The 57,671-nt window shown below is 59.8% G+C and carries 38 protein-coding genes, 1 tRNA gene and 5 pseudogenes (2 of these 44 only partly in view); 15 read left to right on the top strand and 29 right to left on the bottom strand.

Annotated elements, in window-relative coordinates; all coding sequences use genetic code 11:
• Window positions 1–1,598: the 3' portion of a DUF3141 domain-containing protein gene (locus ACA068_RS15220; RefSeq protein ID WP_497302844.1), read on the top strand. It extends 859 nt beyond the left edge of the window; the window shows 1,598 of its 2,457 coding nt (coding positions 860–2,457); the start codon falls outside the window, past its left edge; the stop codon is at window positions 1,596–1,598.
• 194 nt (window positions 1,599–1,792) lie between these two features.
• On the opposite strand, the gene ACA068_RS15215 is transcribed toward ACA068_RS15220, so the two are convergent.
• A complete protein-coding gene (locus ACA068_RS15215; protein WP_497302842.1) occupies window positions 1,793–2,830 on the bottom strand; it encodes an AraC family transcriptional regulator in 1,038 nt (345 codons plus the stop codon).
• Between the two features lie 281 nt (window positions 2,831–3,111).
• Here ACA068_RS15215 and phbB point away from each other — a divergent pair, with 281 nt between their 5' ends.
• The 5 genes from phbB to ACA068_RS15190 all read left to right on the top strand — a co-directional run bounded on the left by phbB (window position 3,112) and on the right by ACA068_RS15190 (window position 9,086).
• On the top strand, window positions 3,112–3,858 hold the full coding sequence (gene phbB / locus ACA068_RS15210; protein WP_497302840.1) for an acetoacetyl-CoA reductase: 747 nt from the start codon (window positions 3,112–3,114) through the stop codon (window positions 3,856–3,858).
• Window positions 3,859–3,915: 57 nt separating this feature from the next.
• A complete protein-coding gene (locus ACA068_RS15205; RefSeq protein WP_497302838.1) occupies window positions 3,916–5,094 on the top strand; it encodes an acetyl-CoA C-acetyltransferase in 1,179 nt (392 codons plus the stop codon).
• 102 nt (window positions 5,095–5,196) lie between these two features.
• A complete protein-coding gene (phaC, locus tag ACA068_RS15200) occupies window positions 5,197–6,900 on the top strand; it encodes a class I poly(R)-hydroxyalkanoic acid synthase (protein WP_497302837.1) in 1,704 nt (567 codons plus the stop codon).
• Window positions 6,901–7,044: 144 nt separating this feature from the next.
• Window positions 7,045–7,698, top strand: coding sequence for a hydrolase (locus ACA068_RS15195; protein ID WP_497310604.1), 654 nt, complete (start codon window positions 7,045–7,047; stop codon window positions 7,696–7,698).
• A gap of 65 nt (window positions 7,699–7,763) precedes the next feature.
• Entirely contained in the window at window positions 7,764–9,086 is a 1,323-nt protein-coding gene (locus ACA068_RS15190) for an OprD family porin (protein WP_497302836.1), read from the top strand.
• Between the two features lie 55 nt (window positions 9,087–9,141).
• On the opposite strand, the gene ACA068_RS15185 is transcribed toward ACA068_RS15190, so the two are convergent.
• From ACA068_RS15185 to fdnG, 7 genes are all read right to left on the bottom strand, one after another.
• Window positions 9,142–9,237: transfer RNA gene (locus ACA068_RS15185), tRNA-Sec, on the bottom strand.
• A gap of 6 nt (window positions 9,238–9,243) precedes the next feature.
• On the bottom strand, window positions 9,244–11,151 hold the full coding sequence (gene selB / locus ACA068_RS15180; RefSeq protein ID WP_497302835.1) for a selenocysteine-specific translation elongation factor: 1,908 nt from the start codon (window positions 11,149–11,151) through the stop codon (window positions 9,244–9,246).
• On the bottom strand, window positions 11,148–12,569 hold the full coding sequence (gene selA / locus ACA068_RS15175) for an L-seryl-tRNA(Sec) selenium transferase (protein ID WP_497302833.1): 1,422 nt from the start codon (window positions 12,567–12,569) through the stop codon (window positions 11,148–11,150). The genes selB and selA overlap by 4 nt, the downstream gene beginning before the upstream one ends.
• A gap of 50 nt (window positions 12,570–12,619) precedes the next feature.
• Window positions 12,620–13,546 carry a formate dehydrogenase accessory protein FdhE gene (gene fdhE, locus ACA068_RS15170; RefSeq protein WP_497302831.1) on the bottom strand — a complete coding sequence of 309 codons (927 nt, stop codon included), beginning with the start codon at window positions 13,544–13,546 and terminating at the stop codon, window positions 12,620–12,622.
• A gap of 5 nt (window positions 13,547–13,551) precedes the next feature.
• Window positions 13,552–14,205, bottom strand: coding sequence for a formate dehydrogenase subunit gamma (locus tag ACA068_RS15165; protein WP_497302829.1), 654 nt, complete (start codon window positions 14,203–14,205; stop codon window positions 13,552–13,554).
• Complete coding sequence (gene fdxH / locus ACA068_RS15160; protein ID WP_497302827.1) at window positions 14,202–15,137, bottom strand: formate dehydrogenase subunit beta; 936 nt, start codon at window positions 15,135–15,137, stop codon at window positions 14,202–14,204. The genes ACA068_RS15165 and fdxH overlap by 4 nt, the downstream gene beginning before the upstream one ends.
• Window positions 15,138–18,203: a formate dehydrogenase-N subunit alpha gene (fdnG, locus tag ACA068_RS15155; protein WP_497302825.1), complete on the bottom strand. Its 3,066-nt coding sequence runs from the start codon at window positions 18,201–18,203 to the stop codon at window positions 15,138–15,140.
• A 310-nt stretch (window positions 18,204–18,513) separates the two neighbouring features.
• Here fdnG and ACA068_RS15150 point away from each other — a divergent pair, with 310 nt between their 5' ends.
• The 4 genes and pseudogenes from ACA068_RS15150 to ACA068_RS15135 all read left to right on the top strand — a co-directional run bounded on the left by ACA068_RS15150 (window position 18,514) and on the right by ACA068_RS15135 (window position 21,894).
• Entirely contained in the window at window positions 18,514–19,668 is a 1,155-nt protein-coding gene (locus ACA068_RS15150; protein WP_497302823.1) for a MalY/PatB family protein, read from the top strand.
• 133 nt (window positions 19,669–19,801) lie between these two features.
• Window positions 19,802–20,017, top strand: a pseudogene (locus tag ACA068_RS15145) (hypothetical protein); the annotation flags it as partial.
• Between the two features lie 45 nt (window positions 20,018–20,062).
• The gene (locus ACA068_RS15140; protein WP_497302821.1) at window positions 20,063–21,406 is read left to right on the top strand and encodes a cation:proton antiporter; all 1,344 of its coding nucleotides are present in this window, start codon (window positions 20,063–20,065) and stop codon (window positions 21,404–21,406) included.
• Window positions 21,407–21,597: 191 nt separating this feature from the next.
• Window positions 21,598–21,894, top strand: coding sequence for a hypothetical protein (locus ACA068_RS15135; RefSeq protein ID WP_497310603.1), 297 nt, complete (start codon window positions 21,598–21,600; stop codon window positions 21,892–21,894).
• A gap of 49 nt (window positions 21,895–21,943) precedes the next feature.
• On the opposite strand, the gene ACA068_RS15130 is transcribed toward ACA068_RS15135, so the two are convergent.
• Window positions 21,944–22,480 carry a hypothetical protein gene (locus tag ACA068_RS15130; protein ID WP_497302819.1) on the bottom strand — a complete coding sequence of 179 codons (537 nt, stop codon included), beginning with the start codon at window positions 22,478–22,480 and terminating at the stop codon, window positions 21,944–21,946.
• A gap of 151 nt (window positions 22,481–22,631) precedes the next feature.
• Here ACA068_RS15130 and ACA068_RS15125 point away from each other — a divergent pair, with 151 nt between their 5' ends.
• Entirely contained in the window at window positions 22,632–22,865 is a 234-nt protein-coding gene (locus ACA068_RS15125) for a hypothetical protein (RefSeq protein WP_497302817.1), read from the top strand.
• A 12-nt stretch (window positions 22,866–22,877) separates the two neighbouring features.
• Here ACA068_RS15125 and ACA068_RS15120 read toward each other — a convergent pair whose 3' ends face one another.
• Window positions 22,878–24,800, bottom strand: a complete 1,923-nt coding sequence (locus tag ACA068_RS15120) for a hybrid sensor histidine kinase/response regulator (RefSeq protein ID WP_497310516.1) — start codon at window positions 24,798–24,800, stop codon at window positions 22,878–22,880.
• Window positions 24,801–24,946: 146 nt separating this feature from the next.
• Between ACA068_RS15120 and ACA068_RS15115 the strand changes: the two are divergent.
• Window positions 24,947–25,129, top strand: a pseudogene (locus ACA068_RS15115) (hypothetical protein); the annotation flags it as partial.
• Window positions 25,130–25,248: 119 nt separating this feature from the next.
• Here the strand turns inward: ACA068_RS15115 and ACA068_RS15110 are convergent.
• The 3 genes from ACA068_RS15110 to ACA068_RS15100 all read right to left on the bottom strand — a co-directional run bounded on the left by ACA068_RS15110 (window position 25,249) and on the right by ACA068_RS15100 (window position 30,223).
• Window positions 25,249–26,151: a zeta toxin family protein gene (locus tag ACA068_RS15110; RefSeq protein WP_497310515.1), complete on the bottom strand. Its 903-nt coding sequence runs from the start codon at window positions 26,149–26,151 to the stop codon at window positions 25,249–25,251.
• 128 nt (window positions 26,152–26,279) lie between these two features.
• Complete coding sequence (locus tag ACA068_RS15105; RefSeq protein ID WP_497310514.1) at window positions 26,280–28,559, bottom strand: ATP-dependent DNA helicase; 2,280 nt, start codon at window positions 28,557–28,559, stop codon at window positions 26,280–26,282.
• Entirely contained in the window at window positions 28,556–30,223 is a 1,668-nt protein-coding gene (locus ACA068_RS15100) for a VRR-NUC domain-containing protein (protein WP_497310513.1), read from the bottom strand. Before ACA068_RS15100 ends, ACA068_RS15105 begins: the two co-directional genes overlap by 4 nt.
• A gap of 171 nt (window positions 30,224–30,394) precedes the next feature.
• Between ACA068_RS15100 and ACA068_RS15095 the strand changes: the two genes are divergently transcribed.
• Window positions 30,395–30,619 carry a YgdI/YgdR family lipoprotein gene (locus ACA068_RS15095; RefSeq protein ID WP_497310512.1) on the top strand — a complete coding sequence of 75 codons (225 nt, stop codon included), beginning with the start codon at window positions 30,395–30,397 and terminating at the stop codon, window positions 30,617–30,619.
• Window positions 30,620–30,729: 110 nt separating this feature from the next.
• On the opposite strand, the gene ACA068_RS15090 is transcribed toward ACA068_RS15095, so the two are convergent.
• The 14 genes and pseudogenes from ACA068_RS15090 to ACA068_RS15025 all read right to left on the bottom strand — a co-directional run bounded on the left by ACA068_RS15090 (window position 30,730) and on the right by ACA068_RS15025 (window position 52,406).
• The gene (locus tag ACA068_RS15090) at window positions 30,730–32,583 is read right to left on the bottom strand and encodes a polyurethane esterase (protein ID WP_497310511.1); all 1,854 of its coding nucleotides are present in this window, start codon (window positions 32,581–32,583) and stop codon (window positions 30,730–30,732) included.
• Window positions 32,584–32,679: 96 nt separating this feature from the next.
• Window positions 32,680–34,368 carry a polyurethane esterase gene (locus tag ACA068_RS15085; protein WP_497310510.1) on the bottom strand — a complete coding sequence of 563 codons (1,689 nt, stop codon included), beginning with the start codon at window positions 34,366–34,368 and terminating at the stop codon, window positions 32,680–32,682.
• A 24-nt stretch (window positions 34,369–34,392) separates the two neighbouring features.
• Window positions 34,393–37,440, bottom strand: a complete 3,048-nt coding sequence (locus tag ACA068_RS15080) for an autotransporter domain-containing protein (RefSeq protein WP_497310509.1) — start codon at window positions 37,438–37,440, stop codon at window positions 34,393–34,395.
• A gap of 221 nt (window positions 37,441–37,661) precedes the next feature.
• Window positions 37,662–40,619: an autotransporter serine peptidase EprS gene (eprS, locus tag ACA068_RS15075; RefSeq protein WP_497310508.1), complete on the bottom strand. Its 2,958-nt coding sequence runs from the start codon at window positions 40,617–40,619 to the stop codon at window positions 37,662–37,664.
• Window positions 40,620–40,818: 199 nt separating this feature from the next.
• Window positions 40,819–42,186: pseudogene (locus ACA068_RS15070) on the bottom strand (TolC family outer membrane protein).
• Between the two features lie 2 nt (window positions 42,187–42,188).
• Entirely contained in the window at window positions 42,189–43,538 is a 1,350-nt protein-coding gene (locus ACA068_RS15065) for an HlyD family type I secretion periplasmic adaptor subunit (protein ID WP_497310507.1), read from the bottom strand.
• Window positions 43,535–45,310 (bottom strand): type I secretion system permease/ATPase, encoded by a 1,776-nt coding sequence (locus ACA068_RS15060; protein WP_497310506.1) that lies wholly within the window; start codon window positions 45,308–45,310, stop codon window positions 43,535–43,537. Before ACA068_RS15060 ends, ACA068_RS15065 begins: the two co-directional genes overlap by 4 nt.
• 210 nt (window positions 45,311–45,520) lie before the next feature.
• Window positions 45,521–45,943 (bottom strand): AprI/Inh family metalloprotease inhibitor, encoded by a 423-nt coding sequence (locus ACA068_RS15055; RefSeq protein WP_497310602.1) that lies wholly within the window; start codon window positions 45,941–45,943, stop codon window positions 45,521–45,523.
• 75 nt (window positions 45,944–46,018) lie between these two features.
• On the bottom strand, window positions 46,019–47,476 hold the full coding sequence (locus tag ACA068_RS15050) for a serralysin family metalloprotease (protein WP_403097716.1): 1,458 nt from the start codon (window positions 47,474–47,476) through the stop codon (window positions 46,019–46,021).
• Between the two features lie 571 nt (window positions 47,477–48,047).
• Window positions 48,048–48,503: pseudogene (locus tag ACA068_RS15045) on the bottom strand (REP-associated tyrosine transposase); the annotation flags it as partial.
• 92 nt (window positions 48,504–48,595) lie between these two features.
• A complete protein-coding gene (locus ACA068_RS15040; RefSeq protein WP_497310505.1) occupies window positions 48,596–49,681 on the bottom strand; it encodes a polyamine ABC transporter substrate-binding protein in 1,086 nt (361 codons plus the stop codon).
• 67 nt (window positions 49,682–49,748) lie between these two features.
• Entirely contained in the window at window positions 49,749–50,090 is a 342-nt protein-coding gene (locus ACA068_RS15035; protein ID WP_497310504.1) for a cupin domain-containing protein, read from the bottom strand.
• 43 nt (window positions 50,091–50,133) lie between these two features.
• On the bottom strand, window positions 50,134–51,540 hold the full coding sequence (locus ACA068_RS15030; protein ID WP_497310503.1) for an NAD(P)/FAD-dependent oxidoreductase: 1,407 nt from the start codon (window positions 51,538–51,540) through the stop codon (window positions 50,134–50,136).
• Window positions 51,541–51,590: 50 nt separating this feature from the next.
• Window positions 51,591–52,406, bottom strand: coding sequence for a helix-turn-helix domain-containing protein (locus tag ACA068_RS15025; protein WP_497310502.1), 816 nt, complete (start codon window positions 52,404–52,406; stop codon window positions 51,591–51,593).
• 263 nt (window positions 52,407–52,669) lie between these two features.
• Between ACA068_RS15025 and ACA068_RS15020 the strand changes: the two genes are divergently transcribed.
• On the top strand, window positions 52,670–52,945 hold the full coding sequence (locus ACA068_RS15020) for a DUF1652 domain-containing protein (protein WP_219094110.1): 276 nt from the start codon (window positions 52,670–52,672) through the stop codon (window positions 52,943–52,945).
• Between the two features lie 57 nt (window positions 52,946–53,002).
• Here ACA068_RS15020 and ACA068_RS15015 read toward each other — a convergent pair.
• Window positions 53,003–55,477, bottom strand: a pseudogene (locus tag ACA068_RS15015) (UvrD-helicase domain-containing protein).
• A gap of 279 nt (window positions 55,478–55,756) precedes the next feature.
• Between ACA068_RS15015 and ACA068_RS15010 the strand changes: the two are divergent.
• Window positions 55,757–56,452: a pirin family protein gene (locus ACA068_RS15010; RefSeq protein ID WP_497310501.1), complete on the top strand. Its 696-nt coding sequence runs from the start codon at window positions 55,757–55,759 to the stop codon at window positions 56,450–56,452.
• 185 nt (window positions 56,453–56,637) lie between these two features.
• Here ACA068_RS15010 and pgm read toward each other — a convergent pair whose 3' ends face one another.
• Window positions 56,638–57,671 carry the 3' portion of a phosphoglucomutase (alpha-D-glucose-1,6-bisphosphate-dependent) gene (pgm, locus tag ACA068_RS15005; protein WP_497310500.1) on the bottom strand. Its footprint extends 613 nt past the window's final position, so the window shows 1,034 of its 1,647 coding nt (coding positions 614–1,647); its start codon lies beyond the right edge, outside the window; it ends in the stop codon at window positions 56,638–56,640.

Raw genomic sequence — 57,671 nt, 5'->3', positions numbered from 1 at the left:
ATTTCGAAAGCCTCGACCCGGCCAACACCTGGTGGGGCAAGTACTACCACCTGTTCAGCGAAGTCGACAGCGAGGCTCCGCGCTTCCTGGATTTCGAACGCTGGTGGGGCAGCCCGACCCTGCTCAATGGCGAGGAAATCGAGATGATTGTCGATGACCTGTTCATCGGCAATCAGCTGTCCGGCGGCCTCGGTCGCAAAAGCAGCGGGCTTGATCTCAAGCTGATCGAAGTGCCGGTGGTGGTGTTCTGCTCCTATGGCGACAACATCACCTCGCCACAACAAGCGCTGGACTGGATCACCGACGTCTATCCCAGCGATCTCGCCCTGCAAAATGCCGGTCGCACCATCGTTTACCTGCGGCACGCGAGCATCGGTCATCTGGGCATTTTTGTGTCGGGTGAAGTGGCGCGGCGTGAACACCGTGAGTTGTTGGGCGCCGTCGACGCGATCAATGAATTGCCGGGCGGGCTCTATGAAATGCTCATCGAGGACCTGCCGGAATATTCGCAATCGCCCTACGCCGTGCGTTTCGAGCGACGACGTATCGCCGACATTCACGGTGACGTGCAGCCGCCCCGTGACGACGATCGCGAATTCGCGCTGGTCGAGCGTGCCTCTGATTTCAACAACACGCTTTACGACGGATTTGTACGGCCGTGGTTGCGCCAGTTGATCAACGAGCCGACCGCCGAGCTGATGCGCAAGGCCCACCCGTTCCACCAGCAACAGGTGATGTGGAACAGTTTGAATCCGGCACTCTGGTGGCTGCCAGGCAGTGCCGCCCATGTGAGCAAGGATCGACACCCGGCAAGCCCGTCCAATCCATTGCTGGCTTGGCAGGCATTGTTTTCCAACCAGATACAGGACGCCTTGAACGGCTATCGGGACCTACGTGATGCCGCTCAGGAAATGAGTTTTTACGGCGTGTATGGCGCGCTCATAAGCCTCACCGGCAATGCACCGGCACGCAATCTCCAAGCGCACGCCGAGCAGCACGATAAAGTCCTGATCGAACGCCTTCAGGACGCCCTGCCCCTCGGCGGCTTGATGGAAGCCTTGATCCGGATCCTGTTCCTGCTGGGCCGCGATAGCGACGAACCAGGCAAGCAAAGCGTCGAGAAATTACAGGTGCTGCTGCAGGACTACAGTGCCGAGCCGCTGGACCTGCGCGAAACCCTGCGCCTGCAAAAACTGTTGGTCGCCACCCACCCGCAGGAAAGCCTGAACAGCTTGCCCCTGATGCTGGCCGAGGTCGAAGAACGCCAGCAGGTGCTGGCGGCCGTTGCCAATCTGCTGCCGGAGTTGCTGACCAGCGGCGCAGACAACCCGTTCTGGTGTGAGCTTCACGCGCTGCTCGATGTGCCGCTGCCGGGTTTCAGCCTGACTCAACCTCCGGGTGAAGCCGATGTTGTCGAGGAGAAAGCCCCGGCGGCGACCCCGGAGCCGATCAAGCCGAAAACTCCGGTCGTTGTGCCAGAGCCTGTTAAACAAAAGGCCCCGGTGGTCGTCGCTGAACCGATTGCTCCGGTAACGCCGACTAAAACGCGCAAACCGACCAAGAACAAAAAAGCCGCGAAGAAACCTCCTGCACCATGATGAGCAACTTGTGGGAGCGAGCTTTTGTGGCGAGGGAGCTTGCTCCCGCCGGCCGATCCGCGTCCGGGCGAAGCAGTCGCAAAGCTTTTGGGGCCGCTTCGCGACCCAGCGGGAGCAAGCTCCCTCGCCACAAAAGCTTGCCCCCACAGCGGATTCGTTGCTCGCAAAAGGTTCAAGCGCCGTCGAGCACCGCGTCACACCGGCGCGGCTTCCTCGATCTCAAACGATTCATCGGAGCGGTACTGCCCCGGCGTCATGCCAAACCAACGGCTACAGGCTTTGTTGAAGCTGCTGTGGTCATGAAAACCAAGGAGGTACGCGACATGCTTCATGTTGAAGTGAGAGTGGCGCAGGTAGAAATCGGCCAGTTGTCGGCGTACCGCGTTCAGCACGTCCTTGAATTGCGTCCCTTCCTTTTCCAGCGCCCGTTGCAGCGTGCGCTTGCTGATGTTCAACGCCGCTGCGATCGACTCCATGTCGCACTGCCCATGGTCCTGACTCAAGCGCTCGGTGATCAGTGCACGAATTCTGCCGACAATGCAAAAACCAAACAGCAGGTCCAGTTGAGCCTCGGCAAAACTGTCATGCAGCACTGCCAACGCTTCGTTGGCCATGCTCAACGGCCGCATCAGCTCCTGCCCGTCAAACAAAATACTGTCGTAAGGCGCGTCGAAACGCAGATCGCAGCCAAACAGCCGTCGATGCTCGGTGGTGTCTTCGGGTTCGGGATAGGTGAATTCGACGCTCAAGGGTTGCGGTGCGTTGCCGCCCGACAGCTTGCGGCAGAAACCCAGCAATGACGCCAATCCGGCGTCGGTGTACTGACGCGGTTTGTCCGAACCCTGTTGCTGATGGTCAAGCCCGGACAGTCGGTAATGTTGCTGTTCGGCGGTAAAGAAAAGGCTGAACCCGGTGCCGATCAACGGACTGAAACGGACCAGGCGTTCAAGGGCTTTTTTCAGGTTCAAGCTGGACATCATCGTGTAGCCGATGATCTGAAAGCTGCCGGGGTGGAAGCTTCCATAGGCCCTTAAGCCAATGTCTGGGTCGCCCGAGGCCTCCGCGGCCAGTTCCCATAGTCGATAGATGGTATTGCGCTCGCAAAACGCTCCTGGTTGGTCCGCGAGATTACTGTCTAGTCCAGCCTCCTGACACAGACTGGCAACATCCAGTCCTTGAGCCGAGAGCGTATTTACCAGCACGCTGGCATAGCCTGAACTCATTCTATACATGGCGTCCTCAATGACCTGTGGAACCGAACATCCTGTCCGGAGCCATGACTGATCTGCGGTGAATCTAAGACTAACGGATGCGTCAGTTACCAATATTGACCCCAGTATAGGTAATTCTCACCTTTAGCCATTATTTGCGACCATTCGTCGCGCGGATGCAACTAATCCGGACATGGCACCGTTGGACACCAGCCCGTCACCTTCCAACACTTCCGCATCCCCCGCCAATACCGAACAATCCCCCCATCTTGCAGCGCAAAACAAATAAAGGAACGAAGCTTATGAAGTCGCTTGGTCGTATTGCGTTGGTCACGGGTGGTATGGGTGGGATTGGCACGGCGATCAGCCAGCGCCTGTACAAGGAAGGATTCAAAGTCATCGTCGGTTGCAGCGCTGATTCCGCCCGCAAGAACGACTGGATTGCCGGTCAACTGGCGGCGGGTTATCAGTTCGAATGCATCTACGGCGACATCACCGATTGGGAGTCGACGCGCAAGGCCTTCGAGATGGCGCGGGAACAATTCGGCCCGATCGACGTGCTGGTCAATAACGCCGGCATCACTCGTGATGCCTCCTTTCGCAAACTCACCCCCGAAGACTGGAACGCCGTGATCGGCACCAACCTGACAGGCCTGTTCAACACCACCAAGCAGGTGATTGAAGGGATGTTGGCCAAGGGCTGGGGACGGGTGATCAATATCTCCTCGATCAACGGTCAACGCGGCCAGTTCGGCCAGACCAACTACAGCGCTGCCAAGGCCGGCATCCATGGCTTCACCATGGCCCTGGCACGGGAAGTGTCCGGCAAGGGCGTGACCGTCAACACCGTCTCCCCGGGTTACATCCAGACCAGCATGACCGCGGCCATCCGCCCGGACATCCTCGACACCATGATCGCAGCCACCCCCGTCGGGCGCCTCGGCCAACCCGAAGAAATCGCCTCGATCGTCGCCTGGCTGGCTTCCGATGAATCGGGCTACAGCACCGGCGCCGACTTCTCGGTGAACGGCGGCATGAACATGCAGTAGACCGACCAGGGCAAGGACGCCCTGCTCCCGCTGGACAAAATCTTAATGAGGTCACGCATGAACGAAGTCGTAATCGTTGCCGCTACTCGTACCGCCATCGGCAGTTTTCAAGGCGCCTTGTCCGCTATTCCGGCCACTGAGCTCGGTGCCGCAGTGATCCGCCGTCTGCTGGAAGAGACCGGCCTGGATGCCGCGCAAATTGATGAAGTGATCCTCGGTCAGGTGCTCACCGCAGGCTCGGGGCAAAACCCGGCACGCCAGACTGCAATCAAGGCCGGACTGCCGTTTACCACCCCTGCCCTGACCCTGAACAAGGTCTGCGGCTCGGGCCTCAAGGCCGTGCAACTGGCGGTCCAGGCGATCCGCTGCGGCGACGCCGAGTTGGTGATTGCCGGCGGTCAGGAAAACATGAGCCTGGCGCCGTATGTGCTGCCCAAGGTACGCACCGGTTTGCGCCTGGGTCATGCGCAATTGCAAGACAGCGTGATTCAGGACGGTTTGTGGGACGCCTTCAACGACTACCACATGGGCATCACCGCTGAGAATCTGGCCACTCAGTACAGCGTCAGCCGCGAAGATCAGGACGCCTTCGCCGCCGCCTCGCAACAGAAAGCCGCCGCCGCCATCGAAGCGGGCTACTTCAAGGGTCAAATCACCCCGATCCTGATCCCTCAGCGCAAGGGCGATCCGCTGGTGTTCGATACGGATGAACAACCGCGCCCGGGCGGCACGCTGCAAGCACTGAGCAACCTCAAACCGGCGTTCCAGAAAGACGGCAGCGTGACCGCCGGCAATTCGTCGACCCTCAACGATGGCGCCGCCGTGTTGCTGCTGGCCAGCGCCGCCAAGGCCAAGGCCCTCGGTTTGCCAGTGCTGGCGCGCATCAAGGCTTACGCCAGTGCGGGCGTGGACCCGTCGATCATGGGCATCGGCCCGGTCCCGGCCACTCGTCTGGTGCTGGAGAAAGCCGGCTGGAGCCTGGAAGACCTCGACCTGATCGAAGCCAACGAAGCGTTCGCCGCGCAATCACTGGCGGTCGGCAAGGAGCTGGGTTGGGACACCAGCAAGGTCAACGTCAACGGTGGCGCGATTGCGCTGGGTCATCCGATCGGCGCGTCAGGCGCGCGGATTCTGGTGTCGCTGGTGCACGAACTGATTCGCCGTGACGGCAAGAAAGGCTTGGCCACGTTGTGCATCGGTGGCGGCCAAGGCGTCAGCCTGGTCATCGAACGATAAAAATAAGAAACACAGGACTGCTTGCTTGACTGCTGACGCGGTGCCGAATTCCGGCACCGCGGTTTTTTTCTGCCCGGTTTTCCGATGTGGGCAAGGAGTTCCATGGACAATAACGCGCACACCTTCAACACCTTCTGGTCAGGCCAGGTCCCGTTCATTGCCTCCTTTGCAGTGCAACAATTACGCCTGTGGGTCAGCACCAATCCATGGTTCACCGGCCAGGAATACGAGGAGTGGTTCGACCTGCCGCGCACAACCCTGGAAAGCCTGCAAGCCGAGTATCAAATCCAATGGGGTGATCTGGGCCAGCGTCTGCTGACAGGCCAGCCGTTTTCCTTTGAAGATCGACGTTTTGCCAGCGGCAACTGGAGCACACCGCTGTTCGGCTCCCTCGCGGCGTTCTACTTACTCAACGCCGGTTTTCTGCTGAAGCTGCTCGATAAACTGCCGATCAAAGACAAGAAACCCCGCCAGCGTCTGCTGTACCTGGTGGAGCAAGCGATTGCCGCCGGAGCCCCCAGCAACTTTTTGGCCAGCAACCCCGACGCCTTGCAACGCGTCGTCGACACTCAGGGCGGCAGCCTGTTCACCGGCCTGTTGCACCTGGCCAGCGACCTGCAAGAAGGCAAGATGCGCCAGTGCGACAGCGGCGCTTTCAAGGTCGGCGTCGATCTGGCCAACACCCCTGGCGAAGTGGTGTTCGAGAACGAACTGTTCCAGCTGATTCAGTACTACCCGCAAAGCGAAACACAGTACCGGCGCCCGGTGTTCATCGTCCCGCCGTCGATCAACAAGTACTACATCCTCGACCTGCGCCCGGACAACTCGATGGTTCGGCATCTGTTGGAACAAGGCCACCCGGTGTTCCTGATGTCGTGGCGCAACTTCGATCAGGCGCACGCCGCCACCACTTGGGATGACCTGATCGACACCGGCATCATCAAAGGCCTGCAAGTGACCCGCGAGATCAGCGGCGAACAACGCCCCAATTGCGTGGGTTTCTGCATCGGCGGCACGCTGTTGAGCTCGGCGCTGGCCGTACTGGCGGCGCGCGGCGACAAGGACATCGGCAGCGTGAGCCTGTTGACCACGTTCCTCGATTACCTCGACACCGGCCCCATCGACATCTTCGTCGACGAACAACTGGTGGCCTACCGCGAACGCACCATCGGCGGCCAGGAGGGCCCCATCGGCCTGTTCAAGGGCGAAGACATGGGCAACACCTTCTCGCTGCTGCGCCCCAACGATTTGTGGTGGAACTACAACGTCGACAAATACCTCAAGGGCCAAAAGCCGATCCCCCTCGACCTGCTGTTCTGGAACAACGACAGCACCAACCTTCCGGGGCCGATGTACTGCTGGTATTTGCGCCACACCTACCTGCAGAACGACCTGAAATCCGGTGAGCTGGACTGTTGCGGGGTCAAACTCAACCTGCGCGCCATCGATGCACCCGCGTACATCCTCGCCACCCATGACGATCACATCGTGCCGTGGCGCAGCGCTTACGCCAGCACCCAATTGCTTTCCGGGACCAAACGCTTTGTGCTGGGTGCCTCAGGGCACATCGCCGGGGTGATCAACCCGCCAGCCAGGGAAAAACGCCATTACTGGACCAACAATCGGGTTTCGAAGGAGCCCGACACCTGGTTCATGAATGCCCAGGAGCATGCCGGTAGCTGGTGGAATGACTGGTTCGTCTGGCTGGCAGACCAGTCCGGCGAGCGCCAGCCTTCCGTGCTGCACACCGGTAACGCGCAATACCCGGCGCTGGAATCCGCGCCCGGGCGTTATGTGATGCAATGACCGACGGCCCCGCGCACTGACCGGTATTGCGCGGGGCCGTTCTTCGCGCGGCCTCGCAAAAACCCAAACACAGCACATCGACTCAATATCCCCGCCAGAATCTGCGTAACCATGGCCTCCTCACTCACCCGTAAGGACCTCGCCATGGCCATCGCCAAAGCTGTTCCCGGCAAAACCCTGCTGACCCCGACCGACCACACCCTGATCATGATCGACCACCAGTCGCAGATGTCCTTTGCGACCAAGTCGATCGACGCCGTCACCTTGCGCAACAACGCCGCCCTCGTGGCCAAGGCTGCGCGGGGCTTCAAGGTCTCGACCATCCTGACCACCGTTGCGGAGAAGAGCTTTTCCGGGCCGATCTTCGACGAAATCAAATCGGTGTTCCCGGAACACAACGTCATCGACCGCACCAGCATGAACACCTGGGAAGACGAGCGCATCGCGGTCGAAGTCAACAGGTTCGGCAAACAGAAAATCGTCCTCGCCGGCCTGTGGACCTCGGTGTGCATCGTCGGCCCGGCGCTGTCGGCCATCGACCAGGGTTTCGAGGTCTACGTGATTGCCGATGCCTGTGGCGACGTCAGCACCGAAGCCCATGAAATGGCCATGCAGCGCATGATCCAGATCGGCGCCCGTCCAATGACCTCGCTGCAATACCTGCTGGAACTGCAGCGCGACTGGGCACGTACCGAAACCTATGAAGAAACCGTGAAAACCTCGATTGCCAACGGTGGCTCCTACGGTCTTGGCCTGATCTACGCCAAAACCATGTTCGGTGCCTCGGAAGGCCATTAAGCGGTTTTCCTCTAAAAGCGAGCGGCTGCGCACTTTGCGCAGTCGCCGCTGCGTGGTGATTGACGATGAAGTTTGGCAAGCAAGACCTTCGCATCGGGCTGCCCTTTTGGTTGTCGGTGCTATTCGTCGGAACCGCCTTGGCGGATGAACCCGCACAAGGGTTCCTGGACGGCGCGACGGTTGACGTGCTCAGCCGCAACTTCTACCTCAACAGCGACTACCGGTCCCCTTCGCCGACAGGTAAAAGCTATCAAGCCGAGTGGGCTCAAGGCTTTATCAGCGCTTTTGAATCTGGATTCACACCTGGCACGCTCGGCTTTGGCCTGGATGCCCATGCTTTTCTGGGATTGAAACTGGATGGCGGCAAGGGACATTCCGGGACCGGATTGCTGCCCGTGAATGATGACGGCCGTAGCGAAGACAGCTATTCCAGTGGCGGTGGCGCGCTGAAAATCAGAGCCTCCCGAACCACCTTGGCCTTCGGCGAAATGATGGTGGAAACCCCAGTGTTCGACACCGCGGACAAACGCCTGCAACCGGAATACGCCACAGGTTTTCTGTTGAACAGCCGCGAAATCGATGACGTGAATCTGCTGGCCGGGCATTTCACCGCGTTCAAAAACCAGGACAGTTCTTCGAGCAAAGGCAACTTCTACGGCTACGGCGCCAACACCGAAGCCGGCGGCATAACGTTTCTGGGCGCTGACTTGTTCACCCAACGCCCCGTCGGCGGCGCGCTCTATGCCTCAGAACTCACCGACACCTGGCATCAGTACTACGCCAACTTGCACCTGATGCAGCCCGGAGTCTTCCTCGACGCCAATCTCTACCACACGCGAGACACCGGCAAAGCGCTGGCCGGCGCCATCGACACCACTGCGTTCAGTCTGTCGGGCAAGTACACCGTCGACGCCCATGCTTTCACCTTGGCCTATCAAAAAATCAATGGCGATACGCCGTTCGATTTTGTCGGCGGCGACTCGATCTACCTCGCCAACTCGATCAAATACGCCGATTTCAACGGCGCCCACGAACGCTCATGGCAGGCACGCTACGACCTCGATTTGAGCACCTTCGGCATACCCGGCCTGAATTTCATGACGCGTTACGTCATGGGCAGCCAGATCGACGGCACCCATGCGCCCAAGGGTGGCGCCTACAACCCTTTCGATGCGTCCATTGGCGAATACGTGCCGCAACAAGGCGATGGCGGCCGGCATTGTGAGCGCGACATCGACCTGCGCTATATCGTGCAGTCCGGCGCGGCCAAGGGATTATTTCTGCAACTGTCCCATGTGTCGCATCGGGCCAATACGGCGCAGGCGGGCGATGATATTGATCGGGTGTACGTGGTCATCCAGTACCCGCTGAGCTTCGGGCATCTGTGAAGGGAATGTGATGCAGTGACCACCGCTCCCACAGGGATAGTGGGTGTTTGGGAAATGGCGGAAGGCAGCCGGAGTCGAACCTGCCCGGGAACGGATGCCGTCCCCAACCGGGTTTGAAGCCCGGCCGCGCCACCGGGCGCGATTGCCTTCCTTGAAGTCAGTTTCCTGATGGCTGGGCCAGGGCATTGTCGAGACGCAAATGGCGCTTGTCGCCAAAGCGTCGGGTCAGGCCCAGCCGGTCGAAGTTTTCGAGAATCTGGATGCTGCGCTTACGGCCAAGACCCACTGCATCGCGAAACGCCGCGACCTGAATCACCGGGTCCTGCGCGGCCAGTTGCACAAGCATAGCCGCCAATCGGCGGATGATTGCATCGGTGTAGAACAGGTCGCGGACCACTTGATGCACCAGCCCCAACCTCGCCATTTTGCGCAGCAGCAAACGCACAGTCACTTCGTCATGGCCAAGATCGCGCACCCAAGGCGCATTGAACCCGGCCTGTTCGAACAACGGTTGCAGCTGTTGCCACAACGCTTCGTCCTCTTCGCTCAAACGCACCTGATGTTCGGGCAAATGCAGCCACGGCCCGCTGGCAAGCATGGCGCCGCTGGCCAGTAACTCGTCGAGCAGGCTGATGAACGTGGGCCGAGCCAGCGCGGTGCCGGAGAAGCGGCGCAGGCGATCCCGGTCGGGTCCCATCTGATCTGGTTCGAGTTGATGGAAGCGTGCCAGATGCTCCAACAACGGCGCTTTCAGGGACTCCCAACGGTCAGCGCTGAACAGCAACGGACCTTGGCGCGTATCGATCAAGCGAATATCGGCGGGCAGGACCCAGGTGTCACGCGGCCGGTTGAACTGACGCTCCAGACGTTGCGGGTCAAGCCCGGATTCGCTGTTCAGCAGTAACGCAGGCAGCACTTCTTCCAGATCGTTGCGGGTGGCAAGTGCCTGGAGCTGCGCCAATCGCTCGGGACTGCGACGGAGTCGGGTTGGTGCGAACGGGTCGAGCACCCGGCCGCCGCCGAGGGTTCGTCGGGCGCTCTGGTCACGCAGAATCAATGGATCGCCCTTCACCGCCAGCACCGGCGCATTCAGCAGGATTTGCGCGAACATCCGTTCACCCGGCGCAACGTTGGAACCTTCCAGCAGCGCCACGCGCCCCGTGACGTCCTGGGTCCCCAAATGAACATGCACCGGCTGAAAATGCTCGAATGCCTTGGGTTCGCTAGCCAGCAACTGCAGGTCGATGTCCAGGCGCTGAGTCGGTGCATACAGCCACTCGGACACCAGCCAGTGGCCACGGTGAATCTGCTCCAGTGCCAAGCGCTCGGCACTCAGGTTCAGCGCGACTCGCTGACCCGCCAACCCGCTGTCTGCAGCCTGGTTTTGCGCATGCAAGCCACGCACCCGCACGATTTTGCCCAACGGACCGAGCATCAGCGTATCGCCCACGGCGACTTGCCCGGACAGCGCCGTGCCGGTCACCACGATACCGGCGCCGGCCACGCTGAACGCACGATCAATCGCCAGACGAAAGCCGCCACGGGTGCTGCGTTGGAGCACATCACGCTGCGCATCCAGCAAGGCCAGACGCAGTGTCTCGATACCCTCCCCGGTCACGTTCGACAGCGCAATCTGCCGCGCGCCGGCATACGGTCCGGGCGCGAGCAAGCTTTCGATTTGTTCTCGGACGGCCTGCACCCGGCCCGGATCGACCCGGTCACATTTGCTGATCGCCACCAAGGCCCGAGGGATACCCAGCAGTTCGACGATTGCCAGATGTTCGCGGGTCTGGGGCATGACGCCGTCATCCGCAGCGACCACCAGCAATACCAGATCAATGCCCTGGGCCCCGGCCAGCATGTTGTGGGTGAAACGTTCATGACCGGGCACGTCGATAAACCCGGTCAGTGCGGCGCCCGGTTCTAGCGCCGCGTAGAGATAACCGAGGTCGATGGTCATGCCACGTTCACGTTCTTCGCGCCGACGGTCGCCGGCCTGGCCGGTCAAGGCCTGGAGCAACGCCGTCTTGCCGTGGTCGATGTGCCCGGCAGTGCCCACGATCACCTGGGCACCTGCAACTGATCGAGTTGCGCCAGCCACGCGGTTTCATCGTCCAGTTGGCGCAGATCCAGCCACAACGCGTCGTCGTCAATCCGGCCCAGCACCGGGATGGCCAATTGACGAAGCGCCGCTTCAAGGGCCAGTAATTGCCGTCCACGCAATCGTTTAGAAACATTTGGCCGCAGACATAAAGCGGCACTCGGCAGACGAGCCACCGGTTGGCTGCCGCTGCCGATCATGCCCAGCGCCGCCACCACGCTGACGCTCCAGCCATCGCCCACGGCCTGCGCCAATGACGGTTGCAGGCGTTCGGCTTGAGCAAGGATGTCGGCTTGCGGTCGGGTCAACAGGCGCAGACTCGGCAGCCGTTCGGCCAGTTGGTCGGGATTGCGGTACAGCCCCAACACCGCTTCGAGCGCCGCCAGGGTCAGCTTGTCGACCCGCAACGCACGCTTGAGCGGGTTCTTTTTGATCTTCGCGATCAGGTCTTTGCGGCCAACGATCAACCCGGCCTGGGGACCGCCCAGTAACTTGTCGCCGCTGAAGGTGACGATGTCCGCGCCATCGATCAATGCCTGGCGCACCGTGGGTTCGGCGGGCAGCCCCCAACGGGTCAGGTCCAGCAAACTGCCGCTGCCGAGGTCTTCGAGCAGTGGCAGCCCGTGTTTGTGCGCCAGTTCAGCCAACTCGGCCGACGGCACTCGGGCGGTGAAGCCTTCAATGGCGTAATTGCTCGCATGCACCCGCATTACCAGCCCACTGCGCGGGCCAATCGCCGCCTCGTAATCCCGGGCATGGGTGCGGTTGGTGGTGCCGACTTCGTGCAGTTTGACTCCGGCCCGGGCCATGATGTCGGGAATGCGGAAGGCGCCGCCGATTTCAATCAGCTCGCCCCGGGAAATGATCCCTTCCTTGCGCGCGCCCAGGCTGTTGAGCGTCAGCAGCACGGCGGCGGCGTTGTTGTTGACCACGGTTACCGCTTCGGCGCCGGTCAGTTCGCGGATCAGGCCTTCGATCAGGTCGTCACGGTCGCCGCGCTTGCCGCTTTGCAGGTCGAATTCCAGATTGAGCGGGTAGCGAGCGGCCATTTGCACCGCTTCGATGGCCTCCTCGGGCAACAAGGCGCGACCGAGGTTGGTGTGCAGCACCGTCCCAGTCAGGTTGAACACCCGGCGCACGTGGCTGCGATGCTGAAGGGCCAGGCGTTCGCCCACTCTGCCGGCCAAGACGTCGGGGGTGATTTCAACGGCGTCGAGCTGGTTAGAAAGCACCGGTTCGCGCACGTCATCCAGCAGTTGCCGCAGAGTGGCCAGCAGCGCGTCACGCCCATAGCGCTCGGCCAAAGGCAGGCACGCCGGATGGCGCAGCAAGCTGTCGATGGAAGGCAGCCGCAAGGCTGGGCTGGCGGATCTGGCAGGCATCAGGCGCTCCCGCAATCGGTGACTGTCGCGCCTGAGTGTAGCCGTTGTGCTTAATCGCCTCCCGGAGCGAGCAGAAGATTCGGTGCCGGGCGCACGTAACCTTCCTGTTCCAGACGCATGTCCAGTATCAGGCTGGTCAGGTCAGTTGAAAGTGCTTCGGCCTCTGCGTCGTTTTCCAGGTACAGCAGTTTCAGGTAGCTGTGGCAGCCGGGGCAGGTTTCGGCGCGCAACGGCGCCTGATTGGCGGCATGGCGGTCGTCATCGAGGCTGACGTATTCCAGGCCTTTGCTTTGCTCGCAATACACGCATTTGACCCGCACCACGTGCCATTCGCAGGCGCACAACGAGCACACCAGATAACGCAAACCGTTGTGTTTGCCGCGATGACGAATGACCCCGGCCATGGCCGGCGAACCACAGGCCGGGCATTGGCTGAGGCTGTCGCCGGGTTTCAGTGCAAGGCCTGGCGTGTTCAGCAGCCAATGACTGAAAGCCGCCTGCAACGCCGCGCCGAGAAACGGCACCAGCGCCGCCGGCAGCAGCGAATATTGGCCGCTGACCAAGGCGATCGCCCAGGCTTTGCGTTGTCCGTTATTGGCGTTGCGCAAGGTTGTGACAGCGTTCTCGACGGCAGAGTGTGGCGGTGGCGGGTATCGCTGCAACAAGGCGTCGAGATACGGCAACCAGATGTCCTCGCGCACCAGACTGTCGGCGGCGAACGGTGGCAAACCGTGCTGCTGGCACATCCGCAGGCGCTCGGGTTCGAGCGGCGCAGCATTGGGTGGATCGTCAAACAGGCTCTGCTGAACACGGCAAAGGTCGACCACCAATCGCAGGTAATCGGCCAGTGGATGCCCTTCAGCCAGTTTTTCCAGGCGCAGCGCCCGCAACGCGAACAAGTTGTTCGGCGGCAGGTGCAGGAACGGCGGTGAACCCGCCGCCGCTTCGATCTCTCCAGGCTCAAGAATGGTCGCCAAGGGGGTTATCCTTTTTTGCTGATCGGCCGCTCAGGGCGTTCGTCCCGAGTCACGTCCCGATACCAGAGTTCATGGTGCTTCTTCGCCCAAGCGCGGCTGACCCCGCCATGCACCATGGCGCTGACCGAGCCTTTGATCCAGAGGCCGGCATAGATGTGGACAATGATGCTCAACACCAGCACAAAACCCGCCAAGGCATGAAGCAGCATCGCCCAGCGAATCGAGGTGATGCCGAAGTATTCGCTGAAATACGCACGCCAGATCACCAGCCCGCTGAACAGCAACACCAGCATGCACAGCAGCAAGGTCCAGAACAGCAGCTTCTGCCCCGGGTTGTACTTGCCGATCGGTGGCACGCCCTCCTCCTCATTGCGGATTACCCGCCCGACGCGCCGGAGCCACAACCGGTCATTGCTGATAAAGAAGTTCGCCCGAAAGAACTGGATCACCAGGCCGAGGAACAGCACAAACATCACCACGCCCATGAACGGGTGCAGGATGCGCGTCCACGGCCCGCCGCCGAACAGGTGGCTGAGCCAGAACAGCGCCGGATGAAACAGCGCCAGGCCCGACAGCGCGGCCATGAAAAACAGGATCGCCACCAGCCAGTGATTGGTGCGCTGGTTCGCGGTATAGCGCAGGATCTGTCTGCGGATCATGGTCTGTCCTCCCCACGCGGATCAAAGGTGTGCACCGACGGATCGACCTCATGCACCGAAGGATCCTTGAGCGGCGGCAATTCATCCTCCTCGACCAACTGCGGCCCCACGCGCACGTAATGGAAGAACCCGGCCAGCACCGCCAGGCCCATGGCCAATAACCCCAAGGGTTTGCTTACGCCTTTCCACAATTCCACCAGCGGGCTGATTGTCGGGCTGCTCGGCAAACCGGCGTAGAGCATCGGCGTGTCCGCGTGATGCAGCACGTACATGACGTGCGTACCGCCCACGCCCTCGGGGTCGTACAGACCGGCGTGTTCAAAGCCACGACTTTTCAGGTCGACGATGCGTTCCGCCGCGTGTTCTTTCATGTCTTCCTTGCTGCCGAAAACAATCGCGCCGGTCGGGCAGGTCTTCACGCAGGCCGGCTCCAGCCCCACTTCCACCCGATCCGAGCACAGCGTGCATTTGTAGGCCTTATGATCCTTTTGCGAGATCCGTGGAATGTTGAATGGGCAGCCGGTGATGCAATAGCCGCAGCCGATGCAATGGTCCTGATCGAAATCGACGATGCCATTGGCGTGCTTGATGATCGCCCCCGGACTCGGGCACGCCGCCAGGCAACCGGGCTCGGCGCAGTGCATGCAGCCGTCCTTGCGGATCAGCCATTCGAGGTTGCCGGCGTCGGTTTCATGCTCGGTGAAGCGCATCAAGGTCCAGGTTTCTGCGCTCAGGTCCTGAGGGTTGTCGTAGGTGCCGAGGTTGTGGCCGACCTCGTCGCGCAGTTCGTTCCATTCCGAGCAGGCGACCTGACAGGCCTTGCAGCCGATGCACTTGGTAGTGTCGATCAGCTTGGCCACTTCTTCCTGATTGCGTACCGACGACGGCACGGTGGTGGTGGCCGAACGGGCGATGATGTCTTGGCTGGCCATTTAGACTTTCTCCACGTTGACCAGGAATGACTTGGATTCCGGGGTCTGAGTGTTGCCATCGCCGAGGAACGGCACCAGGGTGTTGGTCAAGTAACCGTGGCGCGTGAGGCCGGTAAAACCCCAGTGCAGCGGGATACCGATCTGGTGCACCACTTGATTGTTGACCTGCAGCGGACGAATCCGCTTGGTCACCACCGCCACGGCTTCGATATGCCCGCGCTTGGAGCTGACCCGGACCCGGTCGCCGGCCACAATGCCTTTCTCCTTCGCTAGCACTTCACCGATCTCGACGAATTGCTCGGGTTGGGAAATCGCGTTGAGCTTGCAATGCTTGCTCCAGAAGTGGAAATGCTCGGTCAGCCGGTAGCTTGTCGCCGCATAGGGATAGTCTTTGGCCACGCCGAGGGAATCCCACACCGAATCGAAGATCCGTGCCGCCGGGTTGCTGGTGGCTTTCTTGTTTTCCGGGTGCAGCGGGTTGATGCCGATCGGCGTTTCGAACGGCTCATAGTGCTCGGGGAATGGACCCTCGTTCATCTTGTCGACGGCGAAAAACCGCGCGATGCCTTCTGGGTTCATGATGAACGGATTCATCCCGGCTTCCGGCGGCGAGTCGGCCTTGAAGTCCGGCACATCGGTGCCGCCCCAGGCTTTGCCGTTCCACCACACCAGGCGCTTTTTCTCATCCCATGGCTTGCCTTGCGGGTCGGCCGAAGCGCGGTTGTAGAGAATCCGCCGGTTGGCCGGCCAGGCCCAGGCCCAGCCCAGATGTTGATGCATGCCGTAAGGGTCGCTGTTGTCGCGCCGTGCCATCTGATTGCCCGTCTCGGTCCAGCTGCCGCAGAAAATCCAGCAGCCGGACGCGGTGCTGCCGTCGTCTTTGAGCTGGCCGAAACCGGCGAGTTGCGCATTGCCCTTGATCGTCGCGCCGGTGGCGTCGGTGAAATCGGTAATGGCATAGCCATTGATTTCTCGCGCCAGTTCTTCCGGCGCGGGTTCGCCGGCGATCTTGTACGGCCATGACAGTTTGAGGATCGGGTCGGGATAAGCGCCACCATTCGCTTGATAGCGCTGGCGCAGCCGCAGGAACAGCTCGCTCATGATCTGCACGTCGGTGCGCGCCTCGCCCGGGCCGTCGGCGCCTTTCCAGTGCCATTGCAGCCAGCGGCTGCTGTTGACCAGCGAGCCGTCCTCCTCGGCGAAACAGGTGGTGGGCAGGCGAATGACTTCGGTCTGGATACCCGCCGTTTCCACATCGTTGTACGGCCCGACATTGCGCCAGAACTCCGAGGTTTCAGTGGACAGCGGGTCCATCACCACCAGCCATTTCAGCTTGGCCAGTGCCGCCATCACGCGGTTTTTGTCGGGCAACGCCGCGATGGGGTTGAAGCCCTGGCACAGGTAACCGTTGACCTTGCCCTGCCCCATCAGGTCGAACACTTTGAGGATGTCGTAGTTGGGGATGTCCAGTTTCGGCAAATAGTCGTAAGCCCAGTTGTTCTCGAGCGTGGCGTTGTCGCGGTACCAGGCTTTCATCAGGCTGACGTGGAATTTGCTGTAATTCTGCCAATAGGACAGCTGCCCGGGACGCAACGGCATTTGAGTGCGCTTGGTGATGTAGGCGGTGTAATCCTGCTCGGCATCGCCCGGCAGGGTCAGGTAGCCTGGCAGTGAATTGGACAACAGGCCGAGGTCAGTCAGGCCCTGGATGTTGGAGTGCCCGCGCAAGGCATTGACACCCCCGCCCGGCATGCCGACGTTGCCCAACAGCAGTTGCACCATCGCCGCGCTGCGGATGATCTGCGAGCCGATCGAATGCTGAGTCCAGCCCAGCGCATAGAGAATCGTCATGGTCTTGCCCGGTTGCGAGCACGTGGCGATTTCTTCCCAGATCTTCTGCATGGCATCGACTGGCATGCCGCAGATCTGGCTGGCCAACTGGATGTTGTAGCGGCTGTAATGCTGCTTCATCAGCTGGTACACGCAATGCGGGTCTTGCAGGCTCGGGTCGGTTTTGACGAAACCGTCCTCGCCCAGCTCGTACCCCCAGCCGGATTTGTCGGTGTAGCTGCGCTTGGCGGCGTCGTAACCGCTGAAGATGCCGTCCTCGAAGCCATACCCCGCTTTGACGATAAACGACACGTCGGTGTAATTGCGCACGTACTCGTGCTGAATTTTGTCCTCGGTCAGCAGGTAATTGATCAGCCCGCCCATGAAGGCGATGTCGGTGCCGGTGCGAATCGGCGCGTAATAGTCGGCCACCGAGGCGGTCCGGGTAAAACGCGGATCGACCACGATCAGCCGCGCCTTGTTGTGCGCCTTGGCTTCGGTCACCCATTTGAAACCGCACGGGTGCGCTTCTGCTGCGTTGCCGCCCATCACCAGGATCAGATTCGCGTTGGCGATATCGGTCCAGGTATTGGTCATGGCGCCACGGCCGTACGTCGGGGCAAGACTTGCCACCGTCGGACCGTGTCAGACACGCGCCTGGTTATCAAACGCCAGCATGCCGAGACTGCGAATGACCTTGTGGGTGATGTAACCCGCTTCGTTGGACGCCGCCGAGGCCGCGAGGAAACCGGTGGTCAGCCAGCGGTTTACCGTTTGGCCCTGGTCATTCTTCTCGATGAAGTGGGCATCGCGGTCGGCCTTCATCAGGTCGGCAACGCGATCCATCGCCTCATCCCAGGAGATGCGCGTCCATTCGGTGCTGCCGGGCTTGCGCACCTGCGGATATTGCAGGCGCCCGGGGCTATGAATGAAGTCCAGCAGGCCCGCGCCTTTGGGGCACAGGGTGCCGCGGTTGACCGGGTGATCGGCATCACCTTCGATGTGGATGATGCTTTGCGCGACGTTCTTGGCGGTATCGCCCTGGCTGTACATGATCAACCCGCAGCCGACCGAGCAGTACGGGCAGGTGTTGCGGGTTTCATGGGTGTGGGCGAGTTTGAAATGGCGTACCTGCTCGGCGAAGGCAGGCGCGGGAAGCATGCCCAGCGCGCCGAGGCTCGAGCCCGCAAGGCCGATACCGGCGACCTTGAAGAACTGACGACGGTTGAGGTCCATCGTGCACTCCTGATCAGGTGGATACCCGGTACTTTTGCCGGGTTTTTCTGGACGATCACGGTGGCGGTAGCGTGGGTACCGACACTTGAAACGTTAGCCAATGGGAGAACTGACTGCATGAAAACCGACCATCGGGCAATCCGGATGTCAGCCATCACACCAAACCTGTGGGAGCGAGCCTGCTCGCGATAGCGGCGGTTCTACTTGCATAGATGTTAAATGACCCACCGCCATCGCGAGCAGGCTCGCTCCCACAGGGCTTGGCGATTATCATGGGCGCCATATTCAACCGGCCTTTATGAGACTGAGCATGACCTTCGATTTTGATCAGGTGTTTGACCGCCACAACACCGGCAGTACCAAGTGGAGCCGCTACCCGGCCGACGTGTTGCCGATGTGGGTCGCCGACATGGACTTCGCCGCGCCGCCGGTCATCCTTGAAGCCCTGCGTAAACGCCTGGAACACCCGATGGTCGGCTATAGCGTGCCTCAGGACGATTTGCGCGCCGCCATCGTGGCCGACCTCTGGAACAAATACGCCTGGCGCGTACTGCCGGAGGAACTGATCTTCCTGCCGGGCGTGGAGTCGGGCTTCAACATGGCGCTGAAGGCGCTGGTCGAGCCGCAACAGAACGTCGTGGTTCAGGTGCCGAACTACCCGCCGCTGCGTCATGCACCAGGTCATTGGGGCTTGAACAAGGTTGAACTGGAATTCGACGCGTTGGGTGACGGCACGTATGACACGCCGCTCACAACCTTGAGCAAGGCACTGACCGGCGGCGGCGCGCTGCTGCTGAGCAACCCGCATAACCCGCTGGGCAAGGTTTTCCCACGGGAAGAACTGCAAGCGCTGGCCGACATCTGCCTGGAACACAACGCGTGGATCATCTCCGACGAGATTCATGCCGAACTGTGCTTCGACGACCGCGTGCACATTCCCACAGCATCGCTCAGCCCGCAGATCGCCAAGCGCACCATCACCTTGATGTCGGCGAGCAAGGCTTACAACATCGCGGGGCTGAAAACCTCCTTCATGATTATTCAAGACTCGGCGTTGCGTGCGCGGGTCAATCATGCCCGTTGCGGCATGGTCGACAGCGTCAACCCGCTGGGCATGGAAGCAACGCGCGTGGCCTACAGCGAAGGCGGCCCGTGGCTGGCGGGATTGAAGGCGTACCTGCAAGGCAATCGGGATTATCTGGTGGAAGCGGTTCGCACGCGTTTGCCGGGTGTAATGATGAACATCCCGCAGGGGACGTATCTGGCGTGGCTCGATTGCTCGGCGCTGGGGCTGGACAACCCGCAGCAGTTCTTCCTCGACCAGGCCAAAGTCGGCCTCAGCCCCGGCCTGGATTTCGGCGACAACGCCCGCCAGTTCGTGCGCCTGAACTTCGGCTGCCCACGGGCGTTGCTGGAAGAAGGTTTGGCGCGAATGGAGCGCAGCTTGGTCAACCTCAAGGCCTGACACCTCCGGATCAACACCGCAAATCCCCTGTGGCAACGAGTCTGCTCACGAAGGCGACGTGTCAGTAATGAATATGTCGACTGACACACTGTTTTTCCGACCAGGCTCGCTCCAAAAGGGGATTTTGGTGGATTCGGTTGCGGTACTGGGCGCGGCGTCCCTTTACTCGACGTTCTTGATATTTTTTGGCCTGCCGACGTTCATGCACGAGCGCAAGGAACAAGGCCTGCTGAACGCGGCGTGCGTCTGGGGTCTCGGGCTTCTGGTATTGGTGACTATTCTGGTAGAGATGATTGTGCTGTGGTTCAACGTGCTGACGCCTGAGTACCTGCGCGCGACGGTCGGTTGATCCAAAGCGGCCCAAAAACGCGGTCCCCCCCAGCGAGAACTGAGCATGAGTTTCATTTTATGGGTGGCCGTGTTGGGTGCCGTGCTCCTGACGCTGGCGCTGACCTCGTCCTACCTGCGATGGATGCCGGTGACCACGTCTGCGGTGTGCCTGGTGCTGGGCGCAGCCATCGGGCCGGCCGGGTTCGGGCTGTTGAAGCTGGACACCGCTGACGCTTCGATCTGGATGGAGCACCTGACGGAAGTCGCGGTGCTCTTTTCATTGTTTGTCTGCGGCCTGAAATTGCGCTCGCCGCTCAAGCATAAAAACTGGCGGATCGCGTTCGGCCTGGCCGGCCCGGTCATGCTGTTGACCATTGTCGGCGTCTGCTTGTTGCTGCATTACGCGCTGCAACTGTCGTGGGGCGTGTCAGTGCTGATCGGCTCGATCCTGGCCCCCACCGATCCGGTGCTCGCCGCGCTGGTCCAGGTCAACGACGCGCGGGATGACGACAGCGTGCGGTTTGGCCTCTCAGGTGAAGCCGGGCTCAATGACGGAATTGCGTTTCCGTTCGTGATCCTCGGCCTGCTCCTGCTGCAACACGAGGGTAACCCCGGCTGGTTTGGCGACTGGGTGCTACGCAGCCTGATCTGGGCTGTACCGGCCGGTTTGCTGACAGGTTACTGGATGGGACGCGGCATCGGGCGCCTGACCTTGGCACTGCGGATCAAGAACGATGACAGCACGTTGTCCCCGAACGATTACCTCGCGCTCGCCTTGATTGCCTTGGCGTATGTCGGGGCCGAGTCTATCCACGCCTATGGGTTTCTATCGGTGTTCGCCGCTGGCCTCGGATTGCGGCAAGAGGAAGTCAGCACCTCGGGCAATGCCGAGCTCCCGGCCGAGCATTTGGTCCAGACCGTTGTCGGTCACCAGAACGTCGAACTGCAACACGCGGTGCATGGCGATACCGACAACCTTGAAAACCCCCAGGTCGCCGCGGGCATCATGATGGGTGACATGCTCGCCTTTGGCAGTCTCGTGGAGCGGGCCATGGAAGTGTTTCTGGTGACGCTGCTTGGCGTCGTGCTGATCGCTCACTGGGACTGGCGCGCGCTGCTGGTCGGCGGGGTGTTGTTTTGCCTGATTCGCCCTTTGAGTGTCGCCGTGATGCCGTGGGGCCGATTGCTCGATTGGCGGCAACGAATGTTGATCGGCTGGTTCGGCATCCGCGGCATCGGCAGTCTGTATTACTTGTTCTACGCCTTGAATCACGGGCTCGGCCAGTCGGTGTCGACGCTGTGTATGGACCTTACCTTGTCCGTGGTCGCCTTGAGCATTCTGATCCACGGCATCAGCACGCAACCCACCCTCGCCCGCTATGAAAGGCGTAAGAAACAGGTTATTTGATTTTTTGCCTGCGTATTTAAGGGTGAATCGAACGAATTTTCGCTTTAAAAAATTTGAAATCCCTGTGCAACCCGATAGTCACAACCTTAATTCCGCCTGTTTTTTTCTGCACGGCGGAACCCGACAGGTTCGGTTCCACTGTGGCAACGATGCCGTTTAAAAGGGACCTCAAGCAAATTAAGGTGCCGGTCATGATTCACTGTTCAACCCCTGATCAAATCAAAGCCTGCCGGGCGTTCGCCCTGGAATGCAATCGCCAGATGTTTGAGGAAGCCCAGTCGCTGAGCCGCGGCGCCTTTGAAATGCTTGAGGTCGGCGCTATGGACCTGGAACGGTTTGAGCGCTATCAGGCGATGCGCAGGAAGGCTGATCTAAAGTTTCAGGAAGCGATCGAGCATTTGCGCTTGCTCAACGCGGATTTTCCACCAATCCCGATGTCCGTGAACAACTCCCACCGGTTGCGCCAGCAGTTCGAAGACCGGGCCTGAACTCGAATCAATAGACGCCCGGCGGTTGCCGGGCGTTGTAGTCTGCGGTTCAGCCGCCGGGATTGGTGATCTGGATGTAAACCGCATAACTGCCCAGCAACACCCAGAACGTCGCGAAGATCCACGGCGTGCGCACCGAAAACAACAACGATTTGCGATACCCCTTGTGGGACGATTCCATTTCACTGAACAGCGGTGAGTCATCGTAAGCCAGCCCCATCAGTGGCTCGCTGCGCAACAACTCACTCTGCTTGAAGTGCCAGTGATCGATGATGTCGTAGGCCGCACGAATACCCGGCCAGGCGTTCAGCGAACTGAGCAGGCCCAGCAGCGCGAGGAACGGCGGCACCACCAGGGTGAAGAGTTTTCCCCACTCGGGATTGAGGTTGGACATGCAGGATGCAAAGGCAATCACCAGAAACGATTGCGCCGCCAGGTAAGCGTCGGTTCGATTGGCCAGGATGCTGGTTTCGTACTGGATTTCCCGACGGTAGAAATCCAGGCGCTCCTTGGGTGAACCGAACATCTTGGCGTTGTGTTCGCCGAGGGCGTCTTCGGCCGGGGGCTCGGTCAGTATTCTTGGCACGGAAGTCACACGAGGATAGGGAAAGCGTTTAGAAGAAAGCTGCCTGGACAAAGTTCATCCGGATTTCAACGCCGTGTTGATGCAAATCGCTCGAACGGTGGCTTGCCTTCGTGGTCCTTCATGTACAGATGCTGACTTTCAAGGAACGCGGATGGATTCTCTCGATTGGGTGCAATGGCCGGCGATGCTGGTCACGGTGTTGGCGGCGTGGTTGATCGGGTCGCAAAAACCATCGCGCAGGGTGTGGGGCTTCAGCTTCTTTATTGCCAGCAATATTTTGTGGGTGATTTGGGGTTACCAGACCCAAGCCTACGCACTGATCGTGTTGCAGTTTTGCCTGTGTGCCATGAACTTGCGCGGCTTCAAGAAGAACGCGGACGGTTGAGCGTAACCCCGGTCACTTCATGGCCAGGGCAATGACTTCCACCAGATTGAGTTGGGTGAAGGGTTTGGACAGGCGCGGGAGTTCGATCGCGAAGCCTTCCAGGCGGTCGGCATAACCCGTGGCGAGGATAATCGGCAGCCCTGGTTTCAAGGTTCGGAGGACCCTCGCCAGTTGCGCACCATTCATTTGTGGCATCGCCATGTCGGTAATGACCAGGTCAATGTCCTGCTCGAGTTCGAACAGATCAAGCGCTTGTGCGCCGGACACCGCACTGATCACCCGGTGGCCAAGGTCCTCAAGCAACAGGCCGGTACTGGTCAACACAAGGCTGTCATCGTCCACGATCAATACGCACAATTGATCCACTGACGGTGCTTGCACCTCCGCTGCAGCGGGTTTGTTGACCGAAGCAGACGTGGCGACCGGTATCCACAGTTCGGCAGTCGTGCCTATGTCCTTCTGGCTCTTGAGAACGAATCGCCCGCCCAATTGCTCGATAAAGCCATGCACCATCGACAACCCCAGCCCCGTGCCTTTGCCCACCCCTTTTGTGGTGAAGAAAGGGTCCATGGCCGAGGCCAGGGTGGCCTCATCCATGCCCTCTCCCGTATCGGCGACACTCAGGCACACATAGCGGCCGGGCTCCAGCAATAACGTTGATTGATCGCAGACTTCTTCTGTCCGGGTGCCGATGACGATTTTGCCGCCGTTGGGCATGGCATCCCGGGCATTGGTGGCGAGGTTCAGCACGGCCAGTTCGAGTTGATTGACATCGGCCATGACCGGAACGAGATCGGGGGGAAAACGGGTTTCGAGCTGTACGGAAGGTCCGAGGGCGCTGCGCAACAGGCCGCTGATCCCTTCTATCAGCGCGGGTATCTCGACGGATTCGGACTTGAGTTCCTGACGTCGGGCGAAAGCCAGCATGCGTTGAGTCAGGGACACACCACGCAAGGCACCCTGGGTCGCGTTGTCCACCAATCGAGTGACTTTCGGATTGTCTCCCACGCGTTTACGGACGATTTCCAGGTTGCCAAGGATGACGGTCAGCAGATTATTGAAATCGTGGGCGATCCCGCCACTGAGTTGGCCGATGGCCTGCATCTTCTGCGCCTGGAACAGCGCTTCACGGGTTTGTTCCAAAACCTTCTGTGCTTGTGTGGCCTCGGTGATGTCCCGGGTAATTTTGGCAAAGCCCAGCAACGTGCCCGTCTCCCCCCAGATCGGATCGACCACGACATGGGCAAAGAACCGCGTCCCGTCCTTGCGCACGCGCCAGGCCTTGTTTTCGAAGCGACCCTCTCGTGTCGCCGTCTCCAACGCGCGTTGCGGCTCCCCGGCTTCGCGGTCTTCGGGGGTATAGAAGATCGAAAAATGCTGGCCAATGACTTCTTCGGGCCGGTAACCCTTGATGCGCTGGGCGCCTTGATTCCAGTTGGTCAGGCGTCCGTCCGGGGCGAGCATGTAGATGGCGTAGTCTGTGACGCTTTGAACCAGTAACCGAAACTGCTGCTCGCTTTGCTTGAGGGTCTCTTCGGCCATTTTGCGGTCGGTGAGGTCCCGGGTGATTTTGGCGAAACCCAACAGCTTGCCCGCCGGGTCGCGAATCGGATCGATCACCACGTGGCACCAAAAGTGCGTGCCGTCCTTGCGAACCCGCCAGCCTTCGCCTTCGAAACGACCTTCGCGGATCGCCGTGTCCAGTGCACGCCGGGGCAGACCGATAGCGCGATCTTCTTCGGTATAAAATCGCGAAAAGTGCTGACCGAGGATCTCCGCCTCCTCATACCCCTTGAAACGTTTGGCGCCCGCGTTCCAGCTGGTGATGATGCCATCGGGATCAATCATGTAGATCGCATAGTCCACCACAGAATCAATCAGCAGGCGAAAGCGCATTTCCTCGATGGAGTTGGTTTTGGACTGGTTATCACTCATCGATCACACCTGCGATTATTGTTTTGTGGAGTATGCGACAAACCGTGGGTTTGGTAAGCCAGAAAACGGTCGAGCACTGGAGCGTAGCGTTCAGACCACCTATTCTCGACGCCAAACGCCATTCCTGGCCCATTCAAGGCGCCCCGATGATCCTGATTCTGTTGCCCACGTCAGACTACGATCCCACTGAAAGCAGCGTTCCATGGCAAGCCATGCGCCAGGCCGGCATCGAGGTGCGCTTTGCGTCACCCGAGGGATTGCCGGCCTACGCCGACTCGCGCCTGGTGGACATCGGCTTCGGCCTATTGAACCCGTTGCTGATGACGCGCAGCTGGGCGTAATTCGGCGGAACAGCCACTACGAGGTTTCGTCGTCCGAGATGGCCAGTTGCTGACCGCTCGCTGGCCGGGAGACTGCCATCGCTTCGCTGCCGAGTGGGTTCGCCTGCTTATCGGTACACGTATTTGACGATGTAGGCGTACAGGTCGTTGTAAACAACGTCAGGGACAAGCTGGGCGTACGTCTGGGTTTTGAGTAACGCCAAGTGGCATTCTTTTACCATCTCGTCCCGTTCTATAAGGGTGTGGACATGATTATTGATGATGCTGGCATAGGCGCTGTACACCGTGGGCGCCGTGGATGGCGTCGCGCCAGCGGTTGTGGAGTAAGTGATATGAGCACGCGAGATGCGCTCTTTCAGCGCCCCGAACCCGCGTTCATAAATAGTGATTTGTGAACGGTCGACCGCCTTCGACGCGGTTTCGAAGGCCAGGATGACCGCTTGCACATTCCTCATGGAAGCCTCCAGCGTCGGTAGCGTGACAAACCTTTCCAGCTCGCGGTTTTCCAGGCTTTTGAAGGCTCTTTTGATGCTCGATACGTGAGTGAACTCCAGCGTGCAGCCAACAATATGCGTTTCGAACTGATAGCCGGACGCCGTCGCCAGTGGCGGAAATGTCGCGAAATCGATGCTGTCGAACGCACACTCCATGATGATGTTGTATTTGAGCGTGAAGGCTTCGGTGAAAATCCTGGCGCAGAGCTCTCGGACGAAAGCTTCGGTATGTTCATACGCATGCAGGACGCCGAGCTTGATCATCTCCGCGTATTGAGGGTGCTTTTGTCGGTATTCGGGCAGGTAGAGACGAACATATTTGTCGTAGCGCCGGGTCGGCAGGAGTGTGTTTTCCAGAAGGAAGGTTTTACCCGAGCCTTCAAGCCCGGCGACCACCAGGATTTTGGGCGTTTCCTCGGCCGTGATACCGCGAAACAGTGTGGTTTTGATTGCATTGAACGCGGCAGTGACCTGCTCAGAAGTGTAGGTGTAGTTGAAGTTCGGTGCGGAAGACATGCCTTGATTTCCTTATCAAAGAGCTGGCTGAAAGTGATTGCCTGCCCCTTGAATAAAGCGCTGTTTCACCGTTTGTTCAAATGCGTGTTTCTTTCAAGATATGTCTTTGTTTTAAAAGGTAAAAGGTCCTACGTAACAAAGGTCAAATGTGCCTGCTCGACCGACCACCAACGCGGCAGCAAGTGTTTGACCTTGCTGTCGCCGAACCGGTCATCAATCAACATCACCACCCCTTGATCCTGCTGAGTGCGGATCACCCTTCCTGCCGCCTGCACCACTTTCTGCACCCCGGGATACAGGTAGGTGTAGTCATAACCGGCGCCGAAAATCGCCGCCATTCGATGCTTCATCTGTTCGTTGACCGGATTGAGTTGCGCCAGCCCCAGGGTGGCAATGAACGCGCCGATCAGGCGTGCGCCGGGCAAGTCGATACCTTCACCGAACGCTCCGCCCAACACCGCAAAACCAATACCTTGGCTATGCACGGTGAACTGATCGAGAAAGGCCTGGCGTTGCCCTTCCGTCATTCCCCTGGACTGCGACCACAGGGTGATCTGCGGGTGTCGCTCGGCCAGTAACTGCGCCACTTGCTGCAAATAATCAAAGCTGCTGAAAAATGCCAGGTAGTTGCCGGGGCGTTGGCTGAATTGCCGGGCGATCAGTTCGACAATCGGTTCGAGGGACGCCTGACGGTGGACGAATCGGGTCGATATCTGGCTGACGATGTGCACTTTCAACTGGTCGGCATGGAACGGTGATTCGACATCGATCCACACCGTATCCGGCGGCGTACCCAGCAGGTCCGCGTAATAATGCCGAGGACTGAGCGTCGCGGAAAACAGCACCGTGCTGCGCGCAGCCGTCAGGCGTGGGCGGATGAAACCGGCCGGCACCACGTTGCGCAGGCACAGTTGCGACAGGTGTTGTTTGCGCTCAAGGTCACGCTTGCTGATGTCGAACAGAAACTGCTCATCGAAGAGTTCGGCCACCCGGCAAAACTGCAGCATATCGAAGTAAAAACTCTGTAGGGCGCTGTCCAGGCCCTGTGGATAATCGCTGAGATAATCGCCGATGCTCGCGCTGCACGACGACAGCGCCAGGAGGAGTTTTTCCGGTGCCTTGTCGTATGCCTGATACGGCGCCAATTGCAGATTATGCAGGGCATTCCACTCGCGATTTACCCGCTGCAACGGTTTTTTCAGGGCGTCCGGTGCGGTTTTTCGTACCCCATTGAGGGTCGACTGATCGAGCGTGGCGCTGTACATCTGCCGGCCGCGTTCCACCAGGTTGTGCGCCTCATCCACCAACACCGCGACTTTCCAGTTATTGGCCTGGGCCAATCCGAACAGCAACGCACTGAAATCGAAATAGTAGTTGTAGTCGGCGACCACCACGTCTGCCCAGCGTGCCATTTCCTGGCTCAGGTAATAAGGGCAGACTTCATGCGCCAATGCCACTTGGCGCAATGCGTCCTGATTCAACAGGCGGAGTTCACTGGCGGCCTGGCGGGCGGCCGGCAAACGGTCGTAAAAACCTTGGGCCAACGGGCAGGATTCACCGTGACAGGCTTTGTCCGGGTGCTCGCAGGCCTTGTCCCGGGCGATCAGCTCCAGCACCCGCAGCGGCGGCGCAGCGGCGCTATCCAGGATCACTTGCGCGGCATCCAGCGCCAGTTTGCGCCCCGGTGTTTTCGCCGTGAGAAAGAACACCTTGTCCAATTGCTGCGGCGCCAGGGCCTTGAGCAGCGGAAACAGCGTGCCCACGGTCTTGCCGATGCCGGTCGGCGCCTGAGCCATCAGGCATCGACCGGTGCTGACCGCCTTGAACACCGATTCCGCCAAGTGCCGTTGCCCCGGACGAAAGTCGTCATGGGGAAACGCCAATTGCTGTGCCGCGTGATTGCGCGCGTCGCGATGGGCCATTTCCTGCTCGGCCCATTGCAGGAACAGCCCGCAATGATGCTCGAAGAACGACTGCAGCTCCCCGGCGCTGAAGGCCTCGACCAGGCAGGTTTCCTTTTCGCTGACAATGTCGAAGTACACCAGCGCCAGATTGATCTGCGCCAATTCCAGCTTCTGGCACATCAGCCACCCGTAGACCTTCGCTTGCGCCCAGTGCAATTTCCGGTGGTTGGCCGGTTGCTTGCTCAGGTCGCCGCGATAGGTTTTGACTTCTTCCAGGCAGTTTTGCACCGGGTCGTAGCCGTCCGCCCTGCCCTTGACCTTCAACGTTTTAAACAGGCCTTCCAGGGCGACTTCACTTTGATAACCCTCGCTTCGACGCGAGGCCACGGTGCGATGCCCGACGATGCCCTCCAGTGCGGTCGGCGACGGCGTGAAACGTAGGTCGAGGTCGCCGACCTTGGCGGTGAATTCACACAGCGCCCGCACCGCAATGCTGTAGCTCAAGCGCTCTGCTCCGCCCATTGCACGTAGCAGACGGCGATCGGCATCTGGTGTTCGTGACAGAACTCCAGCCAGCGTAATTGGTTGTCTTGCAGGCGATCGCCGGGGCCTTTGACTTCGATCATGCGGTAGGTCTTGTGCTGCGGCCAGAACTGGATCAGGTCGGGCATGCCGGCCCTGTTGGCCTTGATGTCCAGCAACAGGCGATTGAACCAGTGTTTGAGGTGTTCGGCGGGCAGGCAGTCAAGCGCCTGATCCAGCAATTCTTCGCTCAGCGCGCCCCAGAACACGAAAGGTGACTGCACGCCCCACTTGGCGACGTAACGTTCACGGATGGTCTGGATATAACGCCCGTCCTCGAGTTCGGCCAGACAGGCCTGAAACTCATCTGCTCGACGTGCATGGAAGTCTTCGTTGAGCAGGTCCACCGGCCCGCGCTGGAACGGGTGGAAAAACGCCCCCGGCAACGGAGCAAAAATCGCCGGCCAGCACAACAGGCCAAACAGCGAGTTGATCAGACTGTTCTCGACGTAATGCACCGGCGCCGAGTCCTCCGCCAGGTGCGCCTGAACATGAAATTCGACCGACAGCGCCGGATCGGTCCTGGACAACTGAAGGTCCAGGCGCAGCATTTCACGGGGAGATGGGCGCTTCATTGCCGGGCCGCCCAGTTTACGCCGCAGCCTGGGCAACACACGCAGCACATGCTGATGCTCGGTGGCGCTTTCCGGTTGTTGCTCAGCTTGAGTGGCCAGATGCAAGGCCAACTGATATTCACCACAGCGTTCCAGCACACGAATCAGCCGCACCCGAGCGCCGGGATAGGCGCAGTCGCGGTAAATCGTCAGCGCCGTGGAAAAATCCGTGATGCGTTCGCAGTACTGACCGATCTGGAACAACAGCTTGCCGCGACGGCGTTGCAACCACGGGTTGTCGAGCGCCAGCCCGTTGATCTGCTCGACAATATCTGCCACCGCCTCGCCGGCCTCGAAACGTTGCTGGCATTGGTGCAGGAACAGGCAGGCGTCCACGTCTTCACGGCTGCGCAGGCCCCGGGATTCGGCACAGAATTCGACTTTTTCATAGGTAAAGATGCCGAGGTCGGCCAGCACGAACTCCGACCAGTCCTGATACAGGTTGCCGAAGAACATCAGCCGCAAGCGATCGCACAGGTCCATGATGGTCAGCGTGAACAGCCGGTCGTTCAGTTGCGGGCACCATTGCGCGAAGCTTTGCGCCTCGCAGAACTGCTCGCTCAGGGTCGCCAGCCAATCGGTCTTCTTGCCTTTGGGTTGCTCGATGGCGGCACCGAAGCAGTGAAGAATCTCGGCCTTGAGCAGAACGTCGAACAGTTCCTCGATCTGTAGCGGCGATTGCGCAGAGATCCAGCCTGACGCCAGCAATGGCTCGGCAGCACTGGCAATGTCGCCAATCTCGACGTAACTCAATTTGCCAGCCCTGAAATGCAGGCCCTTGCGCATCACCATCCTGACCAGCAGCGCCCGCGACTCACGAGGTTGTCGACGGAAATCGCGGATGAAGACCTGCTCCTCGACGCTCAGTACATCGGCATAGCGATGCTCAAGCCAATCAAGCACTTGCATGAAGTTGTTCAGGTAATAGAACGGATCGTCGAGAGGATTTGCAGTCACTGGAGAAAGGGCCATGGCGTGCGAGTACTGGTTATGCGTACAGATACCAGCTACAGCGACTCCGGTGCAAACGGAAAAGGATAAGCGGCGGCGCTATTTGGCTATTTTCAGGTGGCCATCGAACTTTCTGCCAATCCACGGCACCAACCGGCATAGCGGCTTTTTTTATGCAGTTGAGAGGTGGGTATGAATATCAAGACTCTGGGTTTGCCCTTGGCAGCGGCGGCCTTCCTGGCCCTGGCCGGTTGCTCCACGCCAACAGTCGTGACGTTGCAGAACGGCACCCAGTATTTGACCAAGGACATGCCGAAAACCAAGACCAAGGACGGGTTTTACGAATTTGAGGATATTTCCGGCGCGAAAGTGAAGGTCAATGCCGACGACGTGGCGACGGTTCGCGAGGAAGACTGAAAACCGGGTTATCGTTCTTCGCGGGCAAGCCTCGCTCCTAAAAGGAATCGCACAACCCTGTAGGAGCGAGGCTTGCCCGCGAAGAGGCCCTTACCGGCGGCAAATCAACGTCAGGCGATTACGATCCCGGAGCCAGACAAACTCTCCAGCCCAACCCCCACCAACGTCACCGAATCCCCACCAAATGTCAGCAGCGTATCCTGCCCCACCGCCGTGGCATGAGCCCGATAGTCATCATTCGGCACGACCCCCTGAACCCCGAGAAATACCAGCTTGTCGTTCGCCTGATACCCCACCACCCGGTCCTGACCAAACGCACCGCTGAACAGGAACGTATCAATCCCGCCCCCCGATTCCATCAGGTCATTCCCCGCCCCGCCCACCAACACATCGTTGCCCTTGCCGCCGATCAAATGATCGTTGCCGTCCAGACCAAACAGCCAGTCGCCCGTCGCATGCGCCTTGAGCGTATCGGCCCCCGCGCCGCCCTTCACCGATGACGCGTATGACGTCAGGTTGTTGCCGACGGCAAGTCCATTGGCCGTCACGCTGTGCGTCACGTCATCCTTGAACAACCCCCACAAGAACCCCGGTTCCTTGGTGACAATGCTGCCGATGTCCCGGGTGATGCTGATGCCGCCATTGGCATCACGAACATAGAGGTTGCCGGCACCGTCATTGGCAAAGTCGAGATTCTTCACCGACTGCTGCAAGTCCAGCACGTTGTTGCCCTTGCCCCCCAACAGGATGTTGTAGCCGCCGCCGTCACGGAAGGTGTCGTTACCCTCACGGCCCTCCAGGTAGTCGTTGCCCTTGCCGCCCTGAATCAGGTCGTTGCCGTCGCTGCCGATGATGAAGGTGCTGCCCTTGTGGGTTTCGGCGTTGCGATTGAGGTCCTGAACCCAGGTGTAGGCGCGCGCCGGGTCCGAGAGGTTCGCGACGATGATCGTCGAGTCCTTGCTGGTGAGGTCGTAGAACTTCGATTCGATCACCCGGTTCATGCCGTCGCCATAAGCGGTCGGCAAGTGCGAGATCCAGGTCGGGATGTTGAGGATGGAGAACGGCAGCACATTCCACGCGGTCGAGGCGTAGTGGTCGTTGAAGCTGACGATGTTATCGGTCGCCGAGGCCTTGGCGGCATCGTGCACACCCACCGACGACAGGTTGAAGGATGAACCGTCGAGGGCCCGAAACACCGGGTCGTTTTCATAGCCGACGTTGAGCACTTTGTCGGTGCTGCTCTGGGTCGGGGACGCGTAGGCGATGTAGTTGGAATCCTTGTAGAACCCGGACCACTTGTCCGTGCTCAAGTCCGCCAGGCTGTTGACCGCCAGCCCGCCGAGGCTGTGGCCGCTGACCAGCACGTTTTTACCTGACAGGCCATTGGCCTGGGCAAATGCCATGACGTCGCCGAGCAGATTGCCGAAGGCTTCGCCCACATAGTTTTTCGCATAATCCTTGGGACCGAAGGCCGCCAGAAGATCGTTGATCACGTCGCCGATGGAGTCGCCGATCAAGGTTTCTCGCGGCCCGCTGGTGCCGCGAAAGGCGATGCCGATTTCGGTGAGATGGCCTTGAGCATCGTACTTCCCGAGGATCTCGACCTGCGCGCTGGTGTACCCGGCCTTCTCGCCGAAGAACGTTCCGCGAGCGTCGACCTTGCCGTCATAACCCAGTTGCGAGGCCGTGATGGGCGTCCAGCCGGCTTTTTGCACGGCCTCCAGCGCAGCTTTTTCCGAATCGGGGTTCCAGGGAATGCCGGGGATCACGCCCTGGGAATCGGTGCCACCCAGCAGCGCGGTGACCAAAGTCGCCGGCAAGCCCAGGCCGAAGCCGTTGTGCTGGTAACCGGTGGCAAAGCCATTGTCGAGGTTGTGATAGGAATACAGCGTGATCGCCATTGCGTCGGTAAACAACGCTTTGGAATCGGCTGTGCCGAAGTTTTTGTAGTCATACACACCCATTGGTATTGCCTCTCTTTTGTTGGAATTGTCAGAGATAGCTCACAACCAGGACGCCTCGTTCACGAGGCGCCCCGGAGCATTTAGTGCATGCAGCTTTTACGCAAACGTGATGCCTGAAGCCGACAGGCTGTCCAGTCCCACTCCCACCAGGGTCACGGCAAAATCGCCCACCTTCAGAACCGTGTCATGGCCCGACTGCGAAGCGTGTTGCTTGTAGTCATACCCCTGCCCCGCGCCCTGAACACCCAGGAACACCAGCTTGTCGTTGCCCTGGTAGCCATTGATCGCGTCAAAACCGAAGGCGCCGCTGAACAGGAAGGTGTTGTTGCCACCCGAACCCTGCATCACGTCGTTGCCCGCGCCACCGACGAAGGTCACCTGGCTTTTGTCGCTGCGCAGCAGGTCGTCGCCGGCATGACCGAACAACCAGTCGCCGTCGACGCTGGCCGCCAGTGTGTTGCCGTAGGCGTCACCGTTGAGCGAGTGGTTGTAGTGGGTCAATTCACTGCCATTGAGCAAGCCATTGGCGGTGACGCTGTAAGTCACCTCTTTGCTCCCCCACCATGACCCCGACTCCTTGCTCACCAGCGCGCCGATGTCGCGGGTCATGCTGATGCCGCCATAGGCATCGCGCACGTACAGGGTGCCGTCGCCGTCGTTGGCAACGCTGAAGTTCTGCAACGGCTTCTGCAATTCGAAGGTGTTGCTGCCCTTGCCGCCCAGCAGAAGGTTGTAACCGCCGTCATCGCGGAACCGGTCGTTGCCGTCGCGGCCTTCGATGAAATCATTGCCGGCACCGCCCTTAAGCAGGTCGTTGCTGTCGGTGCCGATGATGAAGGTGCTGCCGGTATGGGGTTCGCCGCTGCGACCGAGGTCCTCGACCCAGGTTTTGCCCCGGGACGATTCCGCCAGGTTGGAGACGATCAGCGTCGAGTCCTTGTCGGTGAGGTCATAGAAACGCGAGTCGATCACCCGGTTTAAACCGTCGGCATAGCCCAACGAGCCATGGGCCGACCAGTTCAGCGGATTGAGGATGCTGAACGGCACCAGGTTCTGTGCGGTGGAGGCGTATTGGTCATTGAAGTTGACGATGTTGTTGGTCGCCGACTCCTGATGCCCATCGTGCTTGCCCAGCGAACCTGTGCTGAACGTGGTGCCGTCGAGCACCCGGAACACCGGATCGTTCTCGTAGCCGATGTTCAACACGTTGTTGCCGGTCGCGCTCTGGGTCGGTGAGGCGAACGCGATGTAGTTGGCGTCCTTGAAGAAACCGCCCCAGTTGTTGCCGCTCAACTCGGCCAGGCTGTTGACCCCCAACCCGCCGAGGCTATGGCCGCTGACCATGACGTCCTTGGCGCTCAGGCCATGGGCGATGGAAAACGCGGCAACGTCCTTGAGCAAGGTGTCGAAGGCGTTTTTCGCGTAGTTCGTCGCGTAATCCACCGGGCCGATGGCGGCCAGCAGGTTGTTTTTCATGTCGCCGAAGGTGTCGCTGTACCCCAGGCCTCCGGTGCCCCGGAAGGCAATGCCGATACCGATCAGCTTGCCCGCCGTGTCGTACTTGCCGAGCACTTCGGCTTCGGCGCTGGTGAAGCCGTCCTTCTCGCCAAAGAAGGTGCCCTGAGCACCGACCTTGCCTTGATAACCCAGCTGCGCAGCGCCAATCGGCGCCCACGCGGTGGCCGGCAGCGGCTTACCGGTTGGCGTGTACGCATACAGCGTCAGGGCGATGGCGTCGCTGTACAACGCCTTGCCATCCGCATTTTTGTAATCGAACAGTCCCATGTCGTTTGCTTCCTTTGCGTTGAATCAGAACTGCCAGTCGAGCGTCAGCCCCACACCGTGGTCCTTCTCGCTGGAGCCCAGCAGTCCGTTGTAGTCCAGGCTCACCCGCACATCCCGAGCCACTGCCAGACCGGCCCGCGCACCCACGACGGCAGCGTTACGATCCAGAGACACGCTCTGCACGCTGAACCCGGTGTTGCCGTTCACGAAAGCCAGGTGATCTTCAGAACCGGTGTTGCTCAGGTTGTGCTGCCAGCCCAGAGTGCCGGACAGTTCCAGTTGCTGTTTGTCAGACAGGGCAATGGCTTTGCTCGCCCGCAAACCGAGGGTCGAGAGCACGGCGTCGCGGTTGTCTTCGCCACCCTTGAGCGCCGCGGCATCACCTTTCTCGGTGAAGCTGTCGCTGTTGAGGTGCACGTAAGCCAGGTTGGCGAACGGTTCCAGGGCCAGCGGTTGCAGGTCCAGGCGATACGCCGCTTCGGTAAACAGTTGGGCGGTGGTCGCATCGCGCTTGGATTTCTGTTTGCCGCTGACGTCACCGAATTGCAGGTCACGTTTCACATCGATGCGATGCCAGCTGTAAGCGCCGCCGACGCTCAAGCGCAGTGCATCGATTTCATGGCCCAGGTAGGCACCCAAGTGATAGCTGTCGACCGAGGCTGACGAATGCGTGCCATCGCCCATGCTCAACGAACTGTCGCTATACCCGGTGACGAAACCGAGCCGCGTATCTTTAGTGATCAGACCGTCGACACCGGCCAGCAAGCCGCCGATGGAGCTGGTGGAACTGGCGTTGTCATGCCCGCCGTCGCTCTTGCCCCAGGCGCCGAGGACTTTGACCCAGGCGTTGCTGCGGTCATCGGTCGGTGCCGCCGCATCGAACAGATCACGCTCACGCAGGCGTTCGCCGACGGCATCGCGCAGGTAACGGCTGTCGTTGATCAGCAACGTGCCGATCGCCGGGTGAATCTCACCGGACAGTTGCTGGAAGGCTTGTTGCGCGACCGCTGCGGTCGGCGACAGCAACAGGGTTTCATAGAGCGGATTACCCGCGCCCAGTTGCTCGGCAGCGGCAGCGACGGCGCGTTGGTTCGGGGTCTGGCCGACGCTGGCGAAGGACGCTGCGTTGCGCTCTACCGCCAACTGGATGCCAGTGGCCGAGTAGTCAAGGGCGCCACCGATGAACAGGTAGTTCGGCAGGACTGCGCCAAACCGCCCTTCGATCCCGCCGGCCGCTTGCAGAATGTTGTATTGATTGCCGAGCAGGGATTGCACTTCGCTGGTGGTCAGCAAGGTCGGGCTGTTTTCCAGGGACAGGCTGACGGTCGCGCCGTCGATCACGGCTTTACCGCCCGCGATGATCTGGTCGCTGCTGGTGGGCGACAACTCCACGGCGTAGGTCGAGCCGGGCTCAAAAGTCACGTCGCCCGCCACCTGCAAGGTGCCGATGGAATTGCCGGGCGCCACGGTGCCGCCGCTTTTCGCGGTCAGTGCGCCGATGCGGCCATTACCGCCGAGCATCCCGCTGTCGTTGACGGTGACCGCCGAGAGCAGCGAGCCGTTGATTGCCAATCGGCCCTGATTGACCAGGGTCGGACCGGCGTAGGTGTTGGCGCCGGTCAGCACCAGCGTGCCGATGCCCTGCTTGGTCAGGCCGCCATGGCCGAAAATGTCGTTGCGCCACACATCCAGTCCGCAATGCACGTCATTGCACACGCGTTCGGTGGGTTTGCCCGCATCGATAATCGCGCCGATGCCTGGCAAGTCCGCGACAAACTGGCTCGAACCGTAGGCCCCCTGGATGCGGAATTCCTCGGGAATGTCTTGCTCGGTGACCAACATCGCCGGGCCATCGATGCCTTTGCGCAGGTTGATCATGCCCCAGCCGTACAGCGAGTCGACACCCGGTGCGCCCATGTCGGTGGCCGTGGTACGCAGCACGCTGGCGACCTGGGCGCCGGTCATGTACGGAAAGCGTTCCATCAGCACGGCCACCGCACCCGCGACGTGCGGTGCCGCCATGGAAGTCCCGTTTTTGTTGGCGTAGCCCACGGTCAGGTCACTGGCATTGGTGCCGCCGATGACGGCGCTGAAGATCTTGCTGCCCGGTGCCGACACGCAGAAACTCGCGGTGTAGCCGCAGCGCGACGAGAAGGTGCTGATGTTGTAGAGGTCCGGGCTGTTGAGGTCCGGGTTCTTCTGCAAGGCTGCGACGGTCATCCAGTTCGGTGCGATTTCGGGGACGAAATAACCGAGGCCGGCGATGGCGTCCGGGTTATTGAGGTTGTAGTCGTTGCCGGCGGCGAAGATCGTCACGATGCCGCTGCGAGCGGCCGCGATCGCACCGTCATAGGCGCCGCCCTGGCGTGTGCCGAGGATGGGCTGGATCTCATTGAACTGCAGTCGCGCGTCCTGCACGGTGAAGTGCGGATACGCCGGGTCGCGGCCGCCCAGGTCGAAGCGATCGGTGATGCCGATGCCCCAACTGTTGTTGATGATCCGCGCACCGCTGGCGATCAACGCATCCCAACCGGCCTTGTACACCGCACCGTCGTTACCGAGGATGATGCCGTCTTCAGGGCCCGGATCGCCGTTGTCGGCGCTGATGATCTGCGCGTTGTACGCCACGCCGTGCATCGGGTTGCCGTCACGGCTGCCCGCCGCGATCCCGCCGACGTGCGTGCCGTGGGAGCCGAGCTTGCCGTCGTAGCCGACCGTGGGCGAACCGTCATACCGAAACGCATCGCCAGCTTTGACCGGGATGTACGGGTCGGTGTACTCGCGGATACCGCTGGTGACCAGGGTGACCACTTTGTTGGCACCGGAAAACTCCGGATGCTGGGCGTAAACCGGTTGATCGAAGATCCCCAGTTTCACGCCTGTGCCGCTGTAGCCGGCGGCGTAGGCGTCCTGGGCATTGATGGCGCCCAGGCCCCAGTCAGCGTTGAACTCAGCGCTGCGCCAACTGTTGGGATCGCCTGCTTTACCGTTTTCCACGTAGGGCGCCGCTTGCGCGGTGCCTACTGAGGCCAATGCACAAAGCAAGGCAAGGTTGTTGTACTTCTTATTCATCCAGCTACCGTCCTTAGTTGTGTTGCGAAAATCCCTGTGCTTTGAGAAGCACACTTTTATGTTGTGAAGCACTTCTCCTGTAGCAGCTGCCGAAGGCTGCGTCCGGCTGCGAAGCAGTCGTAAAATCAGGCACTGCGGTCCGTCAGATACACCGTGCATGCAGGGTTTACGACTGCTGCGCAGCCGAACGCAGCCTTCGGCAGCTGCTACAAGGGTTCACTTTAAAACTGCCAGTTGAGGCTCAGCCCTACGCCATGGCTCTTCTCGCGGCTGGCCAGTTGGCCGGTGTAATCGAGGTTCACGCGAATGTCCCGGCTCAGGGCCAGGCTGGCATGGGCGCCTACCAGCGCTGCATCACGCACCATGGGCGAGCTCTCCACCGAGAACGACGTGCTGCCGCTGGCAAATGCCAGGTGTTCTTCGGCATCGGTGTTACTCAGGTTGTGCTGCCAGCCGAGGCTCGCGCCCAGTTCAAGCTGCTGTTGGCCGGACAGGTTCACGGTTTTCGACGCGCGCACGCCCAACGTGCTGAGCACCGCCTCACGCGTGTCGCCACGGCTTTTCAGTGCGGCGCCATCACCTTTCTCGGTGAAACCGTCGGTATCGAGGCGCACGTAGGCCAGGCTGGCAAAGGGTTCGAGCGCGAGCGGTTGCAGGTTCAGGCGATACGCCGCTTCGCCGAACACTTGAGTGGTGCCGGCATCGACCTTGGCTTTCTGCCTGGCGCTGACGTCACCGTATTGCAGGTCACGTTTGACGTCGGCGCGGTGCCAGCTGTAGGCACCGCCGGCATTCAGGCGCCAGGCACCGACTTCGCGACCGGCGTAAGCGCCCAAGTGATAGCTGTCGACCTTGGCTGATGAATGAGTGCCCGAGCCCATGCTCACCGAGCTATCGCTATAACCCGTGACCAGGCCGATCCGGGTTTGCTCGTCAATCGCGCCATCGACACCAGCGAGCAAGCCGCCAATCGAGGTGGTGTAACCGGCGGTGTCATAGCGATCATCGGTCTTGCCCCAGGCCCCCAGCGCCTTGATCCAGCCATTGCGTTGAGCGCCTTTGGCATCAACCAGTCGCTCACCGACGGCATCACGCAGGTAACGACTGTCGTTGATCAGCACCGAACCCAGCGCCGGATAGATTTCCCCCGACAACTGCTGGAAGGCCTGCTGTGCGGACGTCGCGGTGGGCGACAGCAACAGGCTTTCGTACACCGCATTTCCCGCCCCAAGCCCTTCCACGGCAGAGGCGACGGCGCGTTGGTTCGGCGTCTGGCCGACGCTGGCGAACGTCGTGTCGTTACGCTCCACACTCAGTTGAATGCCGGTGGCGGCGTAATCGAGGCTGCCGCCGATGAACAGATAGTTGGGCAGCACCGCGCCGAACTGACCTTGAACACCACCGGCCGCTTGCAGAATGTTGTACTGATGACCAAGCAGGCTTTGCACTTGTCGGGTGCTGAGCAGGGTCGGGCTGTTTTCCAGCGACAGGCTGACCGTCGCGCCGCTGACCGTGGCCGTGCCGCCCGCGATGATTCGGTCGCTATCGGTCGGCGACAGCTCCACCGCGTAGGTCGAGCCGGGCGCAAACGTGACGTCGCCGGCGACCTGCAAGGTGCCAATGGAATTGCCCGGCGCAACCGTTGCGCCGCGATTGGCCGTCAGGGCGCCAACACGTCCCGACCCACCCAGCGTGCCGCTGTCATTGACGGTCACGCTGGATGCCAACGAACCGTTGACCGACAGCAGGCCGCCATTCACCGTGGTCGACCCGCGCCAGGTGTTGTCGCCGGTCAGCATCAATCGTCCGGCACCGGATTTGATCAGGCTACCTTCGTACAGTCGAGTGGTGGCGGCAAGATCGCGCGCCATGCCGACAGCGTAATCCGTCTGATCCTGCAGACTGGCACCGGCCGGCACGCCGCTCTCCCAGCCTTTGGTCCTCAATGTCTGTTGCCAGGTACTGCGTTCGGCCGCGTCTTCGCCCTGGCGCTGGATCAGCGCGTTGTCCGAGATGTCGTTGCTCCAGACATCGCTCTGCCCTGCCCCCAGATTGGCGTCGAAACGCCCGAGCAATTGCCCCGGTCCGCGCATCGCCCGTTCAAGGTTGGCCACGCCCCAGCCGACGCGGGTATTGGGCGCCTGGGTGACGGAACCATCGAGTTGGGTAGCGGTGGTCAACAGGGTTTCCAGCGCCTGCTGGTTGGTCATGTACGGATAGCGTTCCATGACCAGCGCCAACGCGCCGGTGGCATGTGGCGCGGACATGGAGGTGCCGGATTTGATCGCATAACCGGCGCCCGGGATGGTGCTGTCGATCTTCGCGCCGGGGGTGGTGATGCACCAATACTTGGCGATCCCACACTGGTTGTACTTCTGCTGGTTACTTTGATCCAGTCCCGACACCGCCAGCCAGTGGCCTTCCAGGTCCGGCTGGAAATACGGCAAGGCCGAACGCACGCTGGCATTCGGGTAACCGCTGTTGCCGGCGCTGAACACGTTGATCACACCGCGTCGGGAAACGTCAGCCGCCGCATCGAGCCAGGTGCCTTTGTTCCAGTGCTGGGCGTAAGCAGCGTGCAGATCGTCGAGGGTGCGATAGCTGACGTCCGGCGGCTGGCTGCCCCAACTGTTGTTGATCGCCCGCACGCCAGCGTCGGCCAAGGCGTTATAGACCGCTTTGAAGTAGCGCGGATCAGGGTTGGGACCGAACAGAAAGCTGTCGTTCTTGTTGGTATTGCCGACGTAGACCTGCGCGTTGTACGCCACACCGTGCATGCCGGTGCCATCGCGGGACGCACCGATGGTGCCGGCGACGTGGGTGCCGTGGGAGTCGTTGTTGGCGTTGAGGGTGCCGTCGACATTGAACAGGGAGCCGTCGACGTAGCTGCCGCTGGCCAGTACCGCGTGGTAACGGTGGGTGGCGAATTCGGGATGGGAGGCATCGAAGCCTGAATCGAGCTCGCCGATTTTCACACCCTTGCCGGTGATGCCGGCGGCGTAGGCTTGGTCGGCCTGCATGCGGGCCAGTCCCCAGTCACGCTGAAACTCCACCGAGCGCCAACTGGCCGCATCGCCCAAGGTACCGTTTTCCTGATAAAGCGCCTGGGCCGAGCCTGGCGCTACTGAAATCCAGAGCAATAGCGTGCCGACCGACATCGGCTTGATCTGTACGTCCATGTTCAACTTCTCGCTTTTTTGGCGTTTTTAGAATTCTGGTTGGGTGTTGCTTTCTTCAGGCTGTCGCTGTTCCTGTGGCGAGGGAGCTTGTCGGAACGCCGCATCGTCCCGTTCGGTTGCGAAGCAACCGCCATCAAGGGCCGCTTCGCAGCCCAGCGGGAGCAAGCTCCCTCGCCACAGGTGGTGTTACGTCAGAAAATTACTGGGGCCTTGGGCCTTGGCCGAATGCCTCGTCCACCTTGGCCAGATCCTGCTCATTCAGTGTTCCGGCGTAGTAATGCAACTTGGTCCAGGCCATCAGGTAGTCGTACCTTGCCTGAGCCAAATCCCGGCGGGTGGTAAATAGTTGTTGTTCGGCATTCAATGCATCCAGGTTCACCCGCTCACCGCCCAGGATGCTTTGCTTGGTCGAAACCACCAGCGCTTCCGCCGATGTCAGGGCTTTCTGATAAGCGCGCAACTTGTTCACCCCCGACAGGCAGGCACTGAATTGCCGACGCAACTCGATCAGGGTTTACCGGGTCTTGCCATCGAGTTCGTACTCGGCCTGTTCCATGGTCCGGCTGGCCTGACGGGTCGACGCCGACACCCCGCCGCCGGCGTACAACGGCACGCTGACTTCAATGCCGATGGTGTTGGTGTCGTAACGTTGGTTGTAGGTGTTGCCGCTTTCCGATTCGTTCTGGCGCACCGAAGCGTAGGCACTGACTTTCGGCAGGTGTCCGGCGCGGTTGCGTTCGACTTCATACCGCGCGACTTCCACCGCCTGACGCTGGGAGGCCAGGTTCGGGTTGTTGGCCACGGCCATCTCGTGCCAGGTGTCGTAGTTGGCCGGCAGTAGGCTGAAGGTCTGGAAGTTCTGGTCCAGCGGTGCCAGGTCCGTGATGTCGACGGCCGGCACGCCAATCAGCGCACCCAGTTCACGCAAGGACGCGTCCTGCTCGTTGCGGGCCTCGATTTCCTCGGCGGTTGCCAGTTCGTAGCGAGACTCGGCCTCAAGAATATCGGTGCGCGTGCCCTCGCCCTGGCGGAACATCTGCTCGTTCTGCTGGAACTGCTGCTCGAAGGCTTTCTTCTTCGCCTGCGCGATGTCGATCTGATCCTGAGCGAACAACGCATGGGTGTAGTTTTCCAGCACCCGAACCAGCAATTCCTGGCTCTTGCCGCGGAAGGCTTCGTCGGCAAACAGCGATTGCGCCACGCCTTTGCGATACGCCGCGTAGGCTTCGTAATCGAGCAATGGCTGTTGCAGGGTCAGGTTCGAGCCGTAGCTGCCGTAGTTGCGGTCCTCAGTGAAGTCCGGCCGACCTTCATTGATTTGGGTAACCTTGGAGGTGTTCCGCCCCTTGTTGTAGGTGTAACCAATCCTGGGCAACAGCCCTGACCGACCAATGATGCGGTTCTCCAAGCCGGCATCGCGTTCCTTCATGGCGCCAAGGAACACCGGATCATTGCGCAACGCTTGCTCGTAGATCTCGAACGGCCCCATGGAGGCCATCACACTGTTGCACGTCAGCAACGCCAGGGTGGCTGCGAGCATTGAAAGCTTATTCATACAGCCGAACATCCTTATTCCTCGGTCAACGCGGAGCCTGCCCGGTCGAGCAGCGGTTTGAACAAATAGTTGAGGAGTGAACGTTCACCGGTACGCACGAACATTTCCGCCGGCATGCCGGGCTTGATCACCAGACCGTTGAGTTTTTCCATGGCCTGGTCGCTGACGCTGCTGCGCAGCACGTAGTACGGCGCGCCGGTTTTCTCGTCGACCATCTGATCGGCGGAAATCAGGCTGACTTCGCCAGGCACGCGGGGTGTGCGGCTTTGGTTGAACGCCGTGAACAGAATGTCCACCGGCAAGTGGGTGCCGACCTTGTCGATCAGGTTGATCGGCAAGTGCCCTTCCACTTCCAGGCGGGTGCCTTGCGGCACAATCTCCAGCAAGGTTTCGCCCTGGCGAACCACCGCACCTTCGGTGTGAACCCCAAGGTTGACCGCGATGCCGTCGGCGGTGGCGATGATTTCGCTGTGTTGCAGATCGAACCCGGCGGAAGTCAGTTGCTCTTCCAGGGTCACGCTTTTGAGTTGCGCGTCGGCCAATTGCGTGCGGACTTCTTTCTGGTATTCCTCGATGTGCTGTTGCAGCTTCAGGCGCGACTCGAGGATGCCCTGTTCGACCCGGCCGCTTTCACCGCTGTTTTCCGCCAATTGTTGCTGCACCTGCGACAGCTGCCGCTGAAACTCCATCAAGCGGTTGCGCGGGATGTAGCCGTTGTCAGCCAGGGGCTGAAGATTGCTCAGTTGTTGTTGCAGCGAACTGGCCTGAGCCGTCAGGTCCGTGCGCGCGCGGCGCATGCCGGCCAATTGCGCGCTGGCACCTTCGATGCTTGCGCGCAAACCCGCCTGCTCACGGGAAAACGCTTCGCGGCGGCTGCTGAACAATTGCCGTTGGCCTTCGAGCACCAGGGCCAGGCGTGGGTCGGGATCGTTGCTCAGTTCAGCGGGAAAATTCACTTGCTTGAGGTTGTCCCGTTCGCTCTGCCAACGCGCCAGGCTGGCCCAGGCCATGCGGTATTGCGCTTGCAGCGATTGCACATCGGCCGCGACCTGGGTCTGGTCGAGCTGGAACAGCGGCTGGCCCTGCTTTACCACCTGGCCCTCGCGCACCAGAATCCGGCTGACCACGCCGTTGCTCATCGATTGCACGGCTTTGCGCTTGCCCGAGACCACGACCGTGCCTTGCACCGGAATACCTTGGTCGAGCGGCGCAAGGCTGGCCCAGGTGAAGAAACTACCGGCACCTACGACCGCCAGAATCCAGCCCATGCGGGCGAAGAATCGCGCATCACGCTCAGGGCGTTCGGCGATGTAATCGTGTTCCATCGTCGCTTCGTTTTCAGTGTTCATGCGATCGCTGGTCATACACCAGAATTCCTTGTCGTAGGCTGATACTGGCGACTCATGTTGACCCCGCCCGGTGCTTGCGCCGGTTTTTCACGTGGCTGGTCCTGGGCGCCGGAGAGTGCCTTGAGCACTTCCTGGCTGGGGCCAAAGGCCTGCAAACGACCGTCGTTGAGCACCAGCAATTTGTCGGCCTGGGCCAGCGCCGAGGACCGATGGGTCACCAGAATCACGCTGGTGCCCTGGGCCTTCATCTGCGCGATGGCGCCGGCCAGTGCCGCTTCGCCTACGGTGTCGAGGTTGGAATTGGGTTCATCGAGCACCACCAGGCTAGGCTTGCCGTACAGCGCGCGGGCCAATGCCACCCGTTGCTTCTGGCCGCCAGACAAACCGCTGCCGTCCTCGCCCAGCACCGTGTCGTAGCCCTGCGGCATGCGCAGGATCAGCTCATGGACGCCCGCCTGTTGCGCCGCTTCGACGACTTTTTGCGGATCCGCTTCGCGAAACCGGGCGATGTTTTCGGCGATGCTGCCGCTGAACAATTCGATGTCCTGGGGCAAGTAACCGATGTAAGGACCGAGGTCGTCGCGGTTCCAGCGATGGATGTCCGCGCCATCAAGCCGCACGGTGCCGCCGAGGGTTGGCCAGACGCCGACCAATACCCGGGCCAGGGTCGATTTGCCGGAGCCGGAGGCGCCGAGCACGCCCAATACTTCGCCGGCACCCAGGCTGAAGTTGACCATGTGCAGGGTCGCCGCACGTTGCCCCGGAGGGCCGGCGCTGACTTGTTCGAAGGTGATCTGCCCCTTCGGCGCTGGCAGCGCCATGGCTTCGTCACTCGGTGGAAAGGCTTGCAGCAGCGAATCAAGACGACGGTACGCGAGCTTGGCGCCGCTCCACTGTTTCCACACCGCGATCAGTTGGTCGATAGGGCTCAGGACGCGACCCATCAGGATCGAACCGGCGATCATCATCCCGGCGGTCATGTCGCCCTTGATCACCAGCAAGGCGCCCAGGCCCAGGACCAGGGATTGCAGGCACAGGCGCAAGGTTTTGCTCAGGGAGCTGATGATGGCGCCGGTGTCGCTGGCCTGATTCTGCAGGCCGAGGAAACGCGAGTGCACCTGGAACCAGCGCTTGCGCAACACGCCGAGCATGCCCATGGCCTGAATGGTTTCGGCATTGTGCAGGTGGCTGGTGGCCAGTTGGCTGGACTTCTGGGAAAACCCGGCGGCTTCACCCAAGGGCTTTTTGGTCATCGCCTCGTTGAGGCACGCGAGGCCAATCAGCACCACCGCGCCCACGGTTGCGAACACACCGAGCCAGACGTTGAACAGGTAGATCACGAAGAGGTAGACCGGAAACCACGGCGCGTCGAAGAAGGCAAACAACGCAGGACCGGTGACGAATTGGCGAATGTGGGTCAGATCGCCAAGGGACTGACCAGCATTGCCCTCGCCCTTGAGCAGGTTGCGCTCGAACGCGGCCTGATACACCCGCAGGTTGAAACGGCGCTCCAGTTGGCTGCCGATGCGGATGACGATGAAGCTGCGCACGATCTCGAGCAAACCGATGAAGGCGAAAAATCCGACCACCATCAGTGACAACATGGCCAGGGTGGTTTCGTTTTGCGAAGACAGCACGCGGTCGTAGACCTGGAGCATGTAAATCGACGGGACCAGCATCAATACGTTAATTAACGCGGTGAAAAAACCGACGCTGATCAGGATGCTTTTATAGTCGCCCAGTGCCTTGAACAACGGTGCGGTGGCTGGGGCCTTCGCCATCTTCATTGATTTTTCCTGAGATGATATTCCTCGCCCGGTTTTGGCGAGATGTCAATTAACTGTCCGCACACGGGTCGAGACATTCTTTGCCAGTCAGCGCTTACAAATGAATAACAACTTTTTATATTTTATTAAAAGTCAGGTTATTGATCTGACGCTTATAACGGCAACTACGCGCTTTATATTCAACACTTGCGTCGGCTCGGTACTTTTCGCTTAAAGCGCAGCGCGCTTGAGCGTAATGATCAGACCCGACTTCAATGTGCTTTGATAAAGCCCTTCATGCTGTCGGCTGAAAAACACAATTCTTGAGCCTTCATCACCGGTGATAGCGATGCCGTCCGGTTCCGGGAACCAGCCAATCGCAGGCTTTTGCAGCCAGGCACCGAGGCATCCAGCGCCCTCACCCAGTGTCTGCGTTGGCTGAAAGTCGATGACGCATACGTTGGACGGTTTGTCTTGCGACATCTGGGACTCTGGTGAGTCATCTTTGGCGTTCAGGGTCGCCTGCCATTTGCCGGCCAGTTCCGAGGGGTCTGCTAATTTCAGGCTGCTCGCCATGGCTGTCTCTCCAAAGAAAATCATCAACGTCGCCAGGAGCCACGCGGTTGTTCGGTGGGTAAAAGCGTTGTGAACCATCGCTTGTTTTACTCCGGCTTGGGGCGGTTGACACAGAGGGCGGCGCATCGGCACCACCCTCCTTATTGCGTTACATCACGCAGCGATGTCCGAGAACGCCGCCTGGCCAACAGTGCTGACCAGGAAATCGGCCACGCCATGCCCGGAGAAGTCCACCGCCAATTGGCTGTTACCGCCCGAAGAGGTCAACACGGCATCGCCTGCCGCACCCGTGAACGAACTCACGAAGTGCAGGCCCGCGCCTTTGGTGATGCCGGTCAGGTCAATCTTGTCCAGACCACTGACAAAATCGAGGATCTGATCAGCTACACCCGGCTTGGAGTCGCTGCTGGCCGCGAACACAAAAGTGTCCGAACCGGTACCGCCCCACAGCTTGTCCGCACCGCCCGCGCCGAAGAGGATGTCGTTGCCGGCACCGCCCTTCAGCTCGTTGGACACGCCATTACCGATCAGCAGGTCGTTACCCGAACCGCCAATCGCGTTCTCGATGGTTGCACCTTTGGCAATGGACACGTTGCCAACCATGCCGCCAACGTCGGAGAACGAGGCCTCATTGAGGTTGATCTTCTGGTTCTGGGTAAAACCAGAGAAGTCCAGCGTGTCTTTGCCGCCCGCATCCCACACCGAAAACACGACCTTGTCAGACGACGAGGACGCGCTCAGGAAATCGCGACCGGCATTGGAGTTGAAACCGTAGGTGGTGTCACCGGTGCGGGTGGTAGTGTTGGCACCGTAGAGCTTCTGGATGGCGGCAATATCGTCCAGCAGCGGACCGGACGCATAGGCTTCGACGCCGCCCTTGCTGAAGTTCTGGTCGGTGTTGCTTTCACTCCAGTAGCTCATGAGGCTGTAACCGCGGGTGTCTTCCGCGTAGGTCGCGTCGTTGTAGGTCGGCGCACCTTCACCGGCGTTGTAGTCGCCGGGGTGAGCCAGGCCCAGGGAGTGACCGATTTCGTGGGTCAGGGTTTGACGACCGTAGTTGTTCAGGTCCGGCGTCTTGTTGGGTGTGTAGCTGCTGTTGGTCAGGTACCAGGAAGTACCGTCATAACCCGCACCGGTGCCAGGCAGGTAGGCGAATGCCGCTGCGCCGTCCTGGCCGCCGCTGTAGTTGCCGAAGGTCATGTGACCATCGCCGCCCGTGGCTTTCTCTGTAAAAGTGACTTTAGCCACGTCGGCCCAGGATTGCATGGCGAGCACGGCCTGGGCTTTCTGTTGAGCGCTGAACTGACTGAAGCCGGTAATCCCGTGCTTGTTCATGGTGCTCGACGACGCCGAGGTCAGGAACGTGTAGGTCAGTTCGATTTTGCCGCTGCCGTCCTTGTCCTGGTAGGCAGCGCCGTCGCGCAGCAATTGGGTCGCTGCCTCGTCGACGGAGTAGGAAGGTTTGCCATTGACCGTGAGATTGCCACCCCGGTCATACTGATGGCTGAAGCTGTCGATCTGGTTGTACGCGGAACTGGGCGCAGCCAATGCTTGCAATGGCGAAAAGGCCTGTTCGGCAAGATCAATAGCGTTGTTTTTAACTTTCGACATAAACACACTTCCTTGTTTAGCAATGGAACAGTTTTTGTCAGATAGCGACAATCTCTGGCGAGATCGTCCTATCACTCGCCCAATGAAGGCGAAAGAAAACTGACACAATTCGAAATCAAACGTCTACATTTTTTTTGACGTCAAATTGTTCTGCCCCGGCAAGTACCCGGAAACAATGCCTGCGCTGTCGAAATATAGTTTGAAGTTGAGGATTTCGGACTAATTGTCTGACAATTTCATATTTAAATATTAAATATGGGTAAGTTGTTTTTTGCCGAAGGCGTCTCACTTTTTCGGACTTATCAATATGAGTGCCAGTGAATTGATATCAGGCGGAGTTATATTGAATATGACATTTTGGCGACTGCTTCGCAGCCGAACGCAGCCTCGCGCTGCTCGGCAGCGGCTACAAAGATTGCGGTGTATACGGATCGTGTAGCAGCTGCCGAGGCTGCGAGGCAGTCGTCAGATATCGCGCCACCACCTACAAGGTTTCGTGCACGCAAAACCTGTAGCAGCTGCCGAGCAGCGCGAGGCTGCGTTCGGCTGCGAAGCAATCGTCAGGCACTCGTAACCAACACGCATCCCACAGCGGATAATCATGAGCCCGCTTCACTAGCCCCGCGCGTATCGGATTGGCGACGACATACCGAGCAAGATCTTTCACGTCCTCCTCTCGCCGTACAGCGCGATCATGATACCCCTTTTGCCATAACCGCCCTCGCCGCCCCAATGCCTGATTGACCGCCAAACTGCTCCGAGATTTTATTCGGCACATCAGCTCCGCCAGTGTCTTGTCGTGCAGCTGCACCAGGCAATGCATATGATCCGGCATCACTACCCAGGTTGAAAAATCGGCCCAGCCGTCTCCTTGGGCCTCACGCAATTGCAAGGCAACCAACCTACCCAACCGCCAATCAGCAAAAAACGGCTGCCGTTGGTCAACGACAGCCGTTAGCAGATAAATACGTCCTGACTCAGTGAAACGACCGGTACGTAGCAGGCCCGCATTTGAACAAACAAGCATTCCATTGCCTCCAGATCCATTGAAAGAAGGCTCGGAATCTACAGCGTCGCCATCAACCCCGACCCGCCGCAATATCTACAAAACATGAACCCTCAACTCCCCGTCCGAATCTTGTTCCACACCCGCGTCCGAATCCGGTCAATGTTCAGCGGCATCGCTTCCAACGCGAACAGCTTGCCCATCATTTCCGGGCTCGGATAAACCTTGGTGTCGTTCCTGATGGCCGGGTCGATCAGGCTGTCAGCTTGTTGGTTGCCGTTCGCGTAGTGCACGTAGTTACTGATGCTGGCCATGACGTCCGGGCGCAGCAGGTAGTTCATGAATGCGTAGCCGGCTTTTTCGTCCGGGGCGTCGGCGGGCATGGCGACCATGTCGAACCAGATGGCAGCACCTTCCTTGGGAATGGCATAGCCGATGTCGACGCCATTCTTGGCTTCTTTGGCGCGATTTTCGGCTTGGAGGATGTCGCCGGAGAAGCCGACGGCCACGCAGATGTCACCGTTGGCCAGGTCGCTGGTGTATTTGGATGAGTGGAAATAGCTGACGTAGGGCCGGACTTTCATCAGCAGCGCTTCAGCTTTTTTGTAGTCTTCCGGGTTCTTGCTGTGGTGCGGTAGCCCCAGGTAGTTCAGCGCGGCTGGCAGCAGTTCGGGGCCGTTGTCGAGGATGGCGACGCCGCACTTTTGCAGCTTGGCCATGTTCTCTGGCTTGAAGATCAGGTCCCAGGAATCCACGGGCGCGTTGTCGCCCAGCACGGCCTTGACCTTGGCGATGTTGTAGCCGATGCCGGTGCTGCCCCACAGGTATGGGAAACCGTGCTCGTTGCCCGGGTCGTTGTTCTGCAACGCCGTGAGCAATACCGGGTTGAGGTTTTTCCAGTTCGGTAGCTGGCTCTTGTCGAGCTTTTTCAGCGCACCGCCCTGAATCTGCCGTGCCATGAAGTGGTTGGACGGGAATACCACGTCGTACCCGGATTTGCCGGTCATCAGCTTGCCGTCCAGAGTTTCGTTGCTGTCGTAGACGTCGTAGCTGAAGGCGATGCCGGTTTCTTTCTGGAAGTTATTCGTGGTATCCGGAGCGATGTAGTCCGACCAGTTATAGATCTTGACGGTCTCGGCGGCGTGGCTGAGCGAAGCGACGAGCGCAAGGGGTACCAGGGTCAGTGTCTTTCGGATCATGAGTCGATTCCTGTATGAGCTGTTGTGCTTTTTATTGGAGGGCCGGCAGGCAATCAAAAGATCAAAATCAAAAAATCAAAACGTAGGTCTTGCGCACGGTTTCCTGGATGTCCCAGATGCCGAGGCTGTTGGCCGGCAACATCAGTGCATCGCCGGCTTCGATGTAGAGGGTTTCACCGTCGTCTGGGGTAAAAGTGCAGCGCCCCTGTATGAAGTGACAGAATTCCTGCGCAACGATCTGCCTGCGCCAGCGGCCGGGCGTGCATTCCCAGACGCCGGTTTCGACGCCGTCGTCGCGTTCGACGCTGGTGGTCGAAGCCATCGCCACCGGCGCTCCCAACGGCACGGCGACGGGGTTCGACGCTTCCAGTTCCAGTGTTGCGGTGTTCTTGAATTGCGTAATGCCCATAGGAGTACCTGTCGATTGAACCTAAAGATGAAGAACGCGCCGTTTACTGCATGAAACCTTCCATGAACCCCGCCACCTTGCTCGCCAGTTTGCGGCGCCAGGGAGCCGTAGCCGGGTTGGCCAGGGTCTGGTCTTCGTGGACAAAGCTGCGGATGATCGCGTTGTAACCCAGCCAGCGGCAGGGCTCCGGCTCCCAGGTCCGGAGCGTGTCCAGACCGCCTTGGGGCATGACCCATGGCTGGTGAACCAGTTCGGTATCGCGCTCAAGAATCAGATCCGCCAGGGTTCGGCCGCCCAGGTTGCTGGCGCCGACGCCCTCGCCGCCATAACCGCCGGACAAGGCAATGCCGCTGGCGTGATCGCAGAGCATGTGCGGTTTGAAGTGCCGGGACATGCCCAGGTTGCCGCCCCACGCGTGGGTAATCTGCACGTTCTTGAGTTGCGGGAAGAGTTCGCCGAACAGGTAGCGCCGCAACTCCACTTCGCTGGTGGTCAGGTCAAAGTCATGGCGCAATTTGCCGGCAAACTGATAGCCGCCCCGGGCGCCGAAGACCAGGCGGTTGTCAGCCGTGCGCTGGCCGTAGGTGACCTGTCGACTGCTTTCGCTGAACGCCTGGCCGCGGCTCAGACCGATTTCGTCCCAGGTCGCGGCAGACAGTGGTTCGGTGGCGACAATCAGGCTTTGCACCGGTAACTGATAGCGGCCAAGTGGTGGCAACGTGACCGAATAACCTTCTACCGCCGGCACGATCCAGCGGCTGCGGACCTGAGCCTTGGCCGTGCGCAAACTCCCCGACTGCCAATGCGTGACTGCGCTGTTTTCGTAGATTTTGACACCCATGCGTTCGACCGTTTCTGCCAGACCTCGCACCAACTTTGCCGGGTGAATGGTCGCAACGTGCGGTGCATAGATACCGCCATAAGGCTTCGCAACTCTGATCTGTTGCGCCAGCTGTTCGGGGCTGAGCCAGCGATAATCGCTTTCGGTCAGACCCTGGCGGTAAAGCTTGTCGAGGTAGCCCCGCAGGCTCGCTTCCTGCTCGGGATAGCGCGCGGCGCAGTACAGCACCCCGCCTTTGCGATAATCGCAGTCGATACCCTCACGTTCGATGATAATCTCGACTTCATCAGGGATGCTGTGCAGCAGATCGAAAGAGGCGCGACGCTGGTCCGGCGGCAAACCGGCCAACAGACGGTCCTCGCCCAGCAAGTTACCCATCAGCCAGCCGCCGTTTCTGCCCGACGCACCAAAACCGGCGGTTTGCGCTTCGATGATGGCAATGTCCAGGCCTGGCGCCAGACGTTTGAGGTAATACGCGGTCCACAGCCCGGTATACCCCGCGCCGATGATGGCCACGTCGACGTCCAGATCGTGTTCAAGCGCAGGACGCGCCAACAGGGGCTCGTCGAGTTGATCCATCCACAAACTGATAGTGCGCCACGCCGACATGCCAGACTCCGCCACTCAAACTTCGATGGCGTCGATCCTAGTGCGTAGGCTCAGGGACTGTCGTGCGCGCGTGCACGCAAAGAAATTTGTTTGACGTAAGCCTTGGGCGACAGCCCTGTGTGCTGACGGAAACAACTGTAGAACGCCGACAACGAGTTGAAGCCGGCAGCAAACGCCAGCTCATCAATGCGCAACGGTGGCATGGTGGCGTCCAGCGCTGCGAGCAAATGCTGCAGCCGCGCCTGGTTGACGTAGCGATAGAAGCTCTGACCCAACACTTGATTCAGCAGATAGGAAATCTGATTACGGCTGTACCCGCACTCCTGCGCGACCCGTTGCAGGTCGAGCTCGGGGTCCAGATAAGGCTGCTGGCGCTGGAAATATTGTTGCAGGTCGTCAGCCATGAAACTCAACTGGCGCGGTGAAAGCCCGAGCCGGCTGGCGGCCGGGCGCAAGTTCGCAGCGGTGTTGCTTTGCGGTTGTTCGCGCACCAGGGACGCGTATTCGTTGACCCGCCAGATCAACCCGTCGCGCACCGTTATTGCTTCACTGGAACGAAACGACACCAGCCCTTCGCCGCCGCGCAAGGTCATCTGGTACTGGATGAACGCGGTGTTGCCGTCCAGCCGTATGCGATCGGAATGCTCCAGCGCTTCATCCGGGTTACGCGGCATGCTGCCGCGCACGTACTCGCGCAACTCATCCAGGCCCATGATCCGGTTCTGAAAAAAGTCGTTGTACTGAATATCCGGGTGATAAAGCGCCATGACACCGTCCAGATCCCGGTGTTTCCAGCACAAGTGGTAGCGCATGACCGTCTCGCCCGTGACCTGGGTTTGCAGCGGGCCATCATCATCGGCGTGCATAAAGGACTCGACGAAAAAAAACCGAGCTTGCCGAAGTTCGGCCACGGCTTCAATGACCAGACCGAATCGCCGTAACGCCACGCAAGGCCCGGCACGTGATCCACATCAAAAAAACGGTAGCAATCGCCAAACGGACTGAAAAAAATCACATGGTTTTCACATCTGGATGCTACTTTTAAAGGCAGTCACCGGTTGAGCCATTGAAGGCTCTTCCCTCCTAACATGAGCTAAAGGAAGCGCTCGATGAAGAAGGCGGGCAACACATGAATAAAGGGTCTTTCAGCAAAGTTACGTTTCCAAACGCCTGCCAGCTGATGCGCTGGCATTTTCATCCCATGGGATTCGAGGCGAGCATGGATGCACCGGGCAGCATGATTGCCCGTCTGTTTGACCGCGCCAGTGGCGAGACCATGATCGCCATTGCAGGCATTCCTTGCGCAACCGTGATGAATGCCGCGGACGTAGAACGAATAATCGAAGCAGTGGAAGACGAACTTGAGTGTTTCATTCCTCCCGTGGCCCTCAAGAGCTATGCCTGAAGGTCAACCACCCAACAAAAAGCCCACATTATGTGGGCTTTTTTTGTGGGCTCGGGTTCAGGCCGGTGTCTGACCTTGACGGTGATCAGAGAAGAACGGCTTGTCCTTGCCAATTCGGTCAGACGCCTTGGGCATATTCGCCGCCTGAGTGTCCTGCCCATCGACATACCAGTAGCAATGACTCACCGCCCGAGTAATGCCGACGTAAGCCAGTCGCAGGATTTCGTCTTTCTGTGCGTTGTCGTAAGGCTCATTGTCGCCCGCCTTGCCAAGTCCCGCTATTCGGTAGACCTGGTTCTTGTAAGGAGAACTGGTCAGGTGCTGGCAATCACCGAGCAAGAACACTGCGTCGGCCTGCAAACCCTTGGCGCTGTGATACGTCAGCTGTTTGATGCGCCGAGCTTCATACGGCAAGCTAGAATCCACATTAACTACAGACTGAATATGCTGTTCAATCAATAACTTATCGCTGCTTTTTCGATAAAGCATCAAGATGGAGTCACCTTGTCGGTAATGCTGGATCAGGCGTTGAGCCATGCCCTGATCGTCGCGATCCATGATGTTCACCGGCAACAGCGCCTTGGGTTCACCGCTAGCCTTGGCCTTCTTTCCTGCAATCGACGGCGCTGCGCGGACGATATGCTCGGCCGCATCAATGATGTGCTGATGACTGCGGTAGTTGTCGCTGAGCATCACTTTCGTCGTGCTCGGTGACGGAAATTCCTTGTTGAACTCCATGAAATACGTCGGAGAACTGCCGCGCCAGCCATAAATGGACTGCCAGTCATCGCCGACGCAGAGCAAGGACGAACGTTGCGCGCCTCGCCCCACATGCATCGCCGGGCCGCGACTGCGGATCTCGGCGAGGCTGGCACGGATCCAGGAGACAATCTGCGGCGATACGTCCTGAAATTCGTCGATCATCAGATGCGACAAAGGCCTTAGCAGCTCATCGCTGAGCAGCTTCAGGTTTTCCGGGGAATGCTCGCTGAACAAGGCAAACATCCGGTTGTAGGTCATCACCGGTGGCTTTTGATCAAGCAAATGATCTTCCAGGGCGCGCCAGAACAGGCTCAGAGCCTCGAAGAAGTAACGGTCCGGGTCATCCTTGGCGAAACTCATCTGGCCAACGGCATTCGGAACATCCAGGCCCAGGTTTTCGATAAACCCGGCGGCAGCCACAAAACAGTCCAGCAAGGGGGCCGATCCCAGCTCCCCTTTGACCTTGTAATCGAAGCCTGGCCCGGCGCTGGCATCGCCTGCAAGGGAAGCCAATATGCGCTTTGAAGATTCGTAACTATCCAGCTATATCAATGGTTTACGACAGAAAGCTTGAAACAGGGTTCGCTTCACCGCCCATTCCGCGCGAACCGTTAACTTGGCATTCGGACGGCTGACTTGTGGATTTTCCCGGGGGTCAAATCCGAGCACTACCCAGGCATCCAGCGTCGGGATGTAGCCGTGACAATGGAAGGTCGCACCATTGATGTCGAATGCGTGCCGATTGGGCTCGATACCTTTGATTGGCCAGGCGCCAGCGCGAAACCACAGGTCTTCAATCGTGTCGCAGAGCTCCTCGTCACGCTTGGCTGCCAACTCGGTCACCGCCATGCGTTTCTGCACATCGGGGTGATCGCGCTCAAGCTCCTTGAGCTGCAAGGCGTGACGGGACAACGGCTTGATCAGCTCGCGAAAACGCTCATCACGGGTGTGCAGGCTGTGAAAACAGGCATTGAGTTGCTGCCGCTGGGCGTCGTTGATGCGCAGGTCGAAGGGATTGCTGTCGACTTCCTCATCGCTGTTTTGCGCGCGATTGCTGAGGTTTTCGAACGCTTGCAGACGCTCGAAGCCCGGCAGGCTGCGAACCATGGGCAGGATCCGCGAGTGGAAGGTACGCACCAGATCCCGCGCCTCTTTAAGGCTCAGCGCCCGGCCCCACAATGCAAAGAGTTCGATCAGCTTATTAATGAAGTCTTTGCGCGACTCGCGGGTGAAGGTCACCACGGTCATAGAGCTCAACTCGAACCCCAGGTAATGAGTCAGCAGCAGGATACGCAATACCAGCGTCGTCGACTTGCCCGCGCCGGCCCCGGCAATTACCGACGTCGAAGGCGTTTCGCTGAAAATCATCTTCCACTGGGCGGCGCTTGGTTGGGCGTGAGGTGGCAGCAGTCGGGCGACATCGGCCTTGATGCGCTTCTTCAGCTCGGCGCTCAAGGGCAGGCGCCAATCGTCGAACAAGTTATCGTCGACATTAGGCGGTCGGTGCTCGGTCGAGCGCGAGTCACGGATCAACAGAACCTGCCGGCCTTCTTCCAGCCCCTCGGCTTTCCCTTCCTTATAGCCGTAATCCACCCCGGCGCTGTGGCCGCTGCGAAAACCGTCGGCTTGCCCGTGCAGCCACGACGCACGGTGCTGCGCACGCAGGCGCGTAAGGCCATGACCAAAGAACCGGGCGGCCAGACGCTTGAGCAGTGGCATCTCGGCCAGGGGACGAAGTTCGGGAGGAAGATCGGGGGTGTGTTGCGGCACGCGGACTGACTCCAGGGTGTGAGGCTGTTGAGGGCTATGGTGTCCGTATTTGCCGTTGAGTTCTAGTGAAATGCTTACAGGTCATTGGCTTATACGATGAAGTGAAGGCTGGGTGAGAATATTTCGAGGTTATTTGATATCAACTTAATCGATCATATTGAGGCATTTTTTACGCTTTTTATCGATTGGTGCCTGATAGATGATGCCCGCCATCAACCACCGGTTCTCGTTTCGTGGCTCGGCGCTCTGCCCCATGACGAACCTTTTCAGGAGACGATCATGCTTGAACTCAGACCTTTCAACTCCCTGGGCGGCGCCCAGCATGGCTGGTTGGATGCGCATCACCACTTTTCGTTCGCCGAGTACCACGACCCGAAACGCATGAATTGGGGCAACCTGCGGGTATGGAACGACGACGTGATCGCCTCGGGCACCGGATTTCCAAAACACCCGCACCGGGACATGGAAATCATCACCTACGTTCGAGAAGGTGCAATTACCCACGAAGACAACCTTGGCAACAAGGGTCGTACCGAAGCGGGCGACGTTCAGGTCATGAGCGCTGGCACCGGGATCGCTCACAGCGAATACAACCTGGAAGCGGGCGAAACCAAGATCTTTCAGATCTGGATCATCCCGAACGAATCCGGTCTGGCCCCCTCTTGGGGCGCCAAGCCTTTCCCGAAAGGCCAACGTGAAGGCTTCGTGACTTTGGCCAGCGGCAAGGCGGGTGATGATCAAAGCCTGCGAATCCGTGCCGATGCGCGGCTGGTGGCCGCCAACCTGAAGGCCGGTGAGTCCGCCGAATATCGCCTGGACAGCGGCCGTCGGGCCTACCTGGTTCCGGCTACCGGGGTCATTGAAGTCAATGGCTTGCTTGCACAAGCTCGAGACGGTGTTGCCGTAGCGGATGAGCAGGTTTTGCGGGTTACCGCGATCGAGGACAGTGAAATCGTGTTGGTGGATCTGGCTTGATCGGGTAAACGCAGGGCAAAAAAAGGGGCGACCGTTGATGGTCGCCCCTTTTTACATCTGAATCTTGAGTGGCCGTGCTGGCGTCTTCGCGGGCAAGCCTCGCTCTACAGGATAGATATCGCCCACAATCATGTGATCGACTCCGCCCTTGTAGGAGCGAGGCTTGCCTGCGAAGGTTCCCTCAATTACTTCGCGGAAATAGCGCCATCCACCAGGGTCTGAGCTTCTGCAACCAACTGCTTGAGGTGCTCATCACTCACAAAGCTCTCAGCGTAGATCTTGTAAATGTCTTCAGTCCCCGAAGGCCGTGCCGCGAACCAGCCGTTCTCGGTCATGACTTTCAAACCACCGATGGCCTGGTCGTTGCCCGGCGCGTGACTGAGGATGCTCTGGATCGCTTCGCCCGCCAGCTGGGTCGAGGTGACCTGATCCGGTGACAGCTTGCTCAACAAAGCTTTCTGTTCAGGGTTGGCTTTGGCGTCGACGCGCACCGAGAACGGTTCGCCGAGCTCGTCGGTCAACGCACGGTAGGCCTGGCTCGGGTCGCGACCGGTGCGAGCGGTCATTTCTGCCGCCAGCAATGCCGGAATCAAGCCGTCCTTGTCAGTGCACCAGACACCGCCGTCCTTGCGCAGGAACGAGGCGCCGGCGCTTTCTTCGCCGCCAAAGCCCAGTGACCCGTCGAACAGACCGTCAGCAAACCATTTGAAACCGACCGGCACTTCGTACAGGCGACGACCCAGGCGCTTCGCCACGCGATCGATCAAGCCGCTGCTGACCACGGTTTTACCCACAGCAGCGTCGGCGCGCCACTGCGGACGGTTCTGGAACAGGTAGTCGATAGAGACGGCGAGGTAGCTGTTCGGTGCCAGCAGACCACCGGACGGGGTCACGATGCCATGGCGATCGTGATCCGGGTCGCAGGCAAACGCTACGTCAAAGCGCTCTTTCAGGCCGATCAGGCCTTGCATGGCATGGCTCGACGATGGGTCCATGCGGATTTGCCCGTCCCAGTCGACCGTCATGAAGCGGAACGTCGGATCGACCTGTTTGTTCACCACTTCCAGGTCCAGACGGTAGTGCTCGGCAATCGCCGACCAGTAGCGCACCCCTGCTCCGCCCAGCGGATCGACACCCAGACGCAGCTTGGCATCACGGATGGCGTCGAAGTCGATTACGTTGATCAGGTCAGCGACGTAGGTGTTGAGGTAATCATGAC

The sequence above is a fragment of the Pseudomonas sp. LBUM1660 genome (genome assembly GCF_059695935.1).
The sequence above is the reverse complement of the archived record's forward strand: the minus strand, read 5'-3'. Positions and strand labels throughout refer to the sequence as shown.

Excerpts from the sequence above, each read along its gene's own strand:
- ACA068_RS15215 (WP_497302842.1), bottom strand. The coding sequence starts at position 2,830 with ATGTATAGAATGAGTTCAGGCTATGCCAGCGTGCTGGTAAATACGCTC.
- phbB (WP_497302840.1), top strand. The coding sequence starts at position 3,112 with ATGAAGTCGCTTGGTCGTATTGCGTTGGTCACGGGTGGTATGGGTGGG.
- ACA068_RS15205 (WP_497302838.1), top strand. The coding sequence starts at position 3,916 with ATGAACGAAGTCGTAATCGTTGCCGCTACTCGTACCGCCATCGGCAGT.
- phaC (WP_497302837.1), top strand. The coding sequence starts at position 5,197 with ATGGACAATAACGCGCACACCTTCAACACCTTCTGGTCAGGCCAGGTC.
- ACA068_RS15195 (WP_497310604.1), top strand. The coding sequence starts at position 7,045 with ATGGCCATCGCCAAAGCTGTTCCCGGCAAAACCCTGCTGACCCCGACC.
- ACA068_RS15190 (WP_497302836.1), top strand. The coding sequence starts at position 7,764 with ATGAAGTTTGGCAAGCAAGACCTTCGCATCGGGCTGCCCTTTTGGTTG.
- selA (WP_497302833.1), bottom strand. The coding sequence starts at position 12,569 with ATGCCTGCCAGATCCGCCAGCCCAGCCTTGCGGCTGCCTTCCATCGAC.
- ACA068_RS15165 (WP_497302829.1), bottom strand. The coding sequence starts at position 14,205 with ATGATCCGCAGACAGATCCTGCGCTATACCGCGAACCAGCGCACCAAT.
- fdxH (WP_497302827.1), bottom strand. The coding sequence starts at position 15,137 with ATGGCCAGCCAAGACATCATCGCCCGTTCGGCCACCACCACCGTGCCG.
- ACA068_RS15150 (WP_497302823.1), top strand. The coding sequence starts at position 18,514 with ATGACCTTCGATTTTGATCAGGTGTTTGACCGCCACAACACCGGCAGT.
- ACA068_RS15140 (WP_497302821.1), top strand. The coding sequence starts at position 20,063 with ATGAGTTTCATTTTATGGGTGGCCGTGTTGGGTGCCGTGCTCCTGACG.
- ACA068_RS15135 (WP_497310603.1), top strand. The coding sequence starts at position 21,598 with ATGATTCACTGTTCAACCCCTGATCAAATCAAAGCCTGCCGGGCGTTC.
- ACA068_RS15125 (WP_497302817.1), top strand. The coding sequence starts at position 22,632 with ATGGATTCTCTCGATTGGGTGCAATGGCCGGCGATGCTGGTCACGGTG.
- ACA068_RS15120 (WP_497310516.1), bottom strand. The coding sequence starts at position 24,800 with ATGAGTGATAACCAGTCCAAAACCAACTCCATCGAGGAAATGCGCTTT.
- ACA068_RS15110 (WP_497310515.1), bottom strand. The coding sequence starts at position 26,151 with ATGTCTTCCGCACCGAACTTCAACTACACCTACACTTCTGAGCAGGTC.
- ACA068_RS15100 (WP_497310513.1), bottom strand. The coding sequence starts at position 30,223 with ATGGCCCTTTCTCCAGTGACTGCAAATCCTCTCGACGATCCGTTCTAT.
- ACA068_RS15095 (WP_497310512.1), top strand. The coding sequence starts at position 30,395 with ATGAATATCAAGACTCTGGGTTTGCCCTTGGCAGCGGCGGCCTTCCTG.
- ACA068_RS15090 (WP_497310511.1), bottom strand. The coding sequence starts at position 32,583 with ATGGGTGTGTATGACTACAAAAACTTCGGCACAGCCGATTCCAAAGCG.
- ACA068_RS15085 (WP_497310510.1), bottom strand. The coding sequence starts at position 34,368 with ATGGGACTGTTCGATTACAAAAATGCGGATGGCAAGGCGTTGTACAGC.
- ACA068_RS15080 (WP_497310509.1), bottom strand. The coding sequence starts at position 37,440 with ATGAATAAGAAGTACAACAACCTTGCCTTGCTTTGTGCATTGGCCTCA.
- eprS (WP_497310508.1), bottom strand. The coding sequence starts at position 40,619 with ATGGACGTACAGATCAAGCCGATGTCGGTCGGCACGCTATTGCTCTGG.
- ACA068_RS15065 (WP_497310507.1), bottom strand. The coding sequence starts at position 43,538 with ATGACCAGCGATCGCATGAACACTGAAAACGAAGCGACGATGGAACAC.
- ACA068_RS15060 (WP_497310506.1), bottom strand. The coding sequence starts at position 45,310 with ATGAAGATGGCGAAGGCCCCAGCCACCGCACCGTTGTTCAAGGCACTG.
- ACA068_RS15055 (WP_497310602.1), bottom strand. The coding sequence starts at position 45,943 with ATGGTTCACAACGCTTTTACCCACCGAACAACCGCGTGGCTCCTGGCG.
- ACA068_RS15050 (WP_403097716.1), bottom strand. The coding sequence starts at position 47,476 with ATGTCGAAAGTTAAAAACAACGCTATTGATCTTGCCGAACAGGCCTTT.
- ACA068_RS15040 (WP_497310505.1), bottom strand. The coding sequence starts at position 49,681 with ATGATCCGAAAGACACTGACCCTGGTACCCCTTGCGCTCGTCGCTTCG.
- ACA068_RS15035 (WP_497310504.1), bottom strand. The coding sequence starts at position 50,090 with ATGGGCATTACGCAATTCAAGAACACCGCAACACTGGAACTGGAAGCG.
- ACA068_RS15030 (WP_497310503.1), bottom strand. The coding sequence starts at position 51,540 with ATGTCGGCGTGGCGCACTATCAGTTTGTGGATGGATCAACTCGACGAG.
- ACA068_RS15025 (WP_497310502.1), bottom strand. The coding sequence starts at position 52,406 with ATGCACGCCGATGATGATGGCCCGCTGCAAACCCAGGTCACGGGCGAG.
- ACA068_RS15020 (WP_219094110.1), top strand. The coding sequence starts at position 52,670 with ATGAATAAAGGGTCTTTCAGCAAAGTTACGTTTCCAAACGCCTGCCAG.
- ACA068_RS15010 (WP_497310501.1), top strand. The coding sequence starts at position 55,757 with ATGCTTGAACTCAGACCTTTCAACTCCCTGGGCGGCGCCCAGCATGGC.